This is a genomic window from Lysinibacillus sp. BPa_S21, from assembly GCF_023337795.1.
Taxonomy (GTDB): domain Bacteria; phylum Bacillota; class Bacilli; order Bacillales_A; family Planococcaceae; genus Lysinibacillus.
In genome coordinates this window covers 1-57,671 of the sequence record NZ_JALIRS010000016.1, presented here as the reverse complement: position 1 = coordinate 57,671, position 57,671 = coordinate 1, and the positions used below count along the sequence as shown (strand labels likewise).

General features: G+C 35.6%; 52 protein-coding genes, 2 riboswitches and 1 other annotated feature (1 of these 55 running past the window's edge). Of the genes, 9 read left to right on the top strand and 43 right to left on the bottom strand.

The features are described 5' to 3' along the window. A protein-coding gene (locus tag MOK21_RS21360; protein WP_249075983.1) for an MFS transporter crosses the window boundary here: on the top strand, positions 1-580 show its final stretch. The gene continues 623 nt to the left of window position 1, outside the view; the window shows 580 of its 1,203 coding nt (coding positions 624-1,203); its start codon lies off the left edge, out of view; its stop codon occupies positions 578-580. Between the two features lie 363 nt (positions 581-943). Then, positions 944-1,852 (top strand): DUF2268 domain-containing putative Zn-dependent protease, encoded by a 909-nt coding sequence (locus MOK21_RS21355; RefSeq protein ID WP_249075973.1) that lies wholly within the window; start codon positions 944-946, stop codon positions 1,850-1,852. A gap of 247 nt (positions 1,853-2,099) precedes the next feature. Here the strand turns inward: MOK21_RS21355 and add are convergent, their stop codons facing one another. From add to MOK21_RS21305, 10 genes are all read right to left on the bottom strand, one after another. After that, positions 2,100-3,092 (bottom strand): adenosine deaminase, encoded by a 993-nt coding sequence (add, locus tag MOK21_RS21350; RefSeq protein ID WP_249075972.1) that lies wholly within the window; start codon positions 3,090-3,092, stop codon positions 2,100-2,102. Between the two features lie 65 nt (positions 3,093-3,157). Continuing rightward, a riboswitch (purine riboswitch) is annotated at positions 3,158-3,256 on the bottom strand. 411 nt (positions 3,257-3,667) lie between these two features. Beyond that, complete coding sequence (locus MOK21_RS21345; protein WP_249075971.1) at positions 3,668-4,507, bottom strand: MBL fold metallo-hydrolase; 840 nt, start codon at positions 4,505-4,507, stop codon at positions 3,668-3,670. Positions 4,508-4,652: 145 nt separating this feature from the next. Next, a complete protein-coding gene (locus tag MOK21_RS21340; protein WP_249075970.1) occupies positions 4,653-5,579 on the bottom strand; it encodes an ABC transporter ATP-binding protein in 927 nt (308 codons plus the stop codon). An 11-nt stretch (positions 5,580-5,590) separates the two neighbouring features. Further along, on the bottom strand, positions 5,591-6,805 hold the full coding sequence (locus MOK21_RS21335; RefSeq protein ID WP_249075969.1) for an ABC transporter permease: 1,215 nt from the start codon (positions 6,803-6,805) through the stop codon (positions 5,591-5,593). A gap of 16 nt (positions 6,806-6,821) precedes the next feature. Next, a complete protein-coding gene (locus MOK21_RS21330) occupies positions 6,822-7,946 on the bottom strand; it encodes an ABC transporter (RefSeq protein ID WP_249075968.1) in 1,125 nt (374 codons plus the stop codon). Positions 7,947-8,267: 321 nt separating this feature from the next. Beyond that, entirely contained in the window at positions 8,268-9,173 is a 906-nt protein-coding gene (locus MOK21_RS21325) for a cation diffusion facilitator family transporter (RefSeq protein ID WP_249075967.1), read from the bottom strand. Positions 9,174-9,779: 606 nt separating this feature from the next. After that, a complete protein-coding gene (locus MOK21_RS21320; protein ID WP_249075966.1) occupies positions 9,780-11,441 on the bottom strand; it encodes a hypothetical protein in 1,662 nt (553 codons plus the stop codon). 633 nt (positions 11,442-12,074) lie between these two features. Continuing rightward, positions 12,075-12,356, bottom strand: a complete 282-nt coding sequence (locus tag MOK21_RS21315; protein ID WP_249075965.1) for a hypothetical protein — start codon at positions 12,354-12,356, stop codon at positions 12,075-12,077. A 10-nt stretch (positions 12,357-12,366) separates the two neighbouring features. Beyond that, positions 12,367-12,756, bottom strand: coding sequence for an SHOCT-like domain-containing protein (locus tag MOK21_RS21310; RefSeq protein WP_249075964.1), 390 nt, complete (start codon positions 12,754-12,756; stop codon positions 12,367-12,369). A gap of 13 nt (positions 12,757-12,769) precedes the next feature. Continuing rightward, positions 12,770-13,135, bottom strand: a complete 366-nt coding sequence (locus MOK21_RS21305) for a DUF2089 domain-containing protein (protein ID WP_249075963.1) — start codon at positions 13,133-13,135, stop codon at positions 12,770-12,772. 387 nt (positions 13,136-13,522) lie between these two features. Between MOK21_RS21305 and MOK21_RS21300 the strand changes: the two genes are divergently transcribed. After that, entirely contained in the window at positions 13,523-14,434 is a 912-nt protein-coding gene (locus MOK21_RS21300) for a C40 family peptidase (RefSeq protein WP_249075962.1), read from the top strand. A gap of 89 nt (positions 14,435-14,523) precedes the next feature. Here MOK21_RS21300 and MOK21_RS21295 read toward each other — a convergent pair whose 3' ends face one another. From MOK21_RS21295 to MOK21_RS21255, 9 genes are all read right to left on the bottom strand, one after another. Further along, complete coding sequence (locus tag MOK21_RS21295; protein ID WP_249075961.1) at positions 14,524-15,345, bottom strand: ABC transporter ATP-binding protein; 822 nt, start codon at positions 15,343-15,345, stop codon at positions 14,524-14,526. Positions 15,346-15,357: 12 nt separating this feature from the next. Continuing rightward, positions 15,358-16,131 (bottom strand): ABC transporter ATP-binding protein, encoded by a 774-nt coding sequence (locus MOK21_RS21290; protein WP_249075960.1) that lies wholly within the window; start codon positions 16,129-16,131, stop codon positions 15,358-15,360. Positions 16,132-16,141: 10 nt separating this feature from the next. Beyond that, the gene (locus MOK21_RS21285) at positions 16,142-16,954 is read right to left on the bottom strand and encodes an ABC transporter permease subunit (RefSeq protein ID WP_249075959.1); all 813 of its coding nucleotides are present in this window, start codon (positions 16,952-16,954) and stop codon (positions 16,142-16,144) included. A gap of 1 nt (position 16,955) precedes the next feature. Continuing rightward, positions 16,956-17,909 (bottom strand): nickel ABC transporter permease, encoded by a 954-nt coding sequence (gene nikB, locus MOK21_RS21280; protein ID WP_249075958.1) that lies wholly within the window; start codon positions 17,907-17,909, stop codon positions 16,956-16,958. A 71-nt stretch (positions 17,910-17,980) separates the two neighbouring features. After that, the gene (gene nikA / locus MOK21_RS21275) at positions 17,981-19,600 is read right to left on the bottom strand and encodes a nickel ABC transporter substrate-binding protein (protein ID WP_249075957.1); all 1,620 of its coding nucleotides are present in this window, start codon (positions 19,598-19,600) and stop codon (positions 17,981-17,983) included. 140 nt (positions 19,601-19,740) lie between these two features. Then, positions 19,741-19,932, bottom strand: a riboswitch (cobalamin riboswitch). A gap of 104 nt (positions 19,933-20,036) precedes the next feature. Continuing rightward, positions 20,037-21,026, bottom strand: coding sequence for a hypothetical protein (locus tag MOK21_RS21270; RefSeq protein WP_249075956.1), 990 nt, complete (start codon positions 21,024-21,026; stop codon positions 20,037-20,039). Between the two features lie 149 nt (positions 21,027-21,175). Further along, positions 21,176-21,388, bottom strand: coding sequence for a hypothetical protein (locus tag MOK21_RS21265; protein ID WP_249075955.1), 213 nt, complete (start codon positions 21,386-21,388; stop codon positions 21,176-21,178). A 229-nt stretch (positions 21,389-21,617) separates the two neighbouring features. Then, positions 21,618-22,199, bottom strand: a complete 582-nt coding sequence (locus tag MOK21_RS21260) for a histidine phosphatase family protein (protein ID WP_249075954.1) — start codon at positions 22,197-22,199, stop codon at positions 21,618-21,620. 96 nt (positions 22,200-22,295) lie between these two features. Beyond that, the gene (locus MOK21_RS21255) at positions 22,296-22,556 is read right to left on the bottom strand and encodes a VOC family protein (RefSeq protein ID WP_249075953.1); all 261 of its coding nucleotides are present in this window, start codon (positions 22,554-22,556) and stop codon (positions 22,296-22,298) included. 270 nt (positions 22,557-22,826) lie between these two features. On the opposite strand from MOK21_RS21255, the gene MOK21_RS21250 reads away from it, so the two are divergent. Next, positions 22,827-23,420, top strand: coding sequence for a hypothetical protein (locus MOK21_RS21250; protein ID WP_249075952.1), 594 nt, complete (start codon positions 22,827-22,829; stop codon positions 23,418-23,420). Between the two features lie 404 nt (positions 23,421-23,824). Beyond that, a complete protein-coding gene (locus MOK21_RS21245) occupies positions 23,825-23,938 on the top strand; it encodes a YjcZ family sporulation protein (RefSeq protein WP_249075951.1) in 114 nt (37 codons plus the stop codon). Between the two features lie 318 nt (positions 23,939-24,256). Here the strand turns inward: MOK21_RS21245 and MOK21_RS21240 are convergent, their stop codons facing one another. The 4 genes from MOK21_RS21240 to MOK21_RS21225 all read right to left on the bottom strand — a co-directional run bounded on the left by MOK21_RS21240 (position 24,257) and on the right by MOK21_RS21225 (position 29,418). Beyond that, positions 24,257-24,946, bottom strand: coding sequence for a Dph6-related ATP pyrophosphatase (locus tag MOK21_RS21240; RefSeq protein WP_249075950.1), 690 nt, complete (start codon positions 24,944-24,946; stop codon positions 24,257-24,259). Between the two features lie 370 nt (positions 24,947-25,316). Next, complete coding sequence (locus tag MOK21_RS21235; protein WP_249075949.1) at positions 25,317-28,487, bottom strand: ATP-binding cassette domain-containing protein; 3,171 nt, start codon at positions 28,485-28,487, stop codon at positions 25,317-25,319. Positions 28,488-28,678: 191 nt separating this feature from the next. After that, positions 28,679-29,095 carry an SRPBCC family protein gene (locus MOK21_RS21230; protein ID WP_249075948.1) on the bottom strand — a complete coding sequence of 139 codons (417 nt, stop codon included), beginning with the start codon at positions 29,093-29,095 and terminating at the stop codon, positions 28,679-28,681. Next, on the bottom strand, positions 29,092-29,418 hold the full coding sequence (locus MOK21_RS21225) for an ArsR/SmtB family transcription factor (RefSeq protein ID WP_249075947.1): 327 nt from the start codon (positions 29,416-29,418) through the stop codon (positions 29,092-29,094). The genes MOK21_RS21230 and MOK21_RS21225 overlap by 4 nt, the downstream gene beginning before the upstream one ends. Positions 29,419-29,753: 335 nt before the next feature. On the opposite strand from MOK21_RS21225, the gene MOK21_RS21220 reads away from it, so the two are divergent. After that, entirely contained in the window at positions 29,754-30,326 is a 573-nt protein-coding gene (locus MOK21_RS21220) for a hypothetical protein (protein ID WP_249075946.1), read from the top strand. A 742-nt stretch (positions 30,327-31,068) separates the two neighbouring features. Here MOK21_RS21220 and MOK21_RS24035 read toward each other — a convergent pair. The 15 genes from MOK21_RS24035 to MOK21_RS21145 form a co-directional block, all read right to left on the bottom strand. Continuing rightward, positions 31,069-31,776: a WGR domain-containing protein gene (locus tag MOK21_RS24035; protein WP_283164842.1), complete on the bottom strand. Its 708-nt coding sequence runs from the start codon at positions 31,774-31,776 to the stop codon at positions 31,069-31,071. Between the two features lie 774 nt (positions 31,777-32,550). Then, positions 32,551-32,961, bottom strand: coding sequence for a hypothetical protein (locus tag MOK21_RS21210; protein ID WP_249075945.1), 411 nt, complete (start codon positions 32,959-32,961; stop codon positions 32,551-32,553). 149 nt (positions 32,962-33,110) lie between these two features. Then, complete coding sequence (locus tag MOK21_RS21205; RefSeq protein WP_249075944.1) at positions 33,111-34,775, bottom strand: Imm51 family immunity protein; 1,665 nt, start codon at positions 34,773-34,775, stop codon at positions 33,111-33,113. 462 nt (positions 34,776-35,237) lie between these two features. Next, positions 35,238-36,542 (bottom strand): WD40 repeat domain-containing protein, encoded by a 1,305-nt coding sequence (locus MOK21_RS21200; RefSeq protein WP_249075943.1) that lies wholly within the window; start codon positions 36,540-36,542, stop codon positions 35,238-35,240. Between the two features lie 547 nt (positions 36,543-37,089). Next, positions 37,090-38,526 (bottom strand): proline--tRNA ligase, encoded by a 1,437-nt coding sequence (proS, locus tag MOK21_RS21195; protein ID WP_249075942.1) that lies wholly within the window; start codon positions 38,524-38,526, stop codon positions 37,090-37,092. 57 nt (positions 38,527-38,583) lie between these two features. Further along, positions 38,584-38,801 (bottom strand) — a binding site (T-box leader). Positions 38,802-38,960: 159 nt separating this feature from the next. Next, positions 38,961-39,806 (bottom strand): GIY-YIG nuclease family protein, encoded by an 846-nt coding sequence (locus MOK21_RS21190; RefSeq protein WP_249075941.1) that lies wholly within the window; start codon positions 39,804-39,806, stop codon positions 38,961-38,963. A gap of 244 nt (positions 39,807-40,050) precedes the next feature. Then, positions 40,051-41,754, bottom strand: a complete 1,704-nt coding sequence (locus MOK21_RS21185; protein ID WP_249075940.1) for a putative bifunctional diguanylate cyclase/phosphodiesterase — start codon at positions 41,752-41,754, stop codon at positions 40,051-40,053. A gap of 374 nt (positions 41,755-42,128) precedes the next feature. Next, the gene (locus MOK21_RS21180; protein WP_249075939.1) at positions 42,129-42,299 is read right to left on the bottom strand and encodes a transcriptional regulator; all 171 of its coding nucleotides are present in this window, start codon (positions 42,297-42,299) and stop codon (positions 42,129-42,131) included. Positions 42,300-42,505: 206 nt separating this feature from the next. Further along, entirely contained in the window at positions 42,506-42,655 is a 150-nt protein-coding gene (locus tag MOK21_RS21175; RefSeq protein ID WP_249075938.1) for a transcriptional regulator, read from the bottom strand. Between the two features lie 211 nt (positions 42,656-42,866). Beyond that, complete coding sequence (locus MOK21_RS21170; RefSeq protein WP_249075937.1) at positions 42,867-44,294, bottom strand: DUF4367 domain-containing protein; 1,428 nt, start codon at positions 44,292-44,294, stop codon at positions 42,867-42,869. Further along, positions 44,260-44,817: an RNA polymerase sigma factor gene (locus tag MOK21_RS21165; protein ID WP_249075936.1), complete on the bottom strand. Its 558-nt coding sequence runs from the start codon at positions 44,815-44,817 to the stop codon at positions 44,260-44,262. Before MOK21_RS21165 ends, MOK21_RS21170 begins: the two co-directional genes overlap by 35 nt. Before the next feature lie 220 nt (positions 44,818-45,037). After that, positions 45,038-45,523 carry a hypothetical protein gene (locus tag MOK21_RS21160; RefSeq protein WP_249075935.1) on the bottom strand — a complete coding sequence of 162 codons (486 nt, stop codon included), beginning with the start codon at positions 45,521-45,523 and terminating at the stop codon, positions 45,038-45,040. A 335-nt stretch (positions 45,524-45,858) separates the two neighbouring features. Next, a complete protein-coding gene (locus MOK21_RS21155) occupies positions 45,859-46,371 on the bottom strand; it encodes a DinB family protein (protein ID WP_249075934.1) in 513 nt (170 codons plus the stop codon). 189 nt (positions 46,372-46,560) lie between these two features. Next, on the bottom strand, positions 46,561-47,523 hold the full coding sequence (locus MOK21_RS21150) for a tyrosine recombinase XerC (RefSeq protein WP_249075933.1): 963 nt from the start codon (positions 47,521-47,523) through the stop codon (positions 46,561-46,563). A gap of 502 nt (positions 47,524-48,025) precedes the next feature. Continuing rightward, positions 48,026-48,439 (bottom strand): hypothetical protein, encoded by a 414-nt coding sequence (locus MOK21_RS21145; protein ID WP_249075932.1) that lies wholly within the window; start codon positions 48,437-48,439, stop codon positions 48,026-48,028. A 171-nt stretch (positions 48,440-48,610) separates the two neighbouring features. On the opposite strand from MOK21_RS21145, the gene MOK21_RS21140 reads away from it, so the two are divergent. The 3 genes from MOK21_RS21140 to MOK21_RS21130 all read left to right on the top strand — a co-directional run bounded on the left by MOK21_RS21140 (position 48,611) and on the right by MOK21_RS21130 (position 51,936). After that, entirely contained in the window at positions 48,611-50,101 is a 1,491-nt protein-coding gene (locus tag MOK21_RS21140) for a circularly permuted type 2 ATP-grasp protein (protein ID WP_249075931.1), read from the top strand. After that, positions 50,055-51,020, top strand: a complete 966-nt coding sequence (locus MOK21_RS21135; protein WP_249075930.1) for an alpha-E domain-containing protein — start codon at positions 50,055-50,057, stop codon at positions 51,018-51,020. Before MOK21_RS21140 ends, MOK21_RS21135 begins: the two co-directional genes overlap by 47 nt. Positions 51,021-51,081: 61 nt before the next feature. After that, positions 51,082-51,936 carry a transglutaminase family protein gene (locus MOK21_RS21130; RefSeq protein ID WP_249075929.1) on the top strand — a complete coding sequence of 285 codons (855 nt, stop codon included), beginning with the start codon at positions 51,082-51,084 and terminating at the stop codon, positions 51,934-51,936. 125 nt (positions 51,937-52,061) lie between these two features. Here the strand turns inward: MOK21_RS21130 and MOK21_RS21125 are convergent, their stop codons facing one another. From MOK21_RS21125 to metK, 5 genes are all read right to left on the bottom strand, one after another. Further along, complete coding sequence (locus MOK21_RS21125; protein WP_249075928.1) at positions 52,062-53,096, bottom strand: C45 family autoproteolytic acyltransferase/hydrolase; 1,035 nt, start codon at positions 53,094-53,096, stop codon at positions 52,062-52,064. Between the two features lie 226 nt (positions 53,097-53,322). Beyond that, a complete protein-coding gene (gene speE / locus MOK21_RS21120) occupies positions 53,323-54,177 on the bottom strand; it encodes a polyamine aminopropyltransferase (protein ID WP_249075927.1) in 855 nt (284 codons plus the stop codon). After that, positions 54,177-54,611 carry an adenosylmethionine decarboxylase gene (speD, locus tag MOK21_RS21115; protein WP_249075926.1) on the bottom strand — a complete coding sequence of 145 codons (435 nt, stop codon included), beginning with the start codon at positions 54,609-54,611 and terminating at the stop codon, positions 54,177-54,179. The genes speE and speD overlap by 1 nt, the downstream gene beginning before the upstream one ends. Continuing rightward, the gene (locus tag MOK21_RS21110; RefSeq protein ID WP_249075925.1) at positions 54,608-56,104 is read right to left on the bottom strand and encodes an aminotransferase class I/II-fold pyridoxal phosphate-dependent enzyme; all 1,497 of its coding nucleotides are present in this window, start codon (positions 56,102-56,104) and stop codon (positions 54,608-54,610) included. The genes speD and MOK21_RS21110 overlap by 4 nt, the downstream gene beginning before the upstream one ends. Then, positions 56,104-57,279, bottom strand: a complete 1,176-nt coding sequence (gene metK / locus MOK21_RS21105) for a methionine adenosyltransferase (protein ID WP_249075924.1) — start codon at positions 57,277-57,279, stop codon at positions 56,104-56,106. Before metK ends, MOK21_RS21110 begins: the two co-directional genes overlap by 1 nt. Between the last annotated feature and the right edge of the window lie 392 nt (positions 57,280-57,671).

Sequence of the window (57,671 nt, the reverse complement as noted above, 5' to 3'; positions counted from 1 at the left end):
TGTTACTGCATTTCTTTTAAGCATGCTTTTGGACGGCATGTTAACAGCCACTTTGAGTCATATTATAGAGGAGAAATTTACGAACCACATTCATTTGTTTGGATTTATAGTAGGTGCAGCAACCCTTTCAGGTGGTATGCAGGCTTTACGGTGGGGAATAACACCTTTTTTAACACCGAAAATTGGGGACATATTCGACCGTGCTAAACAAAAAAACATGGTATTGGTCCTTTGCTTAGTAAGTGCAGCCATCTTTTTACTCTTGATACCATTGTCATTAAAGCTAGTCCTTTGGTTCCCTATCCTTCTGGTTCATCTTTTAGTGGCATCAGTCATTACCACCGTTCTGGATGGTGTTGCAACTGATTATGCCTCAAAAATGACAAACCGTTTATTATTAATGACGACTTATACCATCATCCTTGATTTAGGAGCAGCTCTTGGACCCATTGCAGGATATTGTCTGGAACAACAAATCGGACTTTACAATCTGTTCTGGCTCGCATCGACAACTTGTCTAATACTTATGATTTTATGGGCTATCCCACATAAAGTACCGTTAAAACAAAACATTATTTAAAATAAAAAAAGACCGTGTTTGTAACGGGTTCTGTTTTCAAGTACAAAACTCTAAAAAACACTATAAACAGGATATGAAATCGCAATGATTTGATATCCTTTTTTTGTATAGAGCGGCTTTTAACAATTTTTATACGAATTGGTATATCAAATCGCATTAATAAAGTTACATATAGAAAGTTCTATAACGATGTGAATACATAATTTTTTTCAGCTCGAATTAGTTAATGTGTTATTCAACGGGGCGAGTTAGTTTAAGAAGATGTTTGTTTTATCATTTAAAAATAGAGATCAATATAAAGCATTAAAAGCTTTACATTGACGTTGCGTAAAGGATTAAGCTATTAGATATGGAGGAGATAATGTGGAAAAATTAAAAATCAACTTAATCAATAGCTTAGATTTCTATGATAAGTGTTTTTTAGGGAATGGTAATGAGAATTCATTCCGATATGAATTGATGCAACCAATGAAAACAATGTGGGATTATCTAAATGTACCGTTAAAAGCAACGCAATCTAATGGATACGATATTGTTATGGCATCAGAGATGTTAGGGATTTGGACTCCCAGAAAATCTATTCAACAAGTTAAGGATAATTTGCCAGAACTTATAGAGTCTGGGATTTTTGAAGAATATCAGGAAGTGATCTCAAAAGGAATTGATGAATTTGAAAAGAGAGGTTATTCTATTCCACTAGAAGAAATCTACGTAAATATTCTTTTAGGGGATGAAGATAGTCAAGAAATGAAAGTAAATAAAGGGTATTCAGGTTTTGGTGGTATACCAGGATATATTATGCTAATGATTGTTCCAAATGACTTTAATAAGAAACGATTAAAATCAGCTTTAGCTCACGAGTTTAATCATAATGTTCGTTTTACATTTGAACCATTTAATCACGGTGATGTGACTGTAGAAGAATATATAGTATTGGAAGGTTTAGCCGAATGTTTTGCTGAAGAGATGTATGGGAAAGAGTTGATAGGACCTTGGATTGCAGATTTTGATAAAGAAGAGATGGAGTACTCGATCGAAGTGATAAAAGAAGGACGGATGGCTAAAGGTTTTGGAGAAGTATCAGCATATATGTTTGGTGATGATGTTGCTAAGAAACGAGGGTACAGTCCAGTTGGTTTATCAGCGAATGCAGGTTATACTATTGGTTACCACTTGATTAAGCAATACTTAGTCAACAGTAACAAGAGTATTGCCGAAGCGACACTGACTCCTACTGAAGAAATAATTAGAGTCTCTAAATTTTTCGATTGATTATTTTCAAGTTTGAAGTTAACTTCATTTTCGATTCACGAAATATCAAACTAAGTTGTACAAAAAGGTACCGCCAATTGCAGTACCTTTTTGTATGCTAATTAATTTTTAACCTGCGATTTTGCTTTTTGTACTTCAAAACAGAACCCGTTACCATGTTTGGTCTTTTTTATTTTTCAAGATAAAATATGCACGAAGAGATTATGATGATATTAAAGACTTAAGTTGTTGCTTAGCCTAATTTTCTTTAATATTGTGCCAAGCACCATTCTTTCGTTTCTTGGTTCGCAAAGGATGCTTCTACACTATCAATATAAATTTGTCGATAGTCTTCTTCACTTAGATGAAATTCGTTGTTAACTAAATGGATTTCTTTTGCCATTGTAGTATCTGATACTGTTCTGTTATCCGTATTAAATGTCACTTTTATTCCATCTTTATGGAACTTATAAATCGGATGTTCTGAATAATGATGAACAGCCTTCGTCTGGACATTACTTGTTGGACACATTTCAAGCACTATCTGCCTTTCTTTCACAATCTTATAAGCCTCGGCACAATTTTTAATAAATACGCCATGTCCTATTCTTTCGGCACCTAACAGTTCAACGGCTTCTAGCACGTTTTTACCAATTCCAGTTTCACCGGCATGAATAGTAACTCTGTAGCCATATTCTTTGGCTAATGCGATTGGATCTACGAATTTTCCACAAAATCCTTCTTCTTCAGATGCACATAGGTCAATTGCCACCACACCTTTTCCGAGGAACTTTTTCCCCTTTTCAACCACCTCAAATGCGCTTTCTACAGACATCGTCCTCATGCAAGATAGGATGATATTTCCCTTTATTTCGTAACGGCTTTCAGCATCCCTCATCCCCTCTATAACAGATTGAATAACTTCTTCAACACCAAGGCCTTGTAATGTGTGAAGTAACGGGGCAAATCTAACTTCTAAATATTTCACATTTTCTCTTGCTGCATCCTCAAATAGCTCAAAAGTAATTCTTCTTAAGTTCTCCTTGGACTGTATGACTAAATTAGGAAGAGAAAATCTTTTTAAATACTCATCAAGGGATTCACATTCTAACGGAGCAATCAACTCCTTCTGTAGTTCATCCTTATCAAAAGAGGGTAGCTGAATGCCTTCCTTCTGTGCAATATCGATAATTGTTTCAGCCCTTAAGCTTCCATCCAAATGACAGTGAAGTTCAATTTTGGGCAATGTTAAAAAGTTCATTTTTAACCTCCTGAAATAAAATTTTAGATTAAAATACAAAAAAATTCCTGACTACAAAGAAAATACAAGTTTTGTACTTTCTTCGTAATCAGGAATTTCGGTTCCTGGTAGAGACCCCCAAACCATATTATTGGGGTTATACGAAATGATATTGATTCCTTAACGTTTTTAAAATAATAATAAAAAAATAGTAGATTGTCAACATTGTGCCCTAGCATATCAGAAATTTAATTGTTAAAACTAAATTTGAGTGCAAACTTCATATATTTGGCTGGCGTAGAAAGAAATATACCTCTATGGATGAAATACCTTCAATCAATTGAGTTATCTTCTCTTAGAAAGCGCTAATAAACGCAAATGCCCAGGCTCATCATTAATTGAGACCTGGGTTTAAAATGATTCTGTGCTAATTTTATTTGCTCCTTTTTGGTTGCATTTATGAAGTAAGCATTTAAAGTCATTACAAACGTTTAAGAAATTCAACTTAGTAACCAATTATGTCATTGACCCATGTAACGGAGCAATTTTTTCTTTTATACCAACAATTCTAAAGTCAAGTTATACTTACTTCCCCATTACAGATAGGAAAGTTGTAATCCTACACCAACTTCTCCTAAATAAGCAACTGTCGAAAGAGCTATTTTAGAGTGTAAATCTGTACAATGGCAAGCATGAAGCTTAATAGGATTAAGATCTTTTACAAAACGAACTGTATTGTCTAACTGCTCTTTCGTGGGATTTAGTAGGTGAAATCCTCCAATAATATCAACTACTCTTTCTTCCTGACATACCTCTTTGGCATATTCAATAATGTTACATATCCCGGAATGTGCACATCCTACGATAATAACTAAACCTTCTGAAGACTTATAAACGATTGCTGTGTCATCCAACACGAAGTCGTTAACACTCCCTTGATCTGTCACAACTTGCCCTATACAATCATTTCCTTCAAAATCAAATCTTCTTTTAATTTCCCCTAGAAATACTAGTCGATCTGTTAGCCATAATGGTTCTTTCGTTAATCGGACTGGAAAGTGTCTACTTAACTTTTCATGAGATAAGATACTCCCTATCTCTCCTACAGGATCAATTAGTTTTGTGTTAAAAACCAATGGATGCCCAATAATCTTAGGTGTATTATGTAGTATTTCCTCATTTTTTGCTTCCATATGTAGTCTAATTAAATGCGTAAGTCCCCATGTATGATCCGTATGCCCATGTGACAAGACAACATAATCAAGATTTCTTAAATCAATTCTCATTTTATCCGCATTCTTTATAAAGGCATCAGAATATCCGGTATCAAAAAGGATACGTTTACCATCATCTTCAATAAAAAAAGAAAGCCCTGGTTCCCCTAAAAAATAACGATCAATTAAAGTATTATTATCTACTAAAACGGTTAATTTCATACAATCCCTCCCTTTTCTGTTTATTATAACAAAATAGTTTGAAGTCCAATCACATATTTTACAAAATATTTGCATTAATAAACGCTTGGATACTAATCCAAGCGTTTATTAAAAGGCTATTTTTCAAGGCTTTTTTAATGATCAATCAAATGGCTGGCACATTTTGATCTTCGTGATAATACATTGAATACAAATCATTTAATGTAACTTTTCCAAATGCAAAATCCACCACATTTCTCTCAACTAAAAAAGATGTAAGCGAACTCAATAAACTTGCTTCAGAACTTGGTAAATGAATTAGTGACATGCCGTTTGTCAGTGTTTGAAGTTTTATAGTTGGAAATAGCTCTTGAAATTGTTTTTTAGTATCACTTGCCATATTTTTTACCCGAATCGTTTTAATTTGCGCTTGACTAAAACCTTCAATGATTTGATTGCTATCAACTAGTTTCCCTTTGTTAAATAAGAAAATGCGGTCTGCATATTTCTCTAAATTATCTAGTAAATGCGAAGCAATAATAATAATCTTACCTTCCGCCTTTTTCTGTAATAATAAGTTAGAAATAATTTCTACATTATTTGGATCAAGGCCGTTCATTACTTCGTCCATCATCATAATTTCCGTATTTGCGACTATTTGCATAGCAAAGCATAGACGCTGGCGCATACCAAGGGAATACGTGCCTGTTTTTTTATTCACATAGTGTTTCATATTTAATGCTTCGATTGTTTCATCAATCAGTTTTACATCGGATTGCCACATTGTTGCAAACATTTTTAAATGCTCGCGTCCGCTTAAGTGATTATACAAGTCACTTTGATCGGGCATCATCGATACGAATTTATGAATTTTCACTTCATTTGATTTATTCGAGTAACTTAGGCTGTCTTTAAATACTACCTTTCCTTTCAGAGGTTTCACATAATTCATCAACACATTCATAAATGTAGATTTTCCCGTTCCATTTGGTGCAACAAGCCCGATCATTTCGCCTTGCTCAAATGTCATTGAAATATCATTTAACACTTTATTTCCCCCAAATTGCACTGTAATATTTTGAATTTCAATCATCTTTACCCCTCCTACTTCATTAACTTATATCGCTTATTTAATGCAATAACTATCATTAACAAAATGACAACTCCTGCTAGTCCAAATAACAACTGTAAACCTAAAGTAAAATCTAAATTATTGTTCATATAATAAAAATTTCGCCTTTTTGAAATAATTTGTCCTACTTGAATATAAGATGTCGGATAATTTTGAACGTCCCAGAAATAGCCAACGTAACGGCTGGCATAAAAATTTTCGCCAAAAATAAGGAGCAAGCCAACAGCAAAATTGACCATCTCACTGCGGAATAGAATACTGCATAAAAGTACAACGCTGATAATGACAATAAACCATGTAAATAGCAACGTTAAGGATTGTACTATAAACGTACCTAATGTCATCATTTCAAATTGACCTTCTAAATGCCAATCGAGTTGAGCTGCATACATAGGAGATGGTAAATTGAAATTCCCAAAACCGAATTGTAAGCCTATGATAAAGAAGCCAATTAGAAGCGGTGCAAATAATGCCACGCTACCTAGTAGTGCTACGAACATTTTCACAAGTAGCTTTTTCCAATCACTAATTGGAAATCCCTTTAAAATAGATGGATGACGTTGATCCTTTTTAACAATATCAATTGATAGAAGAAGGACACAGACAATTAATATAATTGGAAGTAATCCCTTTGATAAGCGTTCGAACGTTTGAAGCGCTGTGCGTTGTTCAAAAATATCCAATGATAACTCGTAATCTGCTTTCGAATAAGCATCATAACGGACAGCCTGCTCTAAATAGGCGTAAAAGGCATCATCTTCTGCATACTTGTTATTTTCGATAAAATACTTTGAGTTATATGAAAAAAATGCCTCATTTCTATAAGTAAACGAATTCGTAAAGTAGTACCAATCGCGAGTTAAATCTGCATATTGTTTTAAATCCCCCTCATCTAATGCATCTAATCTTTTTTTATCTATAGGGTTAATTTCCTTAAATATTCCAATCGCATAAATAACGGAAGGATGAACACCATTTAAATCACTACCTTCCATATGATCTAAAAATTCCTGACGTGTTAAATAGCGTGCCTCAATTTCGTCATAGTCAACACTTTCAATTGGATTGTAAGTTGGCGCTATTTTAAATGCATAAAAAAGGGTTGCAAAAGCAAGCAAAAAATAGATTGCTAAGTTTTTTTTATTCGTAAAAAACTGTTTAATTTCAAATTTGAAATAACTCCACATGCTTATAATACCTCCCTTATGCCCTTTTGATTTTTCCTGTTGAGAAAAATGTTTTAATGACAAATAGCATTAAAATAATACAAATACAGATGATGATTAAGCCTAAATTCATAGAAATATCAACAGGCTTTGCTAAATCTACTGGAACGCCTCGTAAAATATCATTGAAGTTCATGAAATTAAAAGGATTATAAGGGATTAAACTAATAAGAGATGGAAAAATCATCGGTAAAAAGAATAAAATAAAGTGTACGAATAATGTTAAATACATATTTTTTAGTAACACATTTAATATAATCGACAACAACATGACAAAAATTGAAATTAAGATCATATAACCAACGCTCATTGCGATATATTGAATCGTAGATATTAATGTGGCATTTCCTACATATATCCCTACAGGCTCTAATGGGTTACCAAGTCCATTTAAGACCCACAATGGAATTGCGCAAATAAAAATGAGCAAAATGCTTGTTACTATGGATAAAAAGGCAATTATGCATTTAGATAAAATATAGTGATCAAATTGCACAGGAAAGCCTTGAATTATACTAGTATGCTCAAAATCATCTAGTAAAATAGAGCTTGTATGGAAGCTAATAAATATGTACCAGCCTGCTCCAACGTGAATAAAGAAAAATAATAAAAACGGAATGTACTGAAATAAATTGGATTGTGTATCCTTTTCTTCATCAATCATCCTCTTAAAATAAAGATAGTTCATAGAATTTTGCAATTTAGAAGGTAATAGTTCTGCAATATTTTCGTAGCCTTCTAATTCGAATGCCTCTTTTCTTAATTCTGCGAGTTGCAGCGAAGTCTCAAAATATAAAGATTGTTTGTCCATCGTCAATGATGCTATTTGTAAAGCAATCTTGCTTTTTTGTTTAACTAAATTTTTATATAAGTCGCTTCCATCACCTGTTTCTGAAGCGTCTTTAACTTGAAACTTTGATAGTGTAGCTTGCGCTGAATAAAAATCACCCTTTTTCTCGACAATTTGATTGCCAAGGGCTTGTGCTTGTATATAAAACATAAAGCCGAAAACGATAATGATAACTGCAACTAGTGCGACCAAATTTTTACGATTACCTCGCTCAATAACTAGACCTATTTTTAATGCTCTTAACACCGGCATCCCCCTCGCATTTTCGATCAAAGCATTTACAGTAACCATAAGATATTATGAATATTTTTACAATTCTTACATTTGAGGTGTATCGAAATAAATTTTGTATATCACTTCAATCCCCTTCTTTCCAAAGGACTTTTAAAAGGGACTATACCTGAGCACCATCTTTTGTATAAAATGAAAAAGAGCATGGCCTTTTACCTCTTGTAGTAAAAAGCATGCTCTTTAAATAAAATTCATGTTACGTTTATTATTATAGTTAATTACAAGCTGTATGCTCCTCAGCATTAGCTTTACCCCGCGCTATGAACTGCACGTTTTTGTAGTTTAGTTTTGATTCGTTTCTATAAAGTAAGGATTAATATGAATAAGGACTTCCCCAACATCTGGGTATTTATTTAATAGTTCATTTTTAATATCACGAGCTATATCATGGCCTTGTTTAATAGTTAAATCATGATTGAGTGATAGACGAACGTCTAGAATCTTATAGTGACCGTGTTCTCTTGCGCGGATTTTGTCTATTCGTTTTACTTGATGAAATTCATGAATCGTAGCTTCATAACCGTCTAAAAGATCCTGATCCACGCTTTTTTCCATTAAAACATCAACAGAAGGTTTAACTAATTCCATTGCGATTCTAAAAATAAAATAAGCTACTAAAGCACTTGCGATAGCGTCCGCGTATAACAAAAATGTCCATCCAATTGCATTTCCTATAATTGCTAAGAGAACTCCTATAAATGCTGCAAGGGAAGCGACAATATCACCCTTATGATCATAGGCAATCGCTATAATAGCCTTACTATTCCACTTTTTCCCCTGTTTAATAGAATATCTATATAATATTTCTTTCGCTATGTAAGAAATTATTGCAGCTATTAATGCACTGTATTGTGGTACACCTGGCTTGTCAAAAAATGCTAAAATTGCTTCTATTAATATATATATTGAAACTATTATTAAAATAATCCCAACGATTGCTTCACTAATCACCTCTGCCTTACCATGTCCAAAAGGGTGATCCTTATCAGGTGGTTTATTTGAGATCCCTACAACTGCTAGCACAGCAATCGAAGCTACTACATCTGCCCCGGAGTGAATTCCGTCTGCAAATACAGCCTCACTACCCCCAAAAAGACCAAAAAAGATTTTACCTATCATTAGAATTAGGTTGGATACAAGTGCAATCCATGCAACTTTTTTGCTTATTTGTTCTCTCTCACTAACCATTTATTTCTCCTCCGATTAAGAGTTTTATCACTAAAAATGAGGGAAAGAATTCTCCTCAAATACCCTTAATCCTTTACCTTTAATTAATACTCAACTATGATATCAGACGAATATCGAGTGGGTCTACAACAACCTTTTTCACCATTACTAAATAAATTTAGATCGTAAAAATAAGTTGCCTCAGACCAAATTAGTAACCAGTATTTTTTGTGATATTTTGTTTCGAGATATCCTTCAAACATTTGATTCAACTCTTGGGTGAGAAATTGCTAAGCTAGCTTGTGCTTTTGTCGCTTTTGGAGCGTTTGCATTGTTGACAATTAGAAGAATTGTGGCCTTGCGACAGTACTCTTTCAAATAATGAGTTCTACCCATCTTCCTATTGCTGTGGGCGGACTGCTCTTCACTATTTTTATCATCACTTATAGAAGCATAGGCTAGGTATAGCAGCTTGTTTCCTTGCCATAGGACTCGCTGCTGGTGTAAACACTGTCAAATAGGAAGCTAGAATTTTGACTTTAGATTAATTTTTTGAACTTATAGGTAAATCAAAAGAAGCTATTTTGAAAAAGACAATCAAAATAGCTTCTTGCATAATGGGGTTTATTAAAACTTAGGAATATTCTTGTATCCTTCGATGATATCCCCGAATCCTTGGTTGGTAAGAAGGTCCGCTACTGGTCGAAGAATTTCCTGATTACTATTCACGAGATATCGTGTTTTTGAGCGAATGAGCCGATCAAACAGTTCACTTCGTTGTTCTCCAACAGCTTCCCAAGATTGTTGAGACTTCAGTAAGTCTTCTAACGTTAAGAGAGGATAATCAATTCCTTCAAAAGTGAAATCACTATTCATCTGATACCACACATCTCCATTCTCTCGTAACCATTTTTCACCAATGTTTTCAACACCCCGTCTCATATTTTGGGCTACATCCAAATAGGTTTTTTCTTTTGTTTGTTGATAGGATTCTAGTAAGAAGTTCATTTCTCCTAACGCATGATTTAACGATGTATGTGTCTTCTTTGTCTGCTGGGGAGAATAATAATCGGTCACCAGGTAACCACCATTTGGAACTTCGATTATGTTGCCGTTTTTCGTCTGATCGACCAAAAAGTCTGCATAAGTGATGGTCGAATTTTTGAGCTCTTTGATGCCAAGCATGTCTCCTGTTTTTTTTAGGAATAGCGCGACATTCTCGTTATGTCTAGTATCGGTATAGGGAGCTTGGATTCCGTAATCTTTTTTTAACCATGTACTCGTATATTCCGTTTCCCATAAGCCTTTTTTATCCCCTTGAAAAATAAATAAGTTCGCAACAGAATTTAATAGCAAATCGTAGAAGTATCGCTCCTGCGTAGTTTCAAAGTAATTTAAGGCTTTTTTATCTTGGATCCTCACTAGATTTCGCCCATATCCTAATTTTGTTTCAGGTTCGATCGACCATGGGAGTTTTGAATAGGGCCCTTCAGCTGTATACCATTTGTTCGTATCTTTATACTGTTTTGTACTTTGGCTAATCCATTCATCGAGCACTTCTTCTTTTTTAAACAGTGGCTTTTGTGACACTAACAGCCAGTTTTCAGATAAATCATTTCCTTCTGATTGAAGTGGAAGAGTTATAGTAAGGCCATTATCATCATTCGTTAATTTCATGTCCTTATTTTCACTCGTCAATTCCCGGACTACACTCTTGTCCCCGTTCTCATAGTTGGTAATCAGTTCTTTCGATATGTAGTTTCGGCTGATCATCATATTAGTCACTAAATTTTCATGTTCCTTTACTTTTAACAGACCAATAGGATAAGTGGTTGGATCTACTCCGTATACATGATCATGCTCATGTTGTATTTCCTGACGTTCGAAATCTGTTAAATCATACTTTATATTTCCGCTGATTGGGTACGATATTGAAGCACTATAACCTTTGCTGCTTTTGTTTTGTAATTGAGTGAAAATGAAGAAATCCCCATTATCGATTTCTCGTACAGTGACCTTAATGGAACCCCTGTTTTCCCCATCTTCAAATAAATTATAGAAAGTTGTTTGATCCGTTGAATGAATATTTGTGTTATTTGCACTTTTGGTTTTTTGTAGTAGTAAACCATTGGCTTCCAAATGTAATTGTGCGGAGTTTGGTAATTCTAGGGAAACGCTGTCTTTAGGTTCAACTTCTTTATAGTCATCCTCTTTTAATGGCCATGAAGTTAAAATCATGACGGCTAACGCGAAACATAAAATGCCACTCCAGATTTTTCTTTTAAACAAACTGTCCCTCCAAAATGTAACGATTCTTCTACATAAAAGTTACCAAAATTATACCAGTGGTAAATAAGAAAAACAATTTTTCGGACATTATATATTTAAGTTTTGAGAATTTAACTAAAGATTCACTCATTATTTAAGCTAGTACAATGCTCTATCTTTAGTTTGAGAAATCTTTGTAACATTAAAATAGGATTTATCAGCGATTCTGTTATTTTATCAGCGATTTTGTTCACTTTATCAGCGATTGTCGAAGGTTTATCAGCGATTCTGTTATTTTATCAGCGATTGTCAGAAGTTTATCAGCGTTTGCCATAGTTTATCAGACGTTCAGCCATCAGCGTTCCACTGTTCGATCGTCTAGGGAAAAAATAGCGATCACAGATGCAGGTAAAATATTGCATGAACAAAGTAATATTTCGAGCATGATACAATCAAGTAGCAATTCTAAAATTTCTATAAGATTTATTCTATGATTTTTCCTTCCTCTAACGGGATGAGAACTATAATGAAGAAATGAAAATAAAAAAATTCCTTTGATTCACATTTTCGGAGTACCGAATGCGATCAAAGGAATCCTATTTGAAGATTTGTTTTGTATTTCCAATTCAGATCATAAGCCTAATTAAAAATAAATTAGAGTCTTACCTTAACCTCAGTACCGTCCTTAGCTTTGACATCCACAAGTACGATCCCTTTATAATTCTTCAGTTCCTTGACGATAGGCTTTAGCGTTTTTTTGTCTATTCGCGGGATGGTAAAGTCTATATTTTTTCTTTCGAAGTGCTCTTTTGTCCATTTGTTTGCAGATTGCTGAACAAATTTTGATGACAAAATGGCAATAGCGATGTTTAGGAAAGCGTATGGAACTGGTATGCTCAAGCGAACATCTTTTGTTTTCACTTTTACATGCATCATAAACACATCACTATTCAATAATGACCGAAACGGTATCTCCGTTTGCCGATTTAATATCAACAATTTGGCCATCTAGTTCATTTTCGATTGCCTCAATAATAAGGTTTATGTCTATATCTTTCACGTATTTTTCCGATTGAGGAATACTCGCTGCGATACTATGTCCAGCCATTAATACAACCTTGACAAGCTTTAACGGTAAATTGACTGTCACGTTATCATTTTCAGCGGATACAACACGAACTTTTAAAGTTTTATCTAAATATTTAGTTGGTTTTTCTAATAGGTTATCATCTGTTTCTTCTTTCTGTTTTAACACTTGAATCAGTTCTGAGGCCTTATCTGCATCAATTTTACCTTCTTGAACCATTGTTAATACTCTTGCGATCTCCTCTTTCATGATCAATTCCTCCTTATTCTTCTTTTAAAAGTTTAATGGCTTCTTCTGCTGTGATTTCGCCATTTTCCAACATAGTCACTACTTTTTTCTCGTCTACTTCGCTTTTCTTCTTCTGCACATACCCAAGGGATGAAATGATGTCTGTTAGCTTGCCTCGAACCGTTGGATACGAAATCCCTAGTTCTTTTTCAACTTCTTTAATATTTCCTCTACATGTTAAAAATACTTCTACAAAATGAAGTTGATCCTTCGATAAGGATGCCAGCTTTGATAATTCAAACTCATTTTCAATCGTCGTATGACAATGGGTGCACTGCAACTTTGTAATTTTCAATGTTTTACTGCAGACAGGACAATTTGTGATTACTTTATAAGCCATAATGACATTCCTTTCTTTTAGTTGATTTGATTATACAACAAGAAATTAAAAATGTTAACAATAAAATTGATTTTTATAATAAAATTAATCAATAATTTTAATTTATTGTTAATGATTATTAATTATCTAGTTTCTTTTTTTAATAAACGGATTTTTATTTAGATAAAACATCCAAAATAGCATTTTTGCCCCTTTATATCCAATCCTTCTGATTATAATTGGTAAAATTGTCCGCGATTATTGCAGGAGTTTTACACAATTAAAATTAAGGTTTCAATTTTGCTCTTTAAAGGTAATCGGTAATATTATTGAAAAATAACTCATGCCTGTTTCATGCTATTCTTACTAAAGTAAAAGTCGAAAGCTTTTTGAAAGGAGTAGATTTAATTGAAGAAAAAAATATTACTACCCATTTTCGCATCGTTTATGTTCTTCACAGGCATGGGTGTTCATGAGGCGAAAGCCGCAACATTCACAGATTTAACAAATACAGCAAAAGCATATATAGGTGTTCCTTATCAATATGGAGGAACTAATATTAATACAGGCGTAGATTGCTCGGCATATACACAAATCGTTTTTTCTAAGTTAGGGATTTCACTACAACGTACATCTTCAGCTCAATATCAGCAAGGTACTGCGATTGCTAAAGCTCAGTTGAAGACTGGAGATCTTGTATTTTTTAATACGTCGGGAAGTGGTGTTTCCCATGTTGGCATATACATAGGGGACAATAATTTTATTTCAGCTACTACAAGTTCTGGCGTTAAAATCGATAAAATTAATGATCCATATTATTGGGGATCTCGTTACGTAGGGGCAAAACGTGTAGCAAACTTCACTGAAAATACGGGCGAAGTAAAAGGTACTGAAGTCGACTTTAGCATTTATGCATCGCGTGGAGAAGTTGCTCTTAAACTGGCTAATCAATTACATTTAGATACTAGTAACACGAATACAAGTTTTCCAGATGTAAAACCAACGTCTAAATATGCTGGTGCTGCAGAAGCACTAAAAAAAATCGGCGTATTTTCGGGTGATGCCAATGGAAAATTTAATCCTAATTCACCTATGACTCGTGCTCAATTATCAAAAGTTTTAGTGGAAGCATTCCATTTAAAACAACAAGGAACAGCACTCCAATTTGTTGATGTTCCAAGTACGCATTGGGCTTACAATTATGTAAACATTCTCTCTTCCAATAAAATTACAGTTGGTAAAGGTAATAATACTTTCGGGGTGAACGACAATGTCACACTCGTACAATTAGATACTTTTATCAAGCGATTAGCGCAATAACTTTAAGAAACGGTGTTTCATCTATGGATGAAATGCCTTTTTTGTTCTTTTGCTTCACCTATAAAAAAGCCAGTACTAATTGTACTGACTTAAACATTACAAAATCTTTTATGTTTCATCGTTCTTTCTCGAGGATGCGAGGGCAAAATAGCATTGTATAGTTCTAGAGATGCGGGATGCTTGTATGCTCCATCTTTAGCAATCTCCTCAACTAGCTGACCGTTTTGCATCACGAGGATGCGATCTGACATAAAACGTGTAGCTTGTAAATCATGAGAAATGAAAATGTAAGCAAGGTGCCTATCTTTTTGAAGGCTTTGGAGTAATTGTATAATATGCTTTTGCAAGATCATATCAAGACTACTAATGGCTTCATCCAATACAATCAATTTTGGGTTTAAAGCAAGAGCTCTAGCGATGTTGACACGTTGCTGTTGCCCTCCGCTCAGTTGCGAAGGATATTTTTGGTCAATGGTCCTCCCTAATTCCACACAGTCTAGCAATTCCCTTACTTTATGTTGTCTCTCTGTTTTACTGAAATGTTCAAAATTAAGGAAAGGCTCTTCTATTATTTCAAAAATCGTCTGCTTCGGATTAAATGAATGATAGCTATTTTGAAAGACAGTCTGTAAATCTCTACGGATTATTTTTTTGTGCTTGCTTGTCGTTTCGTAAAGATTAACCCCTTGAAAAAGAACCTCACCTTTCGTCGGTCGCTCAATTCCTAAAATAATCCGACCTAACGTACTTTTGCCCGAACCACTTTGACCGACGATTCCTAAACATTCGCCTTCCTGAAGTGAAAATGTTACCTTCTGTAATACAGGTGCTTCCTGTCCTCGTTTGAACATGAACGGTCTTGGTCTTTGATCATAATGCATTTCAATATTTCTCACTTCTAGCAACGTCATATTTTTTCACCTCTAAAACATAATTCTTGATTGTAAAAGTTTCTTTGTATACGGATGCTGAGGTGCATCGAAAAAATCATAGACATTCGCGTACTCAATGATTTCGCCTTGATACATCACGGCCACGTCGTCAGCTAGTTCAGCAATCACACCTATATCATGTGTTACAAGAATAATAGCAGCCTCCGTTTCCGAGCGAATACGATCAAATAGTGTTAATACTTGTTTTTGATTGACTGTATCTAAAGCTGTCGTTGGTTCATCTGCAATATATAGAGATGCTTGAATCGCCAATGACAAAGCAATCATCACCCGCTGGAGCATTCCTCCGCTTAATTGAAAAGGATAATAGCGCAAAAGCTGTTCTGGATTAGGTAAATTGACTTTATACATGGCATCAAGAGCAATCTGTCTCATTTCTTTTTTAGACATCGCAAAGTGAGCCTTTAATGTTTCGCGAAAATGGCTTTCAATCGTTTGAATACGATCAAAAGCTGTAGATGGATTTTGCATAATCATAGATAGATGCCTGCCGCGATACGCTCTTAATTTAGCGGCTGATACGTTCAATAAATTTTCTTGCTGATAGAAGATTTGACCCTCTGTAATCTGCGCCACAGCCGGTAGTGATTGCATGATGGCGTGGCAAAGCATTGTTTTTCCACTACCACTTTCCCCTATAATCCCTAAGACACGCCCTTTATAGGCAGTCATATTAATAGCGGTTAATATATTTTTCTCCCCGATTTTTACCGTTAAGTCTTTCACTTCTAAAACTTTCTCCATAATTTCCCCTTTACTGGCCAAGCTTCTTGAAACTACTTGCCAAATGATTCAGTAATAGCACAACGAGGACGATGGCAAGTCCCGGATAAAGCATTAGTTCAGGATGTTGGCGGATATATTGCTTTCCTTCATTCACCATCATGCCCCATTCAGGGATCGGGGCATGCACGCCAAGTCCAATAAACGAGAAGCCTGCAATTTCTAAAATAACCTTTCCTATATCTAATACAACAATTGTTACGATAGGTGGCAGTAGATTAGGGATATAATGGCGCATAATTAACTTGATTCCTGAAGTTCCGCTAATTCTTGCTGCTTGGATGAAACCTTTTTCATTCATCCCGATAAATAACCCTCTAATCCATCTCGAATAATAAACCAGCTGCGTAAAAATAAGGGCAATGAATACATTTTTTAAGCTAGGACCTAATAAACCTAAAAGTCCAAATGCAAGAACAAGTGTCGGAAAAGCTAATAAAATATCACATATTCGAATAAATAAAAAATCTATTAACCCTCTCTTCAGTGCAACAAAAGCACCTAGTAGAACAGCTAAAAGAATGGCTACTATTTGAATGATGAGCGCCGATCCTAAAGAATAGCGAATACCTAAAAGCATTCGTGACCAAACACATCTTCCTAAATGATCTGTCCCTAATGGATAGTCCAAAGATGGACCTAAAAATTTCTTTGAGATATCGATAGCTAAAGGATCATGGGGCATTATAATTGGCGCAAACAGTCCAAGCAAGCCAATGATCAAAAGTAACGTTAAACTAAATAATCTTTTAACATATACATTTTCTTTTCGTACAAGGCTCACTTTAAGCTCTCCTACCCTTCATCATGAGATGAGGATCCAATAGGCGATGTAATACATCTGTACATAAGTTTACAAGCACATAGATGACAGCAATAATTATTACATAACATTGTACAACTGGATAATCCCTGTTCATAATGGATTCTATTAAATACCTACCTAGTCCAGGCCAACTAAAAACCTGCTCCACAATGACTGCACCACCTAGTAAATTACCAAGCGTCATACCTAACAAAGTAGTTAATGGTATAATGGCATTTCTTAAAACATGGCGGACGAGGATAACAGAATTTTTTAATCCCCTTAGCTGAGCATATTGAACATATTGCTGTTGTAATTCTTCAATGATCGTTGAACGAATAAACTGGACGAACAGTCCAATTGTCGGTAAAGCTAATGTGAATGCAGGTAAAACTAGATGGGCTAGTGTGCCCTTTCCATTTGTCGGGAATAGGCCTAATTTCAAGCTAAATAGATAAAGTAATAAAAAACCTAACCAAAATGTTGGAATGGATATGCTCATAATAGTCAATAGTCTAATGATTTTATCGATGATGGAATGCTTATACAACGCGCTTATGATCCCTAATGGCAGACTTAATCCTAAAATAAGCACAAATGACGCAACCGCTAATTCAATGGTTGCGGGTAATTTAGCGAAAAGCTCATGTGCTACTGGTAATTTACTAACAAAGGATGTACCAAAATCTAAATGCAAAATGCCTTTTACCCAAAGCAAATATTGAAGAAGAAAAGGTTTGTCTGTCCCCAGTTCTTCACGTAATGCTTGAATGGCTTCTGCTGTTGGCGCAACTCTTGCCATTCTAAGCATAACCTCAGCAGGCTCTACTGGAACGAAACGAATAAATACAAAGGTCAGGATGGATACGCCCAATAATACAAATGGCAATGTCAAAATTCTTTTTAAACAAAACATCCATGTCGATTCATACATGCTGTCACTTCCTCATCAATCCTATGATAAAGAGAGAGCTGTCTTTGATCGACATACTCTCTCTTCTATACTTATTTTTCTTTATCCATTTGTGCATATGGAATATCATATTCAGAGGCACGTGGAGCAAAATCCTTCATATATGGCTGATAAATCACGGTATTTGTTTCGTAAGATATAGGATAGAATAGTGCTTGGTCATGGAACATTGTTAAAATATCCGTATACAGTTGCACTCGCTCCTTTTCATCTGTACCTACTAATAATTGATGGATTTTATTATCGATTTCTTTGGCATTTTGTAAGCCTAATTTCGCTTCATAGACACCATTAGCGTTTGGTGTAGCTGATTCATTAGCAAAGCTATGTGGATCTGTTGGTGGTCCATTTGTACGCCAGAAATTAATATCAACTTGATCATCCATTAATTTTTGCAGACCTACCATCACATCTGCGCCTTCTAAATTCAACTGTACGCCTATTTTTGCTAGTTCACCTTGCATGTATTCCGCCATTGGTTTTTGAATCGCATCTGTTGCAATGTAAATTAAATCTAATGTGAGCGGTTGTCCGTTTTTAGTACGAATTTTTTCGCCCTTCTGTAGCTTCCATCCCGCTTCGTCTAGCAATTGTTGCGCCTTTTTAGGATTATTTATTATTGGCGCTAAATCAATATTGGCATAAGGAATAGCATCCCAAAATAGTGTATTCGCAACCTTTTCTGTACTATTTGTAATCGTCTCAACCATTTGCTCTTTATTGATTGCATATTGAATCGCTTGACGTACTTTTAATTCTGCTAACGGACCTGACTGTGTATTAAATAGCAGCGCTCGCGTTGACAAAGGTTCAGATGTTGTGGTTTTATACTTTTCGCTATCTTTTAAAAACGTATAGTTATCTAAACTAATAATGCCTCGACCATAAATCAAATCTAATTCTTCGTTTTCAAAGGCCAACGAAATCGATTCTGAATCAGGAATGATTTTTACTTTTATTTTATCAACAAGTGGTTTTTCTCCCCAGTAGTTGTCGTTTCGACTAAATAAGGCATATTCGTCTTTTTTGTAATCGGTTAATACCCATGGGCCTGTACCAACAGGCGCTTTGATTGAATTTTGCGTCGCATCCCCTTTAGGGAATCCATTATCCCCTAAAAAACGGAAAGGTCTTACAAAAGCAAGTTCATTTAAGACAGGGTAATAGGGTTCATCCAATTTCAAACGTATAGTAGAATCATCCACTTTTACAACCTCCACAATATGGTTGACCATGCCCATCCAAGCATGCATATCACGATTGGCTAGTACTGCATCAAAATTACGAATTACATTGTCTGCATTAAAAGCCGTTCCGTCTGAATACTTCACATCTTTTCTTAAATGGAAAGTATAAGCCGTTTTATCCTTAGAGATGTCCCAACTTTCCGCTAATTTCGGCGTAATTGTCCCATCATCGTTATACTCAACCAATGATTCATAGACCATTGCTTGTGCTGTCATTTGATTTGGTAAATATGTATGGGGATTTAATGGCCCTACATCTAGTGGCCAGCCAACCGTTATCATTTTTTCGTCTGTCTGCTGTTTCGATGCTGTCTCTCCCTTTTCATTATCTGTGCTCGTACAGCTAGCGAGTAAACTGAAGGTCAAAACAAGCATGAAAGGAAGTAAATACTTTGTCAATTTCATTTTCTGTCTCCTATCTCTGTTCGTGGTGCACTAAGAATCTACAGAAAGAAGGCATAAAAAAACCTTATTCCAAAAGAATAAGGACAGAAAATCTTACTTAAAGTAAGCCTCCATCCATCTCCCTATCTTTCGTAGATCGTCAATGAATCTTCTTACAAGCAGGCATTCTGGCTCATGAATCATTATTTTGCTTCACCTTCCCAAGTCATAACTCAGTGGTATTTGAAACAAAACTCCTCATTTACAGCTGCGGGACAGCATGGGATTTACACCCATTTTCCATTTAATTGAATGAAAGATCTTTCACTCAAACTTGTAATGATTGCTATGAAATTAGTATTAAACATATCATGCTCAAATGTTCACGTCAATTTTATTTTCTGAATATAATAATATTCTCGAAATAATGACTAACATAACTTCTTTTTATTGTAAGTCACGCTTTCTTCAAAGAAAACAGAATATAGATATTTTCAATTTCATGGTATTCTTCTAAAACCCACGAGGTTTGGGTTAAAATTCGCTGCAATCCCTCCAGTCCAAGATATCGGATTTGCACGCCAATAAACTCTGTAAAACCAAGGTATCCCGGATTTACATTTGTTCGGTCGAAAATTAATGAACCCGTAATCCGAGCGTTCGCTGGGGAGTTTGTATAGAAATGATTTAAATTTTCGATGATATCTGAATCTGAACCATACTCAAAAAGACCACCTTCCGATGAACAGAGTTGGATCCAGTCGGAACGTTCTAAACTCATCTTTAGTAATGCATCCGGTTGGCTCCAGTCATAATGAATAGTTTTGAGGGTGATGTCAAGATCATGAAAGCGTTCCCCTGGTTGCTTCAAAACATCGATGCACCGTTTTGCAAAATTGGGACCGTAAGTATCGATATCTAAAATGTTGATTTCAATCTTCCGTCCCTTCAGTAATTCCGGCTCCGATTCTTGAATTAGAATCAGGGTATTGATACTGTCGGTAGCGGCTCCCCCAGCAATATTGAAGAAACAAAGGTTTCGATCAGGGAATTGCTTGAGCTGAGGCAGCAAAATTTCAGACTGGCGCTGACAAAGGTCCCTCAGCCTAATCCGAAGTCCCATGAAAGATGTTTGCTTCACCGCCCACTTGTCCTGGAAACTTAATTTAATCCCCCGGCTTAAGTTGGGACCAAGTTTGTACAGCAAAGTACGCATTCCGCTAAGATAGGAATTGTCGACATTAGACATTTTTACAAAGATGTTGAGGATAAAGCTAGGCATCTTCTTTAATGATTCAATGCTCCGAGCTGACTTAAGACAGCTCAAATGATACGCCTGATGATCAATACTTGCTTTAAAAAGGGGATGGGTTATATCTAGGATTGGCATTTCTATTTCATTCTCGAAAATCGCATAGAGAATTCGCTGATTTTCATTAGCGTTCATAGTTTGCAACTCCACCTCACTTGAGAAATGAATTTTAGTCTCACTAATTGATCTTTCTGAAGAACTCCGAGGAAACTGAAAAACCCTTCTCCGTTAGTACTGTCATTGACTTCTAAAGCTTGATTCTTGCAGGAGTTACTTCAGGTGTGTTACTTCATAATTTTCTGATTAGTTATTATACGCTGCAAAACCTTTTTGTTTTCTATATCCTTTTGTCGAGGCTTCCTACCAATTTGTTCATAGACTTCTTTTTCCGCCAAAAGTTGTTTTGGGTTAAAGACTTTTACTGATACTCCGTGCAACATAAAACTTTCAGGTAAAAGGGAGTCTGCTCGCCATATCCATTCAGTTAATTCGTTCATAATAAGGCTTCCATTCACAGAATGGGTTATATAGCATAATGTAACTTCTACATTATCCTTATGGAAATCAGACTGCTATTTCGAAACTGCTGTCTGAAGGGTATGTGTTCATAACCTGCTTTTGCAAGCTATATTTCTATTCGTATTTTTCTTATATGCGCCCTATCTCAAAAAAAGCTCCTGTATTGCTGAAAGGCATTCATTTAGAACAGACATCTCAAAGTGATCGTTATAAGTCAACATTAATTTGAAACCATCCTGTTTCATCAGGAAAGTCCTTTCTGGATAAACTTCGCCCAGAAATAAATTGGCGATATGCGGTGATCGTACCATCGTGTGAAACGATATAAATCTTATCCTTATTTAGCGATTTCAAATTTGCGATAAATTCTTGAACTATGATATTGAAATCGATTTCAGGCATAGTATTAATACCACCAGACCACAAATCAGCAGGCACATTCATATCCATTTCCAGATTCGGATATTCTTTTTTGATTGTTTGTAAATTAATGACGATATCGCAAGGCAATGTTTTTCCATTTGGATGGAAAGGAAATATTCGTGGGGATACTAACGGGCTTACGATTTTCCGACAATCAACATCCAAACTCCAAATTAGTGCAGTTTCCAGCGTTCTTCTAAGAGGACTAATAAATATAATATCTTCCTCTGTTAAGGTGAATTTTCCCCTTAATAACTTCGCTTGACGTATTCCTTTTGCTGTTAATGAAGGATTTTTCACATGCAAACTATTTGGTATAGCTAGAGTGTGTTCACCTTGGCCATGACGAATGAATATCAATTCCACTTTATCACCACTCTTCTTAACAAATAAAATTACGTTTTTCTGGATGGCTCACTAAAAGATTTAAGTATTCTACCTGGGAAGCGTATTTTTAGTTTCCTAATCCCATTTAGACCAAGCTGCCTCTATATGGTTACCTGAAGGGTCTGTAAAGACAAAGTATTTTGCATGTTCTCCACGTATAACAATTTCGGTAACTTCTACACCATTTTCCTTTAATGTTTGATGTGTATATTCAAGGTCTGGACAATTCAACGTAACAGTTTGATACGGGCGACCATCGCGTAAAAAATCTGCAGATGTGTCATCTTTTGTTTCTACAAGGAGTAATACTACATTCCCCTCTGGCAGTGTTATCACTGCTACATAACAGAAACTTTGGGAAAGCCAAGCCTATTTTGGTACCATGTCGCTGATAAAACAATGAATATCGCTGATAAAAAGCCGGAATCGCTGTAAATTTCAAATTTATCACTCCTGTTTAAAATTTTTATAGGTTATTCATAGTATTCTGTTACATCCCTTTTTATCAGTTGAAGAATTCTTCACAAATAATTGCTCATTGATTTAACGCCTCAGAATAATTGAACAAGGCTGGGAAACAATATACCTAAAAAAGGACGTGAAAAAATGAAAAAATTAGCTTTTGTTGTGATATTGTTGTTCGTTACAGTTAGTTCTATTGAGATAGTATCAGCCAGTTCCGTCCAAGCCGATGAACAGCAAGAATTATCAATAGTGGAAGCGATTGAATTAGCAAATCCCGCAGCATTGAAATGGGATAAAAGTGCTCAATTATTAATGGCCATCAATATAGATTTAGATAAGCCTTGGACGTCAATTGGAAGTAACGGCAAAAGAAAGAATTGGAATATTCTATTTGGAGTGCCAGATACCAATAAGTCATATGTAGTAACAATTCATGAGGGGAAAATAGATCATTCTGATGATTATACGGTAGATGGCACTTCCCCCTATCCTAAAAAAGAGTTTATACAAATAAATGATATTAAGTATGATTCACCAGAAATGCTTAAAAAAGCACGGAGTATGGGCTATATTTATCCCGGAAAAGATTGGGGTAAAGGATATAACTTTATGCTTAGTAAAGATACTGAGAGAGATATTCCCCTCTTAATAGTCATTGGTTGGAATAATGACCAGACAAAAATGGAAGCAGCGGGCTTTAATGCATCTACAGGGGAATACATTCAACCAAAGTAAATTTCATGGCAAAGGGGATTAAAATAATCTTCTTTGCCAATTTGTAAAATGACAACACCCTAAACAAAACAAATACCCCTCCTCATTTGAAGGGGTATTTTTAAATATATGTTCGAAGTTATTTATGTCTTGGAATAATTTATTTCTGAAGTGGATTATTGTACAGTCTTATTGAAGATTCTTCTTTTGTGTAAACACTTATATACAGACAATTATATGAACGTCTAGACGAATCAAAATGGTGATACATATGTATACAGTTTATTTAGTCTTACATCACTATAGTTTAGGATCATGATTTAATCACGTGAACTTTTTTAAATTTAAAATTTTAAAGTAGTTAAATATCGCAAATCCTTTTCACAACTATTCATATTATAGATTGTAGAAAGGAGGTATATACTATGTCTGAATATTGCGGTAACACAGGTTATGGTTCAGGTTCAGCATTCGCGCTGATCGTTGTTCTATTTATTCTATTGATTATTGTCGGCACTAGCTTCATCGGATTCTATTAATACCCAATACCGCCTCCAATGCCCATGATTTTTAGAATAAATAAACGTATCTTTTCCCTTCTAATCTTTACGAATGGGTCACTATCCTCCGGTGACCCTTCAATATTTTCTTCAATCAATGTCTATTGTTGAGTCACATCGCCTATGAACTGAGTGTGACGTTTTGTAGATATAAGAAAATTATTAGCGTATTCAGCAATGGAGAAAGCACATTTTAACTCTTACATACATAGTCAATGGCGTAATCATTCTTTGCAAGCAGTAAAAAAACAGAGGACACGCTTCAATGTAGAAGATGTCCCCTGTTATTTTTCGTGTTTATTGATCTAGTTCCAAAGGCAAAAAAGCATAATCACCATTTTTAATAATCTCACATTTACGAACAGGGATGGTCTGTTTGAAAATTGGCCCATCTAAAACAGTTGTATGGAATTCTCCACCTTCTCCGCAAGGATCAATTCCCCGAGCTTCGAGCTCCTTCACGTATTCATGTGTTAATGTACGGCCTAAATCGTCCTCTCGCATACCTAGTGATAAGTTAACAGTGACAATGATCGTTACAAACCCTAGATTGATGAACTCCTCAACAGCATCGCGATGATCCATTTCCCATAAAGGCATACCTAGTTTTAATCCAGCATTCCTCGAAACCTTGTCATGCCAGCACCCATGTTCAGGCATATCCAAGTCACCTGTTACTAAAACTTCTGCCCCTTGACTTTTAGCTTTTTCTAAAAGACTCATAAATACTTTTTCATAATCTGTCCAGCTTGCTGCTGCAGTATAAATTGGTAAACCTATAGAATTAGCTTGAGCATGTATGAGTGCTGGAGGCATTCCATGGGATCTTGAACGTTCCCCTTCTTCCTCCATCATTATAATGAGTCCAACCGCTTCTCCAACCTTCATTGCTTTATATAGAGCTAAGACACTATCTTTCCCTCCACTAAAAGAAGCAATAAATTTATGTCCTTGAGCATTATTTTTCCAATCCACTATTTCCGCCATTCATCTTTTTCTCCTTTATTCTAAGCTTCTCCTAGAATAACATAAAAACAAAATAACAAAGGGAATCTAGATGAATATAGCAGCGCTTTAGAAGCGGGCAAATCTAGCCGCTTAGAGGTTCTATCCACGATTTTGGTTGCTCTATCCATAACTTTAGGGATTCAATCCACATTTCTGGCAGCTCTATCCACGAATTTAGAGGTTTTATCCATATTAGCAAAAGCAAAGCACCCAGTTGGAACAGAAATCAACGACCAGTTTTGCCGAAGATGCATACTTTAATTGATAGGACCTTATCTTTTCAACAATCAAAAACTCATGTGCAATTTTTATTTTTGCACATGAGTTTATTTTTAAAATATGGCTTGATTTAACTATTTTGCTCAAGACATTGATAAATGGACATCATATCTCGTTTGTTCAACTCACGAATACGATTGAATATTGGGATGTCTGCAACATCCGCCGTTCGTAAGCTTTCAGCCACAACATCGCTGACTTTACCAGTGAGCCAAGTTTGTACGTCTACACCATCGACAATTTCTTTACGACCTTCATCATTGATGCCACTTGCAAAGCAACTAACACATGGTACTGATAATTTATAGACGCCATCATGGAGGTTGTCTTCCGAAATCACTTTTTTTCCACCACAGAATGGACATTTATGACTTGCTTTGACTTTATTTATTTGTGTAACAATTTTTTTATAGCCAAATGCTTCATAGACGTATGTTAGTTTTTTGTATTTTCCATTCGTGAAATACTTATCAATAATAGTTTCTCTCGTTTCGGCTATATTGGCAAAATCACAAATCGTCACTAGGTTTGACCTGCTGATTACATCGATATTATTTTTAATGTTGTTCCAGAACGGTACAGCATTTTGTAGTACGATTTCATATCCAGAAAAGCTTGCTAGTTCTAATTCCAGCATTTTCAACGATACTTGTGTGTCTCTAGGAAGTAAGGAGACATCTTCCGTAAGAGTCATATCGCCACCTACTATTGATTTTAGTTTTTCAAGCTCTGGTAAATTTCCTACTGTTTTTATAACTTGATCGAGTGGTTGATGAATCAGCTCACGAATATCTGTGTCCCCAAAAGTTAACTTTTTCTTATGGTTTAGTACGGCTCCTTGACAGATTGGACAAGCAATCATTTCCTTTGAAGCTTTCATTTGCTCTTTAATCATTGATTTCGAAATAACCATATAGCGTGCAAGGATAAAATTAAAGCCTTCCCATTTTCTCGAAGACTTACTTGCTTTATCATAAAATGATTTTTCCCAATAACCATATAGGAACGTACGTCTTTCTTCTTCTGTCATCTCATTGTAACTTTTACTAATATCTTGACCAAGTTCATTTTTAATCTCATCAAAAAGGAATTGTAATTTCGGATATTGATAATATTTTAATACTTCCATGACGTCTGGATGCAATAAGCCATCCCAGAATGGCACTGTTTTGTCTTGAATGACTAAATCAATATCAAATGTTTCAATTTGCAGGCGACCAGAACAGCTTGGGCAATGATTTTCTTGACTAAAGAAATCAAAGCTTCTCGTATCTTTATTCGTCGGATGTGCAGCGACAATATGGTTGATCAAACCAGCCATTTCATAAAGAAAACTATATTGACTATACAAATGTCTTTCGAGATCAATGGTAACGACGGGTGCGATGGTTGCGGATTCGTATTCTCCATAAATTAAACGGGCCATCGATGATAAGCTTTTTAAAATACCACCTTTATAAATATTTTCGGCATTTTTAAAATAGCTAATATGATTGTCTTCTAAGTAATGAATGCCGTTTTTCGCATCTAGTGTAGAAGATATAGGCAACGCAGCATCATTATAATTTTTGTTAGGTTGACTGAAATAATCGTCATGGCTGACAACATCAAGATGGCGAACGGGTTCTTGCTGACGTTTTCCAAAATCTACGATAAAATCAGAGCTTTTTAGCATGTAGGCATTATGTTCAATCATCATAATAGAGACAGATTCATCTTGCAGAATATCCCTCACACTATCAATGAATTGGTTTAAAATATTTTGTGATAAACCTTTTGAAGGCTCATCAAAAATAAATAGCGTATGCGGGTTTCTTGCGTTTGAAAACAGCTCAGATACTAGATGAACACATTGAAATTCACCAGTCGACAGGGATTGTGTTTTTCTTTCCAACGTCAAATAACCAAGACCTAGCTTGATCAGTAAACTTAAGCGTTTATGAGCGATGTCTTCATTCGGAAGCTCCTCAATAATGTCCTCAATGGAACGTTGAAAAATATCGTCGATTTCGTCACTGTATTTCGTTATTTTCTTTTTAATGTCAAGGAATGTTGCAACAGTGGATCGGCTAGTAATCGATTGGTTTCTGTCTTGTCCTACCATAACCAATTTATCTTTAGGATATCGTTTTTGGAAATCCTTCGAGATACACTCATTGACAAGGGTCGATTTCCCACAGCCAGACTCACCTGTAACGCTTATAAGTCTATTTTTAGGAATCTGAATTTCAGCTAGTTCAATATTACGACAGTAAAGATCTTTAAATTGATAATATTCTGCAGGTATTGCTTGATTTCGTTCCGAGTATACTGGCTCTGGACGGGGTGATTCATCGACAATTTTCCCACCGTATTTTCCGCTTCCAGGGCCAAAAAACAGCTGCTCGTCGGCTGTATCTAGCACCGTATCGGAATGATCAATAAGCCAAATTTGATTTTTACAACCTAATTGTTTAATCTGTTCTAAAATTTTTAACAGCGTTTGGTGATCAAGGCCAACAGAAATTTCATCAATAATAATGACGGTATTTTCACTAGCTGCCATAAATTCTGCCAAGTACAGTCGTGTTAACTCCCCACCAGACAAGGTACCCATAATTCGATTTAACGTTAAGTAACCAATATTCATATTGATAATATTTTGAAGAATATGTTGTCTCTCTTCGCTTATATTTAATTCCTCTGAAAGGGAATAAATCTCTTCCATACTTAAATTGTTAATATCGGAAATACTGTGTGGTTGGTTCCATAATTCTAGCTTATATTGTTCAACCTCTGGACTATAACGCTTGCCACCACACTTTTTACATTCCACATTTTTGGTTGTCCCACGTCCTTTACATGTCGGACACCATCCTAATGCATTATTAAAGGAGAAAACCTCTGGCGATAGATCATACTTTTCTGCAAGCCGATCACGAACTTCTTTGAAAACGCCTGTATGGGTACCAACCGTTGAACGTGGATTTGCGGAAATTGATGATTTCCCTAGAAAAAGTACTAGAGGCATTTCCTTCATCTTGATGGCACTAAAATTCGTTTCCATAATATTAGAAAACAAATATTGATATTCAGCCTTTGGCAATAAAGAAACGAGACGCTTCTTGGACTCTTCTCCAATTGTTTGACAAAATGTAGTTTTACCAGATCCGGACAATCCAGCAATTCCTAAAGATTGATCTTCCGGCAAGTCGACATCTAAACGATTTATATTATTAGCAATTAATTGATTTATTTTCATCGGAAATCTCTCCATTCAAATCTAGTATTGTCATGTTAGCACAACTTCAACTATTTTTGTTATGTTTATGAAATGACAAATAAAATGACGCTTTCCATATTCCGAAAAGCGTCATAGTGTTAATTCTTTGTTACTTGCTAAAAAGGCTATTATTGAAAAGCTTACATAGCAAATGAAAAAATCATTTATTTTTATTGCTCGGCTAATACTTTTTCGAGCTGATTACCATTGTTAATCCAAGCGTATTTAGCTCCTTCGATTGCTCCTTGACGAGCTTTTGTTGCTTCACTGAATCCGCTTTGATCAAGATGTAAATGTGTAGTTCCATCTGAACCTTCTGTCAACGTCCATGTAATAGTAGTAGTTTCTCCGGCACTTGCCCAAGTGTAAGATAATGTATGAGGTTCTTCCACTTTGAGCACCTCGCAATTGACAATTCCATCCCACCATTCATTTGGCTCAGCTCGGAATTGGAATTTATGTCCTACGATTGGTTTAAAATCATTTTTCCAAATCCATTTTGCAAGCGTGTCTGAATCCGTTAATGCGTTCCAAACTTTCTCAATTGAACTTGTAAATTGATAATCTAAAGATACATCTGCTTTCATTTTTCTTCCTCCAATAAAATATTTAATATAGCCATTCTTTCTTTCCAGAATCCTTCGTAATACGATACCCAATCTTGAATTTCCTTCAATGGACCGGCATTCAACCGATACCTCGTTTCTCTACCAACCCTTCGAGCAATTACGAGACCAGCATCTTTAAGGATAGCCAAATGCTTAGAAACTGCTGTACGCCCCATTTGAAATTGAGACGTTAATTCGTGAAGAGGTAATTCTTCCGCATCTGCCAACAAGCGTATTAATTGACGTCTTGTTGGATCAGCAATAGCAGCATAAACATCACGCTCTTGAGTCTTGTCGCTCAAAATCCCCCTCCCCCTTATAAATTGGACACTAAATGGTGTCTCAATTATACGACACCATTTAGTGTCCAGTCAATTTTTATTTTGTGATAATGCTAAAAGTTTTATTCTCTTATCATGAATAAATGTAGATATAAAATAAGATTGATCAATTGTAATAAAGTCTGATGATTTGTAAAAAGGTTTGATACAATTGCATAGACAAGATGGATTATTACATTCTAACAATAAGACCATATTATGGAATATCATTAACAAGCTAAAATAGATTTTTATGTTAATATTAGTAATGTATTACAAAATAGCGCTAAATCTATGTGATAGTGGGTGAAATTAAGATGTTTAATTTGAAGAAAGCAATGATAATTCTGGCTTTCATTTTTACGATAGGCTCTTTTCCTTCGATTACAAGTGCTTGTTCGTGTGCATATTTACCAAGTGTAGAAGAAGAATTTGAACTTTCAAAAGCTATATTTAGTGGGAAAGTTGTTGATATAAAAGAAAAACAAAGTTTAAAAGGAGATACAACTAAATCAGTTCTTTTTGAGGTAACGAACACCTGGAAGGGTGTTGAACAATCACAAGTTATCATTACTACTGGTCAAGGTGGAGGAGATTGTGGATATAATTTTATAAAGGGAGAAGAATATTTGGTTTATGCTAACGAATCTATTATGTACGGGACAAAATCGCTTATATCTACCATATGTAATCGTACCTATGTGTTGAGTTCTTCACAGGAAGATTTGGAAATACTTGGAGAAGGTCAGCCCCAAATTGAAGAAGTTAATTTAATAGATAAACATATTAGAAATCAAATATATATTTGGGCTACAGTGGCAGTAGCCATTGGCATTGTTGTGTTTTTCATTTTAAATAAAAGAAAAAGGATGGATAAATCGTATCGTTAATCCTATGAAGGCTTATTCCTTTATCGTGCACGATTGTTTTAGAATTACTAGGTAGAAAATGATCAAACTTTATTTCAAACCAACAATAAAATACTTTTTCATTGGAATTTGTGCTGTGTTTTGATTCTCTAAGTACTTGAAGTATCAATAACAGTCTAAGCCTCATTGACACTTATCCCCATTTGATAGCTCGATTTTTTTGATTTTGACAAGCAGGAATTAGATTATTATTAGTAGTTGGATTGAATTGCATGTAGCTAAGTTCAATATTAATAACCCGAAAGCTTTCGCAAAGATAACTTCTCATCTATATGAAAGCGACGAAAGTGCTGTAGCCCAAGTCTCAAAGTTTGGAGCAAATTTCAATAAAGTATTATCTAGTTTGCTTGCTAAATTTTCCGTATAAAATTACCGTATTACTGGTAATGCGAAAGAATACATCTTGCTCTAGTGATACTTTCTAAAATGATTAGGGAAGGTTAAACTATTCCCTTTCCCTAATCATGCATGTGAGAGCAAATAATAATTTTTATAGAGAAAAGTCAAAAACACAGTCGGGTTGATGTTGTTAATTCGTACTAATCTGAATACAAATCGGTTGCAACACATCAACAATTCTTCGTTTGTTATTTCCTCAACAGCTGCCATACTAAGAGTCTCTAACATATATTATTGATAATCTTCATCATTATTATTTCCGTCCCATATTAAGCAAGATCGTCTATTTCTTGTTAACTTTCATTTAAAACGTAAGTAAATCATTATACATTGTTTGCTGTGTTTCCGTTAATTGACCATCAGAATACATGATAGCAAGACGCTTCAATGCTAAAAGTGCATTCTTCTTTAAAGTTGTATCTAGTTTACCAGTAATTTTAATTTGACCAAAGGCTGTTGCATAGGTAATCATGTCACTTTGAATCATATCCATTTCATGCTCTTTTGCCATATCACGTATAGCTTTTTCATCCAATGTGTCAATTGATATATAATGCATTCCCCATATATTCTCTATTAAATGCTTCGGGAAAGTAGCAAAGTCAATGATGCGCTTCTTTCTTATGACTTCTTCCAATTCATAAAGTGTATCAGACCCTTCATCACTACCAAAAGGTGCTTCTTCATCACCACAATCATAATAAAATTCTTCTGTGAAATGAGCGACAAAACGAGGATGTGACGTTTTGGGATGTGGACCAAATTCTCCTACATCAAAGTAAAGACAATTATCAAAATCAAATGTAGGATTTTCTTGATAACCTTTTTTTATTTTACTGGCAATTAACTTTTGGGCTTCTTTTTCACAAATTTCTTGTGACTCAAATTCTTTCATATCATACTTCCCAATCGTTCCATTTTTTCCGTAATGAACACATATTGTCATGCAAAAATAATCAATTGTCCAAAATTTATTTGATTTTTCGTCTTGATATGTAAAAGCTTTTTTCATCTAATTGTTCATCCATTCCTGTGTTGTCTTTATTTCAAACTTTCGTAATACTTTTTACACACTCTTTTGTTGTAGAAAGGCTGTTTTTAAATCTATTCACCAAATTGCGCATAATCATTAAAATCACACTTTATCAATTGATACTTTAAGAAATATTCCTCATATTGGTAAATTAATGCAATTTATAGATGCCATAGTCAAAGGCATTAAGTGATAAAGAAAGAGTCATCTCGTATTTCTTGTTGTCAATTAACTTATTATTCCCAAGTTTAAATGTTATTTTATGAATAGAAGAAGTATTGACCAAAAGTTGTATCTGCGGCGGGAACATATCGCTTTTCAACGTTATCATCCAAAGTAGTTTGAGTAGGTACGCACATCTTTTCCTAATAACGCCATCTCACATATTGCCTCAATATAGCTATTGTAAATATCTACTCCGATATGTTCGTCAAGTTATTTTTTAAGCTGTCGGAAAGCCACTATCACCGCGACTCGCTTCAATAATACCGCAGATAATAAACAAATGATGTTGCACTTCGGGATAGTTCGTTGAACAAGCTATCTGCATCAAATAAGAAACAGCCGCATAGGTAACTGTATAAATGGTTTTTGATGAAACAAATAGTCTTCAAAAAGCGCATCAACTGTTTCTTGGTCGTATGCTTGCTTCAATCGCTGAACGCTGGTACATTCTCTCCGGAGCCTTTTGATCCTGTCAGATTTCCCCATACTGCACTCGTCAATTCAAGCAAAAGGAACACCTCCCTCTACTTACCACTCACGCCAAACATCTGTTAACTCATAACGTCCAAGATTCTGACTTTTAGTAAGGTCATCAATATCAAGTCCATACTGAATCAGCACTTGGTCAAAATAGTCGCAAAGTTCCTCTCGTTCTCCAGTTTCAATTAATCCGCCTCCACCTACTTCATTAATCTCATTTAGGGCAAGTACCGCCGTTTCAATAGATTTCATAATTGCAGGATAGCTATCTGGGTGATTTGGCAGTTTCGCAATAGATGCTGCATACTGCTCTAGCACCATTTCCGTCTGATGAATAAAACTATCTGGAAACAATTCCGCGTAAATACAGTCATCTTTCTCAATCAATCCAGCAGTAAATTCTTCCTCTTCTTTTCTTTTAGCGTAGCGCCAGCGTGACGTTGGTCGAATATCTTGCATAATTCATTCCCCTTTATCTTGAGTTTCTAATTTGTAAAAATTCCCTCTTTAAAAGCCTTTATAATATAGAATATTGGGTAGCATCGTAACAGATGTTTTAAACATAACTCACTACCATTCACGTTCTCTTAATGCGTCTTCAATATCCATTAATCCAATATCGCCCTAGAAAATAAATCATGTATCTTTTCATCATTTTCACACGCTTGTTTAAATCCAACAGCGAATCGCAACAATGCGTCCTTTTCATTGGCATTTGCACAAAACATATCTGCTTCTGGGTCGAAACGCAAAATGCCTTCTAGCTCTGGAAACCTCTCTTGCAAATACACATCCGCAAGCGAGCACCAATCGTAGCCGTTTCCTTGGAAACCTTCGTCTGCCCGTGTTTCAAACAACTCCTGTTTATAAATACCTACTTCTAACAGTAACGAAATATTTCCATTATCATGTTCTAGCCAACTAAAAGGTTTTAGTTCTTCTTTCACCATTTTAGCTTGTAAACTATCTATCTTATCCGCTGTAAAGCTTAATATCCCTCCTTGACTTACAATTTCCCCCTGCTCTATGCGTTCATTTAACCAACTTGAAACAAAGTCTGGGGCATATCCTCCTGTACTGAAACCTTGTGCAAGTGCAATGATATTCTTGTAATCTGCTAAATATTGAGCTCGCGTCACCTTCGAATTAGCACCAGTGTACAACCAAAATTGGATATCATACATCAGCATGGATATCTCGTCTGCATGTAAAGCAAAATAGCCTTTGTCCTCTACAATTTGCGTACAAATACCTCGAATAACTGCTTCTATCCGATTTCCCTCTCCAACTTTCTCACATAACGACTGTAACAAAGGAGAGAATGGTACATGTTTCACCATATCCAAATCGTCAAGTTTATCTTGTTCAGATGTATCGAATACTTCTTCATTCACCAAACCAACAATAAAAGTCGCAAAGTTCGGCGCAAGGAAAGTAATATAGTAACCTGCCTCTTGGTCTACATGTACAACAGCAGGTTCACCATCTGCACCACATGCACGATAATCAAGCATAATGACATCATGACCTGCTGACGGGCAATCGGCTATGACAACGCCAATATTTGGGTAGCCCCATTCTTCCAACATAAAACTGCTTCCCAAACTGCCACACAAGCTGTAAGTCTTTTCGCGACCAACGCCCATAATCCCCGTAATCGCCACATGATCTTCTGCCCATGAAGTCGGCATAGCCGTTGGAAAACAAGTGTTTACTGGTATTCCGCCGTTCTGTTGTTGCATAAACCAAATATAATCTGCTGGCAATTTATAACCAAGTTCCTCTTCTATAGAAGCAATCATTTCAGTAGTGGGGAATACTTCTACATAATTTTTATCCGCATAATCACTTTTTTCCCAAAATTGACTGAAATCACGTTCATGAAAAGAGACAAGTTTGATATCATCTAGTGCTTCTATTGACTTTTTCATAATATTCCGACAGGATACTATATACTCTTCAGTTTTAGTATCAAACTGTAATACGTTCGCTTTTTCAAATGCAGCCAGTGCTTCTTGCCATTCTTGGATATGGAAATAAGCATAGCCAACACGCCAATGCCAATCCGCTTCTTGTTCCCCCTGTTTTTTAACTGTACATAACTGGGATAACGCTTCATGATAACGCCCCAAATTATTAAGAGCACGACCATAATGACCTACTATTTCGTAATCTCGCTCTGACTTAGACAATTGTTCAATCGCGTCTACAATTTTGTCATGTTGACTTTCCTCATACCATTTTTCTAACATATTCAATAATTTTTTTTGCATAATCCCACTCCCTCTCAATCACCTTGTAAATCAGCTAAACAAGTATCTTGTTATCTCTTTTGATGTTTTGCTAACAAATAGTGCCTTCTTCATGAATCACAAAATCAATTAACTCTTTTCCTTCCTTTAAAGAACATCCTGATAAGTCAATCAATTCTTTCATAAAAGGCAGATAAAAACGTTTTACAAATTTTTTCTATATTTTCATAAGCTATTGTTGTGTTGCCGATCGGATAAAATATACTTTCACTTCCGTAGATATTAAAAAAATTACAATATACTCCAAACCAAACAATAAACATACGTTCTTATTCGATCTAAAGCTCCAAAGTGTATCGTTAGCTGTAAGTGAGTTTCAATGTCATAACTAGTTGATATTGAGTATTCGTAGTATCTGTCATTTCAAATACATATGATTTTGATAATAAGAACCTTATAGTTTCATCGATTTTGCCCATTAAACTACCAGTACAGTGGTTGCTGGGCATCCCAGAAGATCCAGCGATACGATTCACATATTGAACTTGTGCTAATCTCATACGGACTTGGCTCTGTACTAGTCAAATCAAGTACATGTAGTATTCCATTGTATGTACCTACAAGTAATATTGTCTCGTCATCGTTTAATGCCATACCACTGATTGTCCCAGATACGAAGTAACGCCAAAGTTCATTCCCCTCCAAATCAATCATTCGTAAATAACCATATGCATCACCCATGATGTTGCCCCCTTGCACTGCAACACCGGCATATACACGCATATTATCATCTATTGAAAGGGGTTCTTCATTATTGTCCGGTTCAAGATCATGGAGTGAAATACCTAGCGTACTTCCATTGTAAAAATGACATGCATTGAACCAAACATGCTCTTCATTGGCACTGAACAAGCTGTAATGAGGATAACTCGACATCGGTTCAAACGAATGCTTAACATAATTTTCTAAATCTATCAACAAGTGCTCGCTGTCTTGACTTCCATAAGCCAGCCATCTGCCGCTTCGCGAAACAGCTCCATGTGGCATCGCTAAACTTGCTGTCAATTCATCATCTTGCCTTGCCCACTCTCGTATATTTTGAACTGTCGGGTACAATAAGATGGCATCTGTATTCTCAATCAAATAGATACCGTCATGCGACACCACCAACAACTTCGTGCCATCAGCGAATGGAATGACATCTGCGTTTCGATAGTTTTCTGGCTGAAAGGTCTCAACATCGGGGTATTTTTCGCGCAATTGGTCGATGATTGTCGCCCATTTGTATGTAGCCAGTAGCGTGCCATTCAACTCTCGATCAGGTTCTCGTACGATACGAACTCCTTGCTCATCCATCAAGGCAATGTCGCGCCCATCTGCAGAACAACTTGCCGCTTGTACATGCTTAATACGCTTTGCTTCCTGTTTATCCATCACATAGACAGTGCGTGATAAATCTTCATTTTGCGCTGCAACAAGTAATGCACCATCACGTAGAAACCCAATTGGATAAACAGCTCGCATCAGTTGGCTGTGCGTTTCCTGAAATGGCCATGAAGCAGCTGGAAACTGTTCACGGAGAGTTTCCAGTTCCTTTGTTCTATTCGCCTGTTTAATAATCTTATACACTTGTGAAGCAAATTGTCCACGTGAATCTTCAGACGGCTCCTCTCCTGGTGCCTCCCAGTTGCTTTCTATTCCTTTGCGCACGTAGGCATTAATTTCACTTGCATAACGTAACCCCTCATCTCGCCATTTCTGGGATAATTGTAAAGTATCATTTGTCATTGTTGTAGTCTCCTTGCTAATTATTTGACCTTATCATGTTTTACGGTTTCCTCATTATTCTGAAAGCATCTTAACCAAAGCTATCAATCCAGCAAATAACCATCACTTTAAAACCAGAGTTAGTTGCCCCAATGCTAAGGAGCAAAAGCTTTGAATGTGGAATATTTTCATATAGAAGATGCCCTTTGCCTGTCCGTTCCAGTATTTATTCACCACTGGGATACTTCCCGTAACGAAATTAAAACGAAAATCGATTTTTCTCGAATTATATTGGAAGCTGCAATGTCATAAAACAATCTCCTAGATTCAAGTTACATCCATTATAGAACAAACATTCCCTTTTAAGCTAGTCTAAAAATATAAAAGGAGATGTCTGAAAAACTCTTTTGAGACATCTCCTTCGCGACGAGGATAGTGACAATTTGCTGTTGATGCTTTGCTTTCGTGTAAAATAGCACAACAGCTGTCACAGATAATCTGTATAGGGATTGGCGATATGGAAATTACAAAAGCTTAATACTAGCGAATGAAAGCGAAATTTGACAACTTAATATGCTTGGGCAAACCAAACTGTATGCTTTGCCTCATTTCCGCAGCAAATACAAGTAGATTTCGTAGTTGGTGGATTAAACGGAATGTTACGGGAAGTATATTTTGTCTCTTCTTTCACTTTTTCCTCGCATGCATCATCTCCGCACCAGCCAGCAAGAATCCAGCCCGGAATCGATCCATTTTCCTTGGATGTGTTAATATGCTGCTGTAAATCCTTCAATGTATCGATAGTTGTATGGGCGTTTTCTTCACGGAATTTACGTGCTTTTTCAAATAAACGACTTTGCATCGTTGTTAGTTCTACCTCAATTGCTGAAACAATGTCATTTAGGTCAATGGATTGCTTATCCTCTTCATCTCGAGCTTTTAACAATGCTTGGTTTTTCTCTAAGTCACGTGGTCCTAATTCAATCCGAACTGGTACCCCTTTTAATTCCCACTCATTAAATTTGAAGCCTGGTGATTGATCGGAATCATCAAGACGTACTCGAACTCCCTTCTTCTTAAGAGCTGCGAAGATGTCATCTAGTTTCTCCATAATTAGAGGGTTCTTTTTCCATGGACCAACTGGTATTAAGACAACCTGGGTTGGTGCAATTCGCGGTGGTAAAATAAGCCCCTGTTCATCACCATGAACCATAATAACAGAACCAATTAAACGAGTAGAAGTCCCCCAGGATGTTGTGTGTACATATTCATGCTGGTTGGCTTTATTTAAATATTTAATATCAAAGGCTTCAGCAAACTTTGTCCCTAGATAGTGAGAGGTACCAGCTTGCACGGCTTTTCCGTTTTTCATCATTGCTTCAATTGAAAATGTATCAACTGCACCTGCAAAACGTTCTGAGGGTGTTTTTTGTCCATCGTAGACAGGAATGGCAAGTAAGCCCTCTACTACTTCTTTATAAATATTTAACATTTGCATAGTTTCTTTACGTGCATCTTCTTCATCAATATGTGCAGTATGGCCCTCCTGCCACAAAAATTCAGATGTTCGAATGAACGGAAGTGTTTTCTTTTCCCAGCGGAAAACATTTGCCCATTGATTGATTAAGACGGGTAAATCACGATAACTATTGATCCAATTCGAATATAAATGACCAATCATTGTTTCAGAGGTTGGACGAAGGGCTAAACGTTCTTCTAATTTTTCGCCTGCTGCCTCCGTTACCCAAGGAAGCTCAGGTGAGAAACCTTCGATATGGTCTTTTTCTTTTTGGAAGAACGATTCAGGAATTAGCATAGGAAAATAAGCGTTGCGGTGACCTGTTTCTTTAAAACGACGATCCATCTCTTCCTGAATACGTTCCCAAATTTCATAGCCATCTGGTTTAAATGCGATACAGCCACGAACGGGTGTATAATCCATTAAATCTGCCTTTTGTATTGTTTCAATGTACCATTTTGAAAAATCGTTTTGTTGTGTTGTCATGTTTTCTCCTCCGTTTCTGCAAGTTGAATAAAATAAAAAGCACAAAGCTGTCCTCCAAATAAGGACGTCTTTGTGCCGGATAAACGTGGTACCACCTTGAATTTAGTTTTAAGAACATCTTAAAACTCTCTAAACGTTTTGTAACGAAAAACGACTCGGTTATGTTTGCATAACATCTCCGTGGTAGGTTTCAGATAAGAAGCGGTGATATAGCTCTCAGCAATTGCTATATTCTCTGTTTCACATTTCTTACTTGGCCACATCATCAATTTATATTTTATATAACTTTAGCAAAGCCGTTACCTAATTTCAATTATTTTTTGGGAAATATCAGAAAATTATCTTTATACTGTATGAAACGAATTACTTCAAATTAAGGGTTCACTTCAATTTATATAAGATTTTTCACCAATTGATTCTAGAACTACTCTCGTTTAATTGCAGTTATAGCCAAAAGGGATGGTTTGTAGTTTTCGTTTATAGTTGTTTTCAATTTCAATCGCTTCTAATGCTGTTATATCTTTTGGTAGCACTTTTAAAATTGTATATTGGAACTGTAAATTTGCTGTTGTGTTTTGCGCCAGTAACTGCTTAAACGCTTCATTGCCTCCATGGATGGTTGTAGCATAATCTGACCAACGCCCAAGTAAACCGCTTTTATTGTACGAGGATCCGATATATATTTTACCGTTAGAACGGTCTGTAATTGCGTAAATGGCATTGATTGCGCTTAAAGCAATGTGCCAATCTGCATATGCTTGAGAATTATCGATGATTTCTTTTAATTTCTGAAATGTTAAGAGGACGTTTTCGTAACCAGGAAAGACAAATTGACTCGTATTAACTAGTTGTGTAATGATTTTATCGTTTGTGGATTTTTGATACCATCTTACAGCTGCTTTGCCCCATTCAATATATAATTTATTTTCATATGTACGTAAAGGATCATTTGGAATATCGAATAGGGGATGCATGATTTGCCCTTTATAAGGCTCTAGTAAATAGGGCGAACAATTTGAGGAAATATTTGGTTTCTCACCATGTCTAACCTCATACGATGTTAAATATTTCGATGTCGTCCCTTCATCAGCGGAAAAAACAATGACGTGATCATAGTTATCGAAAAAATGAGGCGATTGGTTTTGCGTATATTCACGTAAAAATCCATCGCGGTACGCATAGATAAAACGCTCATTTTTTAGCGAATGTCGAATAAGTAATGTTTTATCCAAATTATAATGGCAACGCTTTAACAAATCAGATAAATAGAAATGGACCATTTTATAATCTCCTTAAATAAATTTACTGACTTCCTTTGCTAACTCGCGCTAAAGGATTATCACCGTTTAAACAAAATAAATCTGAATAATCTACTAATTAACAGGATACCAATGTTCAGGTGTTTTATCGAGCTTTTCGGTTCTCTTCTTTCTGGATTGAGTAGTTCAAACTCACTGACATAGCCATAACCATAAATGCTTAGAGGATCTTGTCCAACACTAAAGACAAGATCCTCTATATGAATTACATGGTACGATTTACGATCAGTTTAGTAAAGTCTTCTACCGATAATGGCTTACTGAAATAAAAGCCCTGAACGTACTCGCAGCCATGTTCACGTAACACGTTTAATTCTGCTTCTTCCTCGACGCCTTCAGCTACTACTTGGAGATTTAAGGCATGCGCGAGAGAAATCATAGCAGAAATCATGGCAATACCTGACTTTTCAGGCACAATATCACGGACGAATGCACGATCTATTTTTAAAACATCCACCGGGAATGTTTTCAAGTAATTTAGGGACGAATAACCCGTGCCAAAATCATCTAATGAAATCGTAATACCAAGCGCCCTTAATTGCTTAATTGTATTAATTAAGTCTTCTGTATAATCCAACATACTCATCTCGGTAATTTCAAATTCTAAGAAGTGCGGATCTATGTTTGTTTCTTTAATCACTTCATGGACCATTTCGACAAAGCCAGTTGTACTAATATGAATCGGAGAAATATTCACGGCAACACGTAAGTTTAAATTATGTAAATCGTTCCAAGTGCGTGCCTGTGCAGATGCTTTTCTTATCACCCATACCCCTATATCATTAATAAGACCACATTGCTCAGCAAACGGAATAAAGTGATCCGGTGGCATATAACCGAGTTCAGGATCATGCCAGCGAAGTAAAGCCTCCATGCCAATGATTGAATTCGTTTTTAAATCAATCTTTGGTTGATAATGTAATTCTAAAATATCATTTTTTAACGCTTGATGTAATTTTGTTTCAAGCAAAAGCCACTTATCATTGATTTCCTCCATATTTGAACGATATAAGCGATATTGGTTGCCACGGGAGGATTTCGCAGCATACATGGCGATATCTGCATTTTTCAATAACTCCTCAACAGAGTTTGCATGATCTGGGAAAATACTAATCCCAATACTAATACTTGCGTAAAATTCATACGTTTCAACGATAAAACTCTTATTAAAGACGCTAATTATTTCACCAGCCTTGTCCTCAATTCGGTCCACATCGTTCAGTATAAGAACAAATTCATCACTGTTGTGGCGGTAAATCGAATTGGATGTATAATCAACGTTACGTAAACGATTCGCCATTTCCACTAAGAACATATCCCCGATGATATGACCAAGTCCGTCGTTAATGTTTTTAAAACGATTTACATCAATGAAAAATAACGCAAACTTCTCACCTGTACGTCGAGATTGATGAAATTCATTTTCTAAACGTTGTTCTAACTTACGACGGTTTGGTAGCCCCGTTAATTCATCGTGATAAGCAATATGAGTAATCTTTTTTATATCCTTTTGTGCGGTAATATCGACCCTTATCGCAATATATTGATACGGTTTACCACTGTCATCAAGAAAAGGGAAAATTGTAGTCTTCACCCAGTAAAGACCGCCATCCTTCGCGCGATTACATATTTCGCCACTCCACATTTCACCTTTACCTATCGTTTTCCACATCTCTCTAAAGAAAGTTCTTGGATGAAAACCTGAATTAAGCAAACGGTGATCTTGCCCTAATAATTCTTCACGAGTATATTTAGATATTTTACAAAAATGATCATTAACAAATGTAATTTTCCCAGTTCGGTCTGTAATGGCTACAATGATTGAACTGTTCATTGCAGAAAAAATATCCTGTAATTCTTTTAGACTATAGTTAACTTGATTGATACTACTAGGCGTGATATTCATCATTTTCATTCTCCGTTCATTAGAAGGATGCGGTACTTTTGCTTTATATTAAAGCGGGGGTATAAAGTTATGGGATATCGCCCTTTATTATGTAATTATATTATAGTATTAGAAAAGCAGTTAATTCAACCCAAATATCAAAACGTTCAAAGCTATATTTGATGATTATTTATAGCACAGACTCATAAAACAAGGTCTTTTACCTTACTTAAAACGATTTTTGGTGTTTACTTTAATTACTTTAGTCTTTTTATATATTATGTTTATTCTATACATCTTCCTAGTGTATGAAATTTCTTTGAGTTTAAGATGCTTGCATTTATATAGATACCAAAAATACCTTACTGTCCTAACTAGGCAGTAAGGTATTTTATAAGCTAAGAGACTTCATATTCTATAGGACCTCCCAATGTTTTGGCGCGTTCATTGTAGGCATTTAGTTGCTCCTGAGATAAGTTTAAAATATAGTAGTGAAAATTTATAGGCTCTAATCCATGTTTCTCACATACTTGTCGATAAAAATCATAGCCTTCTCGATAATCTGTCATCTTCATAACTTCCTTTCGTTTTTTGTTATATAACAGACTTGTTATTTTTTAATAATATATAACAGTTTAATTGTTATGTCAATAAATTATCTGATTTTTCTTTCAAATAAACGAAAACCCAGTCCATATTCCTTAGTATGGCTGGGCTTTTCATAAAATATTCACGTCGGCGTCCGTAATAACCACATCCTTTAATGACAAACCTTTTAAATTCCTAATTGTTTGGCTTGCATATTATAAGCTGAAAGTTGTTGCTGTGATAATTGTAACAGATAATAGCGGAAAGAAATCGGCTCTAAACCATAGCGTTCACACATCTCACAATAAAACTCATAACCGTCACGATACTTTGTCATTAGAATTCCTCCTAGAACTAACTGTTTTATAACAGTTGTTTTTATTTTTAATTAATATATAACAGATAGTTTGTTTCGTCAAGCCTTATTAAAAAATAATTAGAGTACAGACAGTGGACGCAATTATGCCAGGGCATAATTGATAAGTTCTTCCAATAAAAAAAGCTGCTAGAAATAAGCAACTTTTTTATCTATATCCCTATCTTCTTTTCTATCTACGAATATCAATCCATAAACGATCCTTCGCATTCATGTCGTCAATAGTACCAGATCCACCGTAATGGAAAGCATCTAGGAAGATTGAATCCAGTTTATCCTCGTCTACAAAATAACCTAAGTTAATTTTCTTCGTTTGTCCGGGTAGGATGTTGTCAATATAATAAAAGGCTTTTCCCTTTCCGTGAGGAGCTAGATAATCAACCTCACCCGTCATAAGACTTTTTTCGTCAATTCCATTTTCTCTAGCATAGATCCATACATTATTTTTAAATTCAAGCACTTGTATGGTTGGATTCATACAGATTTCTTCTATTGACTGTTTCCCTATATTTTTTACTGTTGTTGTCAAGTAGACAAATTTAGGATTAACGAATTGTGACTCAACTAATTCGTAAACTGAATCTTTACCGTTTCCAACTTTATATACATCTCGTTTATACGGTAACAATTTCTTTTTCTGATCTAAAGCCTTATACTCGTTTAGACTTCCTAGGCTAAATTCATTAAAGTTCTCTTGTTTAAAATCATCAATTGAATCAAACACTTCAACTTTTTCTATAACAAATTCAAGGTTGTCTAATCTGCTTATTTGATCTATGGTTACTGGAACCTTTTCACCTACACTAAATAGTTGTTTACTGTCTTTTTTCAAAGGAATAATGCTAAATTCTGTTTGTTCAGTCTCTTCGCTATAGAGCGAATCATCTGCTATAAATGATGCCATTTCTTTTGTCGTGGGCTCAAGCGAAATGTTCTCCATGACCTTTATCATTAATTCTTCACTTACATCGTTTCCAATAGTACCTTCGACCATAATTCCTTCTTCTTCAAATAAAAGATAGACCTGTCTATCAAATGTTAAACTTTTGTTTCCAGTGTCTTTATTGACAATCACTGCTTTCTTACCATTTATCTCTATTTCTTCATAGCTTTTTGAGTACAGCGTTTGAAATTTGGAATCTTTGCCTACTCTCCAAAGATAGAATGAAAACCCACCCTTTGCGAAGTTATCTTTAAATGAATATTTCATAGAATCGTCTTCGATTTCGACCATGTTTTCTGGTAAATAGTTTACTTTTAATTTATACCATTTGTTATTACTTTTTGAGGTATTATTATTTGACACCGAGACATTTACTTCAAAATTTTGTTTTTGGACAATCATATCATAGACCTTCACTGCGCCAAAAGCTGTTGTTGGTATGCCAATCATTAAGCATGCAGCGGCAATTAAAATTCGATTCTTTTTACGTTTTTGCTGTGGCTGTTTACTTTTCATCTTAATTTCCTCCATAAACAATTTCTTTTTGTGCGTGTAGGTATCTGAAAATTTGTGTTGTTCATCTAGTTTATCAAAATCGTCTAAAGCGATTTTTTCAGCAAAGTCATACATATTTTTGGAGTTCTTTGAATTCGTCATTTTCTATACCTCCTATAATATTTTGTACTCGTTTTCGAGCGCGTTCAAATTGCTTACGGACATTGACTTCCGTGAGCCCCATTACCTCTGAAATTTCCTGATAAGATAAGTTATAGAAGACTTTGTACTTAAAAACCTGCCTGTAAGAGTCATTTAACTCTGTTAGCAATGTATCAATTTGAAGCTCAGACATTAAACGTTGTTCCCACTCTTCAATATTTTCATCTACTACTTCCGGCGACTCTCTTTGATATTCTTCCAAAAATAATTTATGTCGTTTATTTTTCCGGTAACTATCAATCGTTTTGTTTTTCGCAATTCTCAATATGTAGCGTTTAAGCTCTTTGGTGTTCAAACTGCAGATCTTTTCCAGATTCTGATAAAGAGAAATAAACGTCTCTTGAACTATATCTTCAGCCTGTTGAATATTATGTAAAATAGAATAGGCCATATAATAAACTTTTTGTTCATACAAATCGTATAGTTCTTCCATATTTTCATAATCCTGGTTTGTAACTTTCATGTAATTCCTCCTCTCACTCTATATAACGAATGGACACTATACTTTGTGACACTTTCCCCAACTATTAAAAAGCCAATCGTCAAAGGGATAGTAGATGATGAAATTATCAACAAAATGACACTGCTTTTAGTTAAGTCTTAATGACACAACAAAAGCCATTGTTTTGAAAAAGATTGATCAAAACAATGGCTTTTGTTCATTTCGAAAAGTAAATAGTACTTCAGGGAAGTAACTCTACTTTTACCTTTAGTTTTATATCCACAGGAGACTCTTCATCTTCTACAACGTAAGATATGACATAAGCTCCTTTGGGAAATCCTTTAAAAATTTTTTCAGAACTTTCGTTACTTTTTAAAACACCATTTACAACTTTTGTTTCTTTATCTACATTTCGGATTTTGTACATAAAGCTCTTAGTACCAGTGTTTGTTAATGATATTTTAAATGGAATATCTCCCTCATAAGTAAAATACGATTTACTTTCACCTATTGGAGCCGTTATCTCTTCATCAATTTCAATTGGGTGATTAGTTGCTATTGATTCATTGTCTTTCTCCATTTGAGTGCTATCCAAAACAACAGGTTCACTTTTTACAGCATCTGACGTTACATTTTTGGAGGCTACTTTTGTATTAGATGAAAATGTAGTACACCCTGTTAAGAGTATAATAGAGGTACATATAGTAGCTAACTTATAAATTTTCATAACTTCTCCTAACAAAAATAGTAAATAAATATAATTATAACATAAAATGCAAAAAAGAAGGAAAGGCTCTTTGTCCTTTCCTTCTTACTTTGAAGCTATATCTCGACATTTTTATGCTGATTGCAAGAAATTAGACTCTTCACCATAAATTTTTCAATACCCGGATGATCATTTTAGGGATAAATATTAAAATGTTCCAGATTATTTCTGATACGATTGAATTTTTAATCTCTATGAAAATTTTTTTAACATAATGTCGTGCTTTGAAAAATTTTTTCACATAATATCGTGCTTTGCTTTTTTTCATTCTTTGTATTCAGTCTCCAGTAAGTGCATTAGTGCTCAACTTTGATGAGTGTTTTGATTTCTTTTATTTGTTCAATATGTCGTTGTTCATGGATATAAACTAGTTCGACCCACTGATCAAGAGGTAAATCGCCAAAAACAGGATGTTTAACGGATTTTACAGCTAGAATGGATGGGTCATCGATTGTATCAAGGATAGTCGTTAATTTTTTTCTCGAATCGTCAAGCAACTCAATTATTTGCTGAACGGTAAAAAAGTCTTCTGCTGGTTCAACAATTTCGGGTGCTGGTACTTTCTTTGTTCGATCTGCGATAAGATGAATATTTTTACGTTCGGTTGGCTGACTATCTTCTTGTTTTAATCCCCATGTAATCGCTCTTACAAAAGTCGTCTCCGTTAAAGTTAAGTGATGGCAAACTTGGGCTATACTCCAGCTGTTTGCATCGGGCTTAGCATTGAATTGCGTGTCATTTAATAATTTAATCTCCTCTAGTAAGTTATTTCTTGTTTCGTAAAGATGATTGTTTATTAATGAATTCATATGGTTGTCTCCTCACCAAAAGATTTTGCTTCCTATTCTGTATATGTTCTATACACTATAAAGTATTCTAGTAGATGAATTAAATTCCCTTTATTATTTTGGAAAGCTTCCATCCATTAAGGCTCGGCAAACTTGTCGCCTTGGTACAGATAAACAATATGTCTGGAAATGACTGAAAGAAGCTAAAAATTATCTTGCCCGAACAATATTAAACGGATTATTTTCGAGTACATGTTGCAGCTCTTCATTTTCAATATGGGTATAGATTTGCGTTGTGGCAACACTTGAATGGCCAAGTATATGCTGAAGACTTCGAATATCTGCCCCTGATTTATACATCATTGTTGCGGATGTATGACGTAACTTATGTGGTGTCAACCGTTCTTTTTGAAGTCCGGATTGCTGATTAATTCGTTTAACGATTTTAGCAACGGTTTGTCTGGTAAAGCGGGTTCCCTTTTGAGAGACGAAAAGAGGCTCCTCTCCCTCCCCTTTATATAGTGATTTCCCACTATTTTCATAATCTTCTAGTGCCTGTATACAGCTATCGTTTAAATAAACGGTCCGTTCTTTATTTCCTTTACCAACAACCGTTAAGTAGCGTCCTTGTATAGACGACTTATTTAGCTGACAAAGCTCCGTCACACGAATGCCTAAATTTAAGAAAAACATCATCATACAATAATTTCTCGGTGAAGCATGATTTGGATGGATGCCATCGATAAATTGCGTCGCTTCTTCAATATTCATATAGATCGGTTTTTTTCGGCCTATTTTAGGTGTCTCTAATTCATCTGCCGGATTTTCCTCTAGTAGACGTCGTTTCCCTTTTAGATATTTAAAAAATGATTTTAGCGTTGCTACTTTACGTGCTCTCGCAGATGCTGAATTCCCTCGCTGCACCTCACAATATTCCATAAATAAATACAGATCCTCTAATGTCATTTCACGAATTTCTTCTATTGTAATAGTAGAAATATCTATTTTCGTTAAATCTGAACTATCATGATTATTTTGAATGGCTATGTAAAATCGGAAAAATAATGTCAAATCATATTCGTATTCTTTTCTAGTGCGTTGAGACTTCCCTTTGATCGTCGTTAAGTAGACAAGGAAATCTCGCATTATTTTTGGTAGCTTCGGCTTTTCCATAAAATCACCTCTATTTGCTCTATTTTACCACGAAAAAACGTTCCCAAATATAAATTTGGGAACGTTTTAATAAAAATATTAATATTTTTCATAGATTAGAACTAATGTTCTGTATGAAGACGAAAAAAAGATGATTCTCTTTTAGACAGAAAATCACCTTTTTTAAATGTTATTTCGAAAGTTTTACTTTTTAAGCATAAATCGGAATAAAAATGAATATATCAATTATGCTGCGGTATAATTGCGTCTGGAATAGGCTTTGAGCATACAAAAGTACTCCTTTTGATTCCATGACATTCGCCGGAGGCTTCAACTTCTTTCTGCGGGTGGAACTGGATGAAGTTGAAGCTAATAAATCGAATGCTCTGAGACGATTTGAAAAATGGAAAGATGGGTAACTATACGTGTCGATTCTTCTCACAACACGCATGGGATTTTATGGTTTTTGTCAATTCCTATGCATTTTTTCTGTAGTGATTGCTAAAATTGCGGCGAAATTTGTTTACTTAACAAAAATACTGTATGTCCCATCTACTTGTTTTGCTAAAGACCAATTTGTTGATAGCATATGTTGAAGCTTCTCGATAGTTTCCTCATGACAAGTTAAATGTTGGATGCCTGTTTCTAATAATTGATAATCTTTACCCTCTTCTAATTGGAAACGAATATACAGTAAACGCTGAATGCCTGGCAAAGTTACATATTTGATACGGTAGTTACCATGTAAAGCGTCTAAGAAAGATTGTTCCCCTTCTTGATAAAGTGCCATTGTTTCGGAAAATTCATAGTTTGGCACTTTTTCCTGCCAAGCTGAAACATTCCCTGTTCGCAATATGCGCACGATCTCCTCATCAGTAAAGTCTAATTTCGAAAGCTTGTCTAGCTCATAAGCTTGCATTAAATTAATGATTGTCATTTTATTAACTCCTTTTATGTATTTTTCTTTATTCTCTTAAAGTGATGAAATGAATGCGGATATATTCCCTTTTCAATTGGTACTCAATCACTACAATTACGTCAAGGCGTAATTGATTCATCTTTAGTGTAACACGTTTTCTCTACTACTTAAATTCGGAGGGCGATCCATATGATGAAGTTCTATGAATCTGGTTTGTATTTTGATGAAATGTTTGATGGCATTCAACCGAAGCCTCATTATCAATCTTTTCATCATAAACTCAATGCTTTTACAAAGGAGCAATTAGAGGAAAAATATCAGTATGCACAATCTAGATTCCTTAAACAAGGCATTACATTTACCGTTTATGGAGCACAAGGTGGAACAGAGCGGACAATGCCCTTTGACTTTATACCAATTATTATTCCGCATGAACATTGGGAAGAAATTGAAGCTGGTATGAAGCAACGTGTCAAAGCCTTGAATTGTTTTTTACATGATATTTATCATGAACAGACTATTATTGAAGATGGGCTAATTCCAAAACAACTCATTGAAAACAACCCGTATTATTATAAAGAAATGCTTGGTGTCAAAGTACCTATCGATAACCATATATTTTTAGCTGGTATCGATTTAATTCGAGATGAAAATGGCGTTTACTATGTGCTAGAAGATAATTTGCGCAATCCTTCAGGTATATCCTATGTTTTTCAAAATCGATCAGTGATGAAGGAAGTGTATCCTGAATTTTTCTCTAAACATACAATCCAATCACTCGACAAGCAAATGGCCTTTATGAAGAAGGCACTTCTTGCTCATCGGCCACCTTGTATGGAGGCAAATAGAGAACCTAAAGCGGTACTTTTAACAGCGGGTATGTATAATTCGGCCTATTACGATCATGTTTTTTTAGCACAGCAGCTCAATATTCAGCTTGTCGAAGGGCATGATTTAGTTGTTCGAGACAATAAGGTATACATGAAGACTATTTACGGTCTTGCACAAATTGATATTATTTATCGCAGAATAGATGATGATTTTTTAGATCCTGCTGTTTTTCGTGAGGATTCTTTACTTGGAGTTCCCCATATTATGGATGCATATAAAGCTGGAAATATTGCGATTTTGAATGCTGTTGGAAACGGTGTTGCTGATGATAAAGCGATGTATGCCTATGTACCGGAAATGATTCGTTACTATTTGAAAGAGGAGCCTATTTTACAAAATGTAAAGACCTACCATTTAGCGAATGATAAACAGAGAGCTTGGGTCCTTGAGCATTTAAGCGAGCTTGTCATAAAAAATGTTAGTGCCTCTGGTGGCTACGATATGCTCATTGGTCCGCATGCGAGTAATGAAGAAATTTCTATTTTCAAAGAAAAAATTATGGAAAATCCGTATCAATACATTGCACAACCAACCATTAATCTGTCTAGAGCACCGGCTTTCCAGGATGGTCGATTCTATCCTTGTCATGTCGATTTACGTGTTTATGTCATGAAGGGTGAGGATATATATGTACTTCCTGGTGGATTATCGCGGGTAGCGTTAAAAGAAGGATCTTTAGTAGTGAATTCTTCGCAAGGAGGAGGAGCAAAAGATACATGGATATTAAAGGAGGAATTGCAGTATGCTAAGTCGAGTAGCCGATGCACTATACTGGATGGCACGATATAGTGAACGATCACAAATGAATGCACATATATTACAAGTACAGCTGTTGAATATGTTGGAGCAATCTGGCAAAGAAAATGAATACATCGATCATTGGGAAGCGGTGTTGAATATTTGTGCTTCTAAGGAAGAATATTTGACATATTATGAGTCGATTCGTGTAAATCCACTTATCGAATATTTACTCTTCTCTAAAAATAATTGTAACGCCCTCCATGCTACTTTATGTGCGGTCAGAGAAAATGCGCGTGTCACTCGAGATAGCCTCCCGATTGAACTTTGGGAATTGCAAAACGCCTTTTATTTATCATTACAACAAGAACTATTGGAACGCGAAAGACCCATTCCACTTATCGCTCTAAACTCTTTTTTACAAAATGTTCGCAAGACTTCTTTGACGATTACGGGGCTTATCGAAGGATCGATGGATCGAGCTTTACCCTTTTATTTCATGCAAGTTGGCAAATGGATTGAACGTACAGAAAAGACGATCCGTATGGCTTTAATTATTCTGGAGCAACATAAAGAAATAGCCTTATCCTTAGTAGAAGCGGACGGCTCTTTTTTACTCGATTTATCGGAGGCGACGGAGTCTTATTTGCGCAAACATCGCCAAACCAATTTACTGTATGTACTTCAATATTTATTGCAGGATAAACATTTTCCTCGTTCAGTGATGTTTTGCTTGCAAAAATTGGAGGAAGCCTTTATTTGTTTAGAAAACGATCCTCTTTCAGCAAGATTTTTAGAACTTCATGCCCCATTAAAGAGTTTATTATTTGCCATGATGAATGTAGATTTATGGAATACTACTTTAGAAGAAACTATTTTGATATTGGAGGAAAGATTGTGTCAATGTATTGATTTTGGCAATACGTTTTCAACAATTTATCATTTATATGAACCCAGCGTACAACCTTGAAAGGAATCAACCACAGCTCCCTTTCAACAGGCAAGTCAGTAATCCAAAGGAAGCGGACACGATGAAATTTGAAATTCAACATACTAATATTTTTCAATATGAGTCTGAAGTCGATCAAAGCTTAAATACAATCCGCTTAAAGCCAAGGAGTGATGAGCGTCAGCGCTTATTATCCTATAGAATTGCCATTACACCTTCATCTTTAACGCGGGAGCATACAGATATTTGGGGCAATACGGTTGGCACATTTTATATACCTGAGCAGCATCAAGAACTAGAAATTCAAACGACCTCTATTGTCAGTATTCAACGTGCACCTTTCATTCATAGGATTCAATATTCACCAGAGATGCAGACAATTTTTCATTCGAAACTGTTTTATGAGCATTATTTACCGTATTTAAAGTTTACCCATTTTACGTATATGACTGACAATCAGTTAGAGGAAGTTTATCATACAATTGGTCATGCTGAAAATCCTGTGCTATTTTCGTTGAATTTAATGCAATATTTATACTCGACTTTTGAATACGTACCTGGTGCAACCGATGTCACGACAACTGCAAGTGAAGCGTTTACCCTTAAACGTGGGGTTTGTCAGGATTTTACACATGTCATGCTTGCGGTGCTAAGAGCTAAAGGAATTCCAGCACGCTATGTTAGCGGTTATTTATACGTCGATGAAAACTCTGCCTTGGTCGGTGATATTGCAACTCACGCTTGGGTAGAAGTCATGATTCCAGGGATTGGCTGGATTGGTCTAGATCCAACTAATAACGTAGAAGTTTTAGAAAATCACATTATTTTATGCATCGGCCGTGATTATACCGATATAAGCCCTGTTGAAGGTGTTTATTCGGGTGGCAAACATGATTTAACAGTTAAAGTGAGCGTAAAAGCATTGAATCATTTGTAATAAAACATGCAATAGTTTACATTAAAACTCCTGATTTTTCTAGCTAAACAGAAGAATCAGGAGTTTATTTAGATCTATTGAGGTTAAAAAATTCATGACTGACTTCCATGGGAAATATGTCCTTTTTATTTATTGTGTTTAATGGTCCCTTTCATATATTCTGGTAGAACGAATGTCCCCTCCTTATATTCTTTTAGAGAAAACTTCATCGGTTTACTATTTCCCCCAACGCCAATTATGATGCTTAAATCATTTGAGGAATAGACAACTGTATGCAACGTACCAAAATACTCTTTATATTGTGTAAAAAATAGCGGGGAACTTTCATCATTAAAGTGATGATATGTAGACATGGGTGATAAACTTTCCGATAATAAGGAACTGACATAGTCCTTACGTTTGACCGATCCTTGTACTTCTTTTCTGTTTTTCTCTCTCAAACGTTCCGACTCAAAGTGATTGGTACAAATAAGAGGATGAGTGAAATTGATAATCTGTTGTTGTGGAGAAGCTTCTACAATGACACTTGAGCCACTTTGGTCCGTAATAGAGTAATTGTAGCAATAACCATGAGGTATATTGGTGATGAAATTTAATGCCTCTTCCATATTTGCACATTGTTCTAAAAGCATTCTAACAATAGTCGTTGCCATAAATCCCTCTTCCCTGTATTCGTTATTCACAAAATGTAACCCTACAATGAGCCCCTTTTCATTCATTCCATCAAGTCTTCCAAAAATTTGCTGACTAAAGCCTACGCTAGCATAGCCATCCGTAGGATTTGTCCAGACAAGCCTTGCATCGTACATTTCCGGACTAAAATCATAATTGCGTACGTAATAGCCATCATTTACCAATGTAGTACACCCCATTTGCGGAAATGCTACATCATATCCACTAAAAAGCTTAACCGTATGATCTATTTCCATATCTAATCCTTCTGCCAAGCCGATTAGTTCTTGAAAAAGATTTGGTGAAACACTTTTTAATAGTTCCTTCGCCTTTTGTACATTTGAGTTAACATTCAATTTCCCTAGCTGTTCCAATTGTTTTAAAATCGGTAATGACCTTACTTCGCTACCTTGCTCCAAGCCGAATTGATAATAATTTCCGCTCAATTCTACTAATCTTACAACTAACTCTTCATCATTTTTATCCATTTTTATTTCCTCCTCTCGATAAATCAAAGGTACATCTTAAAGTTACTTGAAGGTCAAGAGGTAAACTAAAAATAATAAGCCTGCTATACAATAATCTATGTATGCATTCAAAAAAACCAAGCATTCAAAGTCTTTTCACTTTGAATGCTTGGTTACTTTTTTCGCTCAATTCTGCAGCATTGCACTAATTAGTGCTGTTGATGCTCGATATGGCTATTATGTTAAATTATTCATCACGATCAAGTGATTCTTTTACAAATGTAGGAAGGGCGAATGCACCAACGTGTAATTCTGTATTGTAATATTTCGTTTTTAGACCAAAATTGTCCCAAGCTTCTACTTGAATATCTTTAACTGGATGCAATGCTTTTGAAGCAAATCCGAATAGCCAGTGTCCCGATGGATATGTTGGCATATGGAATTGATATACGCTTGCGATTGGGAAAATGCCTTTAATTTTTTTATGTGCTTTCCGCATGTTTTCGGCATACTCTGCAAAGTATGGTGATTCGTGTTGGTTAATTAGAATTCCTTTTTCATTTAATACACGGTAACATTCTTTATAGAAAGCTGTAGTAAATAAACCTTCACCAACTGAGATTGGATCAGTAGAATCTACTAATATTAAATCGAATGATTGATCAGCTGCATTTTGAACGTAAGCTAAGCCATCATCGAAAATCATTTCCATACGCGGATCTTCTTCAACACCAGCAGCTGTAATTGGAAGGTGTTTTTGGCTTAAACGAAATACTAACTCATCGATTTCAACCATTACTACTTTTTCTACTGATTTGTAACGTAGTACTTCACGAGCAGTACCGCCATCACCACCACCGATAATTAATACTTTTTTGATAGCTGGGTTAGTAGCGAATGCTGGGTGGGTAATCATATCGTGATAAACGAACTCATCTTTTTCATTGACCATCATCAATCCGTCTAAGGTGAAGAAAGTACCAAACTCTTCACTTTTATAAAAATCGATTTTTTGGAACGGAGATTGTTCACTATGAATTTCTTCGTTGTATCCGATTGAAAATTTACAGTGATTGCTCCATTGTTCTGTATACCATTTCATTAAATCACGTCCTCTAATACTTCTTGTTTCACTAGAATTGTATCAATCTGTTGATCTGCAAATTGGCGAATCTTATCTGCCATGCCACGTGGTACTTCAAATGATTCAGTCTTTTTCGCTTGCAGTTTTTGTTCTAAATATTCTGCCGCTTTCCAAGGACTTACTGAGTCGCCACAAGTGTAAACATCTACAGAAGCAAATCCGTATTCTGGCCAAGTATGAATCGTTAAATGTGATTCAGCAATAATGACTGCACCCGAAACACCATATGGGTTGAAATGATGGAAGCAAGATTCTACAATTGTCGCCCCAGAATAGTCTGCTGCTTCATTCATAAACTGCTCGATTAAAGCGTTTTGCTCAATAATTTCACTTGGGCAACCATAAAATTCGATTAATACGTGTCTTCCTAATGTTGATAATTCAATGCTCATTTATCTATCTCCCTTACGACTGTAATATAATTTTCTTCTTTATTGTCAATCAAAACATTCCCAAAATTAAGAAAATAGAAGTTATATAGTTCTACTACTTCCTCTGAAATAACCTCTCCAGGGATCACTAGTGGAATTCCTGGTGGATAAATCATTAATGAATCTGCACTAATTCGACCTACCGCATCAAAAATTAAAATTGTTTCTGTTTCTGCGTTACACGCCTGTTGCGGTGTCATTGCTAATGTATTTATTTGATTCGCTGTCACATAAGCTGACTGAATCGGATCTTTTTTTGCGTGATAAAGTTCTATATCTTTTAACGCATATACTAGTTTACCGATTGTTTCACTCGTATCTACATGACTAATGACTGCCATAATGACATATCCTTCAGCAAGTTCTACTTGAATCCCGTACTGTTGTTTCAATATTGTGTAAACTTCGAAACCAGTTAAACCGAGATCGTTCACACGAATAACAAGTTTCGTCCAATCATAGGATTGATTGAATTTTTTTTGTACGTATTCAGCTACTAGTACTTCATAGCGTGAATTATTTTCAATTTCTTTAATTGCTGCATCAACAATTGACTTTAAATTACTATAACGTTGCTGACCATTCATCGCTAAATCCCTGCGTGCTACATCTAAAGAACTCATTAATAAATAATTTGCACTCGTCGTTTGCAGCATATTTAATACCTTTTGCATATGCTTCGAATCGATTCGTTTTTCTTGTAGTAACAGAAGAGAACTTTGCGTTAATGAACCCCCAGTTTTATGCATACTCAACGTTACTGCATCTGCACCAGCACGAATCGCATCTTCTGCATCAGGTAAAAATGTTAAGTGCGCACCGTGTGCACTATCAACAATAACGGTTACATTTTGTTCATGTGCGAGTTTACAAATTTCTTGTAGTTGATTCATCGAACCAAAATAGGTTGGATACGTTACAAGTAAAGCTTTCGCTTGTGGATTTTCTGCCAGCGCTGATTTTACATTGTCAACTGAAATTCCATGGGCAATTCCAAAATGTTGATCAACTTCAGGTTGAATAAATACTGGTCTTGCTCCACTTAATATAATGCCGTTCATGACTGATTTATGGCAGTTACGAGGTACAATCAATGTATCCCCTTGTTTACATGTTGCTAAAATCATTGCCAGAATACCCACAGTAGTTCCATTTACTAAAAAGTAAGCATGGTCTACATTAAATGCTTGTGCAGCTAATTGCTGAGCTTCTTTAATAACCGATTCCGGATGACTTAATAAATCAAGCTCCTTCATTGAATTTACGTCCATTCTTAATGTCATTTCTCCAAGCGTCCATTTTAAAGGGTTTTCTTGTAGCCCCATTTTATGTCCTGGTACATCAAACGGCGTAACTTCTTGTTTGGCATAATTGACCAAAGCTTCAAATAATGGCATGCGGTCTTGAGTGACTAAAAATTCCTCTGTAGCCACTCGATCTTGCACGCACTGCATTATTGTCCAATAGCAACTGCTAAGAGTTGCTGTAATTCCGAAATTTTGTCTGTTTTTTCCCAAGTTACGTCTACATCATTACGACCAAAGTGACCATAAGCTGCAACTTGTTGATATTGTGGTTTACGTAGATTTAACATGTTAATGATGCCCGTTGGCGTTAAGTCGAATAATTGACGAATCGCTAGTAGAATTTCTTCTTTCGCTACTTTTTCTGTACCAAATGTTTCTAAAGCGATACTAATTGGTTCACTCACACCAATTGCATAGGATAATTGGATTTCACATTTATCTGCCAAGCCTGCTGCAACAATATTTTTAGCAACATATCGCGCTGCGTAAGCCGCTGAACGGTCAACTTTTGTACAGTCTTTACCAGAGAATGCGCCACCACCATGGCGAGCTGCCCCACCATAAGTATCAACAATAATCTTACGTCCTGTTAAACCTGCATCTCCGTGTGGTCCGCCTACTACGAAACGACCAGTAGGATTAATTAAAATGCGGAAGTCTTCATTCATACCAAATTGCTTTGCAACAGCTTTAATTACGTTTTCAGTAACGTAATCAATGAATGCTACTCGGTCAAAATCATCATCATGTTGTATTGACATTAAAACAGTATCAATTTTAGGTTGCATACTATTTGTATAGTCAATGGTTACTTGTGATTTCATATCTGGGCGAGCCCATTTGAATTGACCATTTTTACGTAGCTCAGTTGCACGTTTTACAAGCATATGCGCCATTTCAATAGCTAAAGGCATATAGTTCTCAGTTTCATTTGTCGCAAAACCGAACATAATACCTTGGTCACCTGCACCAACTTCTTTTGTATCGCTTGAAGAATCAACACCCATTGCGATATCAGGTGATTGCGTGTGTACTAAAACTTGTACATTGCAATTGTGACCATCAATACCGAACTGATCATCTGTGTAACCAATGCCGATTAGGGTATCACGGGCAATTTTTTCGATATCAAGTTCTGCTTTTGTTGTAATCTCTCCACCAACAATAACTGTGTTTGTAGTTGTGAATACTTCACATGCTACACGTGATAGAGGATCTTGCAATAATGCTGCGTCTAATACTGCATCTGAAATTTGGTCTGCAATTTTATCTGGATGTCCTTCCGATACAGACTCCGATGTGAATAATACTTTTTCTGACAATTTTCACTGCTCCTAACAAATTTATAGATTTTAGGGCATAAAAAAAAGCTCACCCAATTTTAAGGAAAGCTTCGAATACTATCAGCTGCTGTTCCTCTTATTGTTCACAAAAGTTCATTTTGTGCTCAGGTTCGGCCCACTGGATTTAATTCATGATGAACTAAATTGTTTGGCCACCGTATCTTCGACCCCTCGTCTCAACGGTTATTAATAAGAGCTATATTATTATGCTGAGACTCATATTAAGTCATAAACATTTGAGTGTCAATTTATTTTTTTATATTTTTTTATAATTAATCGCTATGAAGATTAATTCATTTACCCGTTTCAACACAAAAATATTAAGTGTAACTTTTTGCGGCGATCAATATCTGTCTCTTATACACATCTCC

Excerpts from the sequence above, each read along its gene's own strand:
- MOK21_RS21110 (WP_249075925.1), bottom strand. The coding sequence starts at position 56,104 with ATGCAGTGCGTGCAAGATCGAGTGGCTACAGAGGAATTTTTAGTCACT.
- MOK21_RS21345 (WP_249075971.1), bottom strand. The coding sequence starts at position 4,507 with ATGAAATTAACCGTTTTAGTAGATAATAATACTTTAATTGATCGTTAT.
- MOK21_RS21170 (WP_249075937.1), bottom strand. The coding sequence starts at position 44,294 with ATGACGAATTCAAAGAACTCCAAAAATATGTATGACTTTGCTGAAAAA.
- proS (WP_249075942.1), bottom strand. The coding sequence starts at position 38,526 with ATGACAACACAACAAAACGATTTTTCAAAATGGTACATTGAAACAATA.
- MOK21_RS21325 (WP_249075967.1), bottom strand. The coding sequence starts at position 9,173 with ATGGTTAGTGAGAGAGAACAAATAAGCAAAAAAGTTGCATGGATTGCA.
- MOK21_RS21340 (WP_249075970.1), bottom strand. The coding sequence starts at position 5,579 with ATGATTGAAATTCAAAATATTACAGTGCAATTTGGGGGAAATAAAGTG.
- MOK21_RS21165 (WP_249075936.1), bottom strand. The coding sequence starts at position 44,817 with ATGAAAGTTACAAACCAGGATTATGAAAATATGGAAGAACTATACGAT.
- MOK21_RS21180 (WP_249075939.1), bottom strand. The coding sequence starts at position 42,299 with ATGACAGATTATCGAGAAGGCTATGATTTTTATCGACAAGTATGTGAG.
- MOK21_RS21200 (WP_249075943.1), bottom strand. The coding sequence starts at position 36,542 with ATGACAAATGATACTTTACAATTATCCCAGAAATGGCGAGATGAGGGG.
- nikA (WP_249075957.1), bottom strand. The coding sequence starts at position 19,600 with ATGAAATTGACAAAGTATTTACTTCCTTTCATGCTTGTTTTGACCTTC.
- MOK21_RS21295 (WP_249075961.1), bottom strand. The coding sequence starts at position 15,345 with ATGACGTTGCTAGAAGTGAGAAATATTGAAATGCATTATGATCAAAGA.
- MOK21_RS21310 (WP_249075964.1), bottom strand. The coding sequence starts at position 12,756 with ATGAAAGAGGAGATCGCAAGAGTATTAACAATGGTTCAAGAAGGTAAA.
- MOK21_RS21230 (WP_249075948.1), bottom strand. The coding sequence starts at position 29,095 with ATGAAAGCAGATGTATCTTTAGATTATCAATTTACAAGTTCAATTGAG.
- MOK21_RS21140 (WP_249075931.1), top strand. The coding sequence starts at position 48,611 with ATGATGAAGTTCTATGAATCTGGTTTGTATTTTGATGAAATGTTTGAT.
- speE (WP_249075927.1), bottom strand. The coding sequence starts at position 54,177 with ATGAAATGGTATACAGAACAATGGAGCAATCACTGTAAATTTTCAATC.
- add (WP_249075972.1), bottom strand. The coding sequence starts at position 3,092 with ATGAACTTTTTAACATTGCCCAAAATTGAACTTCACTGTCATTTGGAT.
- MOK21_RS21240 (WP_249075950.1), bottom strand. The coding sequence starts at position 24,946 with ATGGCGGAAATAGTGGATTGGAAAAATAATGCTCAAGGACATAAATTT.
- MOK21_RS21150 (WP_249075933.1), bottom strand. The coding sequence starts at position 47,523 with ATGGAAAAGCCGAAGCTACCAAAAATAATGCGAGATTTCCTTGTCTAC.
- MOK21_RS21290 (WP_249075960.1), bottom strand. The coding sequence starts at position 16,131 with ATGGAGAAAGTTTTAGAAGTGAAAGACTTAACGGTAAAAATCGGGGAG.
- MOK21_RS21125 (WP_249075928.1), bottom strand. The coding sequence starts at position 53,096 with ATGGATAAAAATGATGAAGAGTTAGTTGTAAGATTAGTAGAATTGAGC.
- MOK21_RS21315 (WP_249075965.1), bottom strand. The coding sequence starts at position 12,356 with ATGATGCATGTAAAAGTGAAAACAAAAGATGTTCGCTTGAGCATACCA.
- MOK21_RS21245 (WP_249075951.1), top strand. The coding sequence starts at position 23,825 with ATGTCTGAATATTGCGGTAACACAGGTTATGGTTCAGGTTCAGCATTC.
- MOK21_RS21160 (WP_249075935.1), bottom strand. The coding sequence starts at position 45,523 with ATGAAAATTTATAAGTTAGCTACTATATGTACCTCTATTATACTCTTA.
- MOK21_RS21155 (WP_249075934.1), bottom strand. The coding sequence starts at position 46,371 with ATGAATTCATTAATAAACAATCATCTTTACGAAACAAGAAATAACTTA.
- MOK21_RS24035 (WP_283164842.1), bottom strand. The coding sequence starts at position 31,776 with ATGAAAAAAGCTTTTACATATCAAGACGAAAAATCAAATAAATTTTGG.
- MOK21_RS21205 (WP_249075944.1), bottom strand. The coding sequence starts at position 34,775 with ATGCAAAAAAAATTATTGAATATGTTAGAAAAATGGTATGAGGAAAGT.
- MOK21_RS21190 (WP_249075941.1), bottom strand. The coding sequence starts at position 39,806 with ATGGTCCATTTCTATTTATCTGATTTGTTAAAGCGTTGCCATTATAAT.
- MOK21_RS21220 (WP_249075946.1), top strand. The coding sequence starts at position 29,754 with ATGTTTAATTTGAAGAAAGCAATGATAATTCTGGCTTTCATTTTTACG.
- MOK21_RS21210 (WP_249075945.1), bottom strand. The coding sequence starts at position 32,961 with ATGCAAGATATTCGACCAACGTCACGCTGGCGCTACGCTAAAAGAAAA.
- MOK21_RS21270 (WP_249075956.1), bottom strand. The coding sequence starts at position 21,026 with ATGAACGCTAATGAAAATCAGCGAATTCTCTATGCGATTTTCGAGAAT.
- MOK21_RS21145 (WP_249075932.1), bottom strand. The coding sequence starts at position 48,439 with ATGACAATCATTAATTTAATGCAAGCTTATGAGCTAGACAAGCTTTCG.
- MOK21_RS21130 (WP_249075929.1), top strand. The coding sequence starts at position 51,082 with ATGAAATTTGAAATTCAACATACTAATATTTTTCAATATGAGTCTGAA.
- MOK21_RS21135 (WP_249075930.1), top strand. The coding sequence starts at position 50,055 with ATGCTAAGTCGAGTAGCCGATGCACTATACTGGATGGCACGATATAGT.
- MOK21_RS21250 (WP_249075952.1), top strand. The coding sequence starts at position 22,827 with ATGAAAAAATTAGCTTTTGTTGTGATATTGTTGTTCGTTACAGTTAGT.
- nikB (WP_249075958.1), bottom strand. The coding sequence starts at position 17,909 with ATGTATGAATCGACATGGATGTTTTGTTTAAAAAGAATTTTGACATTG.
- MOK21_RS21185 (WP_249075940.1), bottom strand. The coding sequence starts at position 41,754 with ATGATGAATATCACGCCTAGTAGTATCAATCAAGTTAACTATAGTCTA.
- speD (WP_249075926.1), bottom strand. The coding sequence starts at position 54,611 with ATGAGCATTGAATTATCAACATTAGGAAGACACGTATTAATCGAATTT.
- MOK21_RS21175 (WP_249075938.1), bottom strand. The coding sequence starts at position 42,655 with ATGACAAAGTATCGTGACGGTTATGAGTTTTATTGTGAGATGTGTGAA.
- MOK21_RS21265 (WP_249075955.1), bottom strand. The coding sequence starts at position 21,388 with ATGAACGAATTAACTGAATGGATATGGCGAGCAGACTCCCTTTTACCT.
- MOK21_RS21235 (WP_249075949.1), bottom strand. The coding sequence starts at position 28,487 with ATGAAAATAAATCAATTAATTGCTAATAATATAAATCGTTTAGATGTC.
- MOK21_RS21330 (WP_249075968.1), bottom strand. The coding sequence starts at position 7,946 with ATGCCGGTGTTAAGAGCATTAAAAATAGGTCTAGTTATTGAGCGAGGT.
- MOK21_RS21335 (WP_249075969.1), bottom strand. The coding sequence starts at position 6,805 with ATGTGGAGTTATTTCAAATTTGAAATTAAACAGTTTTTTACGAATAAA.
- MOK21_RS21305 (WP_249075963.1), bottom strand. The coding sequence starts at position 13,135 with ATGGCTTATAAAGTAATCACAAATTGTCCTGTCTGCAGTAAAACATTG.